Source organism: Mycolicibacterium wolinskyi (assembly GCF_002101965.1).
In the GTDB taxonomy this organism is placed as follows: domain Bacteria; phylum Actinomycetota; class Actinomycetes; order Mycobacteriales; family Mycobacteriaceae; genus Mycobacterium; species Mycobacterium wolinskyi.
The window spans coordinates 1-55,995 of sequence record NZ_LQQA01000014.1; the positions used below are offsets into that span (position 1 = coordinate 1).

Consider the following 55,995-nt stretch of genomic DNA (forward strand, 5'->3'; position numbering starts at 1 on the left):
ACCAACCCAAACCGGCACAATGAGTGTCAGCGATGTCCCGAGACAAAAGTGTCAGCGATGTCCCGAGACACCACAAGTCAGTATGTGGCAGCAGCCCTCGGCGTAGACGCACAACGAATGTCGTTGACAATCAAGGTCATCCGTTGCCCAGCTGGCGAGCGACAATGTCGCTCGTATGCGGGCACGCAACTGCTGAGGTTGATGTTGCGCCAGAGATTTCTGTGGCCGATGAACCCAAAACCCGTGGGGCCATTGATATAGCCGATGCAGCAGAGGCGATTTCCGCGACATTGTCGCTAGTAGCCGGGCAGGAGGTCACCCCGGCCCGGCTCCCCTGTGACGGCTACGCGAGCGCCCTCTCACACTTCGATGGGTGGATGCAGCCGATCCATCGTGTACTGCCGGTTTCGCCGGGCCGCCCACGAACTCGCGGCGAGCGACACCGCCAACAGGCCGACGAGCACGGCGATCGCGATCCACAGCCGGGAATCGATCCCGCCGACGATCAGTTGGCGAAGCCCGTTGACCGCGTAGGTCATCGGGTCCACGGGGTGCAGGATCTGGAACGGTTTGGCCGTGGTCTCGACGGGATAGATGCCGCCGGCCGACACGAGCTGCAGCATCAGGAACGCCAGCGTGACCACGCGGCCGACCGACACTCCGAACAGCGCGTTGAAGGCCTGGATGAGCGCCAGGAAGGCGGCTCCGACGAGCACCAGGAACGCGACCGTCGCCAACGGGTACTTGGCCTGCAGGCCGACGCCGAAGTGCACGACCACATACATCACCGCCACCTGGCAGGCGACGATGAGCAGCGCAGGCCAGTACGACGCCAGCACCACCCGCAACGCGCCGAGGCCGTTGACCACAGGACGAGCCTGCAACGGCGTCAACAACATCCAGATGATCAGGGCGCCGATGAACAGTGCGAGCGGCAGGAAGAACGGCGCGAACCCGGTGCCGAACGTGGCGGCCGGGTTGTGGGTCTGGATGTCGAGCGCCACGGGCGCCGCCAGGGTCCGCGCGACCTCGGTGCGCTGCTGCGGCGTCCACGACGGAACCTGTGTCGAGCCCTCGCGAAGAGCGGTGGCAAGCTGCTGACTGCCGCCTTGGAGCTGTTCGGTGCCGTTGGCGAGTTCGTCTGCACCGTTGGACAATTGGCGGCTTCCGTTGGTCAGCTGGACCAGACCGCTGTTGAGCTGTTGCGCCCCGGTGTTGAGCTGATGCGCACCGTCGCGCAACCTGACGACGTCGGCGCGCAGGCCCCCATTGAGCGCCTTGGTGATGAATGTCCGCAGCTTGCTGTTCGGGTCGCCGAGTTCGGTCTCCAGTTGAGCGGCGTTGTCACGCAATCGGATCAGCCCGTCATCGGTCGTAGGGTCGATACCGCGGGACTTCAGCAGCCGCTGGGCGCCGGCCAGGAATTCGCCGGTGTCGCGCACGGTCGGGTCTGGGCTGTTGCGCAGGATGCCGACCGCCTGGTCGACGATCGCGGCGGCCTGGGCCTGATCGATGTTCAGCGCGGCGATGCGGTCCGTGGTCGAGCGCACCGCACCAGAGAGTCGCTGCGCGGCCATGCCGACCTCGTTGGGGTCCAGGCCGAGGCCGCCGACCCGGTCGAGCACCGTGAGCAGCGGATCAGTCGCGGTGTCGACGGCCGTCGACAGTTGGCGCGTGCCCGCGGCCAATTGCGCCGAGCCGTCTCGCGCGGTCACCAAACCCGTGGTGAGTGCGTCGGCCCCGGTGGCGAGACGGTGCGCACCGTCGTTGGCCGCGGTGGTCCCGTCCGCGAGTTGTTGTGCGCCGTCGGCCGCTTTCACCAGCCCGGCACCGGCGTCGGTCAGTCCCGTCAGAACCGTCCCGACGGTGCGTTCCCCGATCTTGGCGTTGATCTGGTTGAGCACTTCACGCGCGGCGTTCTGCCCGATGATCGAGCCCAGGTAGTTGTTGGCGTCGTTGAAGGTGAACCGGATCTTGGCCTGCTGCGGCGAACTGCCCGACGGCGATGAGATGTTGGCGCTGAAATCCGGCGGCAGCGTGATGGAGAAGTAGTACTTGCCGCTGGCAACGCCATCGGCGGCCTCCGCGGCCGAAACCCGGTGCAGCTGCAGCTGGCCCGAATCGACCAGGGCGTCGGCGACCTCATCGCCGGCCTTGAGCTCCTGCCCTTGGCCGACGGTGCCCTGATCCTCGTTGACCAGTGCCACCGGAACCCTGTTGACCTCGCCGAACGGGTTCCAGAACGCCCACAGGTACATCGCGCCGTACAGCAGCGGCATGAGGATCACCGTCACCAACGCGATGCGTGGCATCGCCCCGCGGGAGAACCGTTTGAGGTCGGTGCCCAGAGACATTCCGGCTAGCACGGCTACTCGCCACCTTTCTGCGCGGCGGCCAGTTCGGCCGGCGTCGTGTTGGGCACGGTCAGTTGCGTGACGGCCGGGTTGGCCACCCCGTTGACGTTTGCGGTGATCACGGTTTGCTGCTCGCCGAGGGCGAGGAGCCGGTCCAGCAGCAGGATCCGGTTGCGGTCATCGGTGAGGTGGTCGAGATTGCCGACCACCAACAGCGGCGGCCTGGCGGTGTTGGCCAGGGCGACGCGCAGCAGGATCTGGTCGAGTTCGGTGAGGGCGTCGAAGTACTCCGTGAGCGGTGGCAGCGGCAGATCGCCGAACACCGGCGCGCACAGTGCGGCGAGATCGTTCTCGTCGGCACGGCGCACCAAGCGATACCAGGCGGCGTCCCAACGGCGTTGCTCGGTGATGAGGTCGCGCACCGTCACCGATTCGGACACCGTGTCGATCTCATCGATACCGGCCAACGCCGCGACGCGGAAGATGTCGCGGGCCCGGGTGCGCCCGAACACTGTCAGCGCACCGCCCGCCGGGCGCATGCGACCCGCAAGCGTCATCAACAACGCCGTGCGGCCCGAACCCGATGGCGCGACGAGCACCGTGACGCCGCCTTCGGCGATGTCGAGGTCGATCGGGCCGTACACCGGCCCCCACGGCCCGTGCATCGTGAGCGCCCGTGCTGTGATGGCCGGTGGTCTTTGCTCGTCCTCGTCGGCGTCAGGCTCGGGACTTAGCTGCGACATGGCCCAATCACAACACATCCGTAAGGCCCGCACAGGGAATGGCATTCTGGGATTTGTGGAGCCTCTGCTGCATTTCGCAGGGAATTTCTGGTGGCTGATCTTTCCGCTGGGCGGGATGGTCGGCGGCGGCATCAAGGCCGTCGCAGCCGCCAACGAGCGGCGTGCCGAGCGGCGGCTCGAGCGGTACCGCATCAAGCAGCAGACCAAGATCGAGATGGCTCGCGCGGCCGGGGCGGCGAAGTCGGCCGACGCTGCGCACCAGCGCGAGATGACGAAGCTCCTCGAGCAGCACGATCGCACGAATGCCCGCTGGCTCGATTACGAGATCGACATCGCCAAACTCCTCGATTTCCCGGTGATGACCGATATGCGCGACCCGTTGACGATCGCCTTCCACAAGGCACGAAGCCGGGCCGACCTGTTACGGCCCGACGATGTCGCCGACCTCGACCGCCCTGCGCAACTCGAATACCGCGATGCGGTGCACGAGTACGTGACGGCCTTCGACATCGCCGAGGCCGAGGCGATCCGCCGGCGACGCAGCGATTTCTCGGCCGAAGCCCAGGAGCGGCTGGCACGGGCCCAACAACTCCTGCGGCTCGCGTCCGACGACGGCGCCACACCCCAGGAACGCCAGAACGCTTACACGCGGGCACAGAAGGAACTCGACGGCCTCGTCGTGCTCCCGGTGACGACACGGGCGAGCATCGAGCGCAAGATCCTCGGAGAGCTGGAGGCCTGAGCCGCTAACCGCGTGGGGCCACGACTCCGGAATGCTCGGCACAGATCCGCTGCCTGCCGTCGAGATCGCCGGCACGGCTGACGATGCCCGTCGGATAGGCGCAGTACAACGAGAATTTCGCGGTGCGGGCGAGGTCGTTCCACATGGCTTCGAGCCCCAGCGCTCCTGGCACGTTGCCGTCGGCCCACAGCAGGGCCACCATCTCGCCGAACGCCCGCACGTGACGACCGCCCGACGAGGCGTCGGCGATGACTCCGCCGATCACTTCGACGAACCGTTCTTGGCTCAACGCACCGTCGACGGTGAAGGCCGCCAGCGTCTCTGCGGCGTCGTGACACCGATAGCGGCCGTCGGCACGAGCCGCCGCCAGATCGATACCGTCCGCAGTCAGCTTGGCGGACATCGACTCTCGATGCTCAGCGGTCGCGATCACCACCACCGCCTCACCGGCGGACAGGCCGGCACCCAGGAACCGGCTCACGTCGTCGACCATGTCGTCGTCGGTGTCGTAGAAGTTGACGACGTGATCGTGGGGGCGTGCAGGCTCCGGCACCGCGACGGTCCGGTGTGCCTCGATCAAGGCACGGGCCATCACTCTGGCACGCCGCGCCGCGCGTCGGTCACCTTCGGCGGCGGCGACGATCGAACCCGTCATCGGCATGTGCCAACTGCGGGCGAACTCATCGGGATCCCGTAGACCGGCCTTCAGCGCCCGCTGCCGCACGATCGCTCGGATGTTCTCCAAGTAGGCGATGGCCGCCCGCCCCGCCGGATGACCTGCCCGCATCTCCAACAAGACGTTGACGAACGAGCAGGCCTCGAATTCCTCGTCGGCGAACCATTCGTCGAGGACGTCGAAGATCGCCAGGAGTTGCTCTTCGGCGCTGACGCCGCGCCGGTCCGACTGCTGCTCGAGGAACTCCCGGGTCCAGAGTTGTTCCCGGCGTTCCAGGAACGCCAGCACCAGCTCGTCTTTGCTGCGGAAATGCTTGTAGAGCGAGGCCTTGGCGACGCCCGCCCGGGCGATCACCTCATCGATGCCGACATCGCGGACGCCGCGCCGGGCGAACAGTTCGTAGGCCGTCGCCAATATCCGTTCACGCGCGTTCATCGCGGTCACCTACCCGCCATCCGTCGAGCATAGACCTTGGTGCTGCACCGGTGTACAGACCGGTCTGTCCGTGATAGGAATGAGGGACGGTTGAGACGCAGCCGAGGTACCGGCAACCGTCCACGGCAATAGCCCTGATGACGTGGTCCGGGACTGGCCGCCTCGCATGTAGACATCGGGTTGGGCGGAGCCGAACACCAAACGATCCATGACCGGAGGTCTGGATGTCTCACCTCATTGCCCCCACAAAGAGCAAGCAGCCCATACCCACCAAATCCACCATTTTCGGCTTTGCCGCGAGCCAGCCGTGGCCCGGCGTCACGTTGTGCTCGATCAGCGGAGCGCTGGACGCCTGCACGGCCGATGAGTTCAGAAGCAGTTTGCTCGAGGCACTCGACGCCGGCCCGAGGACCGTTGTGGTCGACCTGTCCCGCATCGAATTTCTCGGTGTCGCCGGCTTGCAGGCTTTGCTCCAAGCTCAAACCTGGACCGAGAACCGGGCCGCCTCAAGCCGATTCCGACTGGTCGCCGGTGTGCGCTGTGTCGATCGCCTGCTGGAGATCAGTGGTCACCGCAGCAGCTTCGACACCTACCAGAACCTCGATGCCGCACTTCATGACGCTGCCACCGCGACCGCGACGGGGGACGGCAATGTGGGATCAACGCTAGGTGCTTAACGCCGGATTGCATCCGCACATCGCCTTGCCGAGAGCACAGACGCAACCAGCCAGCTCCGGCCACTCCATACATTCCCTGGTGGCCGGAGTCCCAACCTGGTTTGGAGGAACGGTTTTCACGCCGTGACCAATGCCGTCAACATCGCCACACACGTGACCGCGTCGAGCGGCAGCCGCAACACACTGCGCCTGGTCCAGCGGACGGCGGCGGCCTCGTCGACGCCGACCGGATCGGCCTTCTCGAACGCCACCGCCTTGGGCACGAAGTCGGCCAGTGACCACACCCGCATCACCACATGGGCGGCGAGTGCGATCAGGAGTGCGAGCCTGACGTCGGGGTGGCCCCAGGCGGCGATCAGCGTGACGATCAGCAGAACCTCGAAGACCGTATGGACGGGAATCCAGAACCGCCGCCGGGAGATTCCGCCGTTATGTGCCTGGATGATGCCGGGACGTTTCGGCCATGCGGGGTCGATCACCAGGACTTCGTAGAGGCCCCCGCCCAGCAGTGCGCAGGCGAGAAGTGTCGTGGTAGCGATCAGGACGAGCGTCGGAGTCCACACGTACGCCAATTATGGCCGTGGACCGTTCACCGCACCGGCGGGGTGACCGACCGATGGCGCGTGAGGCAGTAGAGCACGACCCCGGCGATCGTGACCTCCGCGAGGGCCAGCATCACGGTCAGCGTCATCACGGTCGACTGTGCGGGCAGCGCGGCCGGTCCGGCGCCGTGATGGTGCGCGGGCATCGGGGTGTGCAACGCGACCATCGCGAGGTTCATCAGCGCCACGGTGCACCAGATTCCCGGCGTGCCGCGCCGCCACAGATCACGCGCGCAGTACAGACATCCGGCGATCATCGCCGCGAGCAAACCACCGGCCACCGGATTCGGGGCGTGGGTGAGCATGTAGACGTGCAGTAACGCCGAACTCGCCGCGAGCACCGCACACGACCGCCGCCCGAGGACGGCGGTCGTGTGGACGGTAGACATGGCTCAATCCTCGCAGCAATGGGACTTCGGCGCCGCCGGAACGTTCAACGCGGGATTTCGGTCGAAGAAGCTGACCGGCTTGAGCTTGAACCCGGCGTAGTCCACCGGCATGACCGGCCAGTCCTCGGGCCGCGGGAAGTGCGTCAGGCCGAAGGTGTGCCACACCACGACGTCCTCACCGTCGATGTCGCGGTCCTGCGCGACGTAGGACGGCAGCCCCGCATTGCCCGGGTGCTGGTTGACGAACTGGCCTGCCGGATACCGTTCGGCCGGATCGTATTTCGTCACCCAGAGATGCTTCGTGGAGAACGCCGCCCGCTTGGCGATCGAACTCGACGGGTCGGCCAGCAACACCGGTTGGCCCTCCGGATGCAGTGCGTAGCCGACGTTCTGGCCGAGCCGGTTCTGCTTGGTCGGGTTGGTGATGTGCCAGACCCTGGCCTTGAGGTTGTCGGCGACGCGCATCGCCTGTGATTCGCGTGTCAGCTTGGTCTTCTGCGGGCGGAATGCGTTGCCCCACGGGTTGTCCGGGCCGACCGGTACCGCCACCGCGTCGACTTCCTCGACCGTGTTGGTGTTGCCGTCCACCGCCATGTCCAGGCGGGCGGAGAACAGATGCTGGTGGAACGGCGCACCGAGGCCGGGAGCCATCTCGGTGGCGTACCCGTCGGGACCGCGGTAGGCCGACGAGAACACGATGCCGGTGGCCTTCGCTTCCAGCTCGATCGTGCCGTCGAGGTACAGGTACCAGTAGAAGCCGTAGTCGTAGTTGCCGATCGTCAGGAAGAACGAGATGACCAGACGACGCGAACGACGCACCTCGGCCATGCCGTTGAACAGGTCGGTGTGCTTCCAGAGCACCCCGAAATCCTCTTCGTGCAAACAGATCGCGTTCTTCATGAGCCTCGGATGACCGTCCTCGTCGGCGATCGTCACGTCGAAGTACTGGATCTCGCCGAGGCAGTCACAGCCCAGTTCCAGCGAGTTGGTGTAGCGACCGAACAGGTACTCGCCCTGATCGAAGTAGTTCTGCCAGTAGCGGACCGGCGAGGGATCTGCATAGGGCACCACCATCTCGGCGATCGACGCGCGGTAGACGACCGGACGGCCGTCGATCGACAGCTGATGCAGCGTCAGCCCCTCGCGCACGTCGAACCCGAACCGGAATTTCCAATCGGCCCAGGTGATCTGGTTGCCGTCGACGCTGAAGCTCGGCCCTTCGGGTTGAGTGATCTCGATGGGCTTCAGATCCGTCCGGACGGGCGTGGCGTGCGGTTCGGCATCCCACTGACCGCGCTCGGCGGGCAGCGGCAACGCGATCTCGTCGATGACCTTGACGACCGTGCGCTTGGTGAGGTCGACGTAGGCCACCACGCCGTCGATCGGGTGCGCCCACGGCAGGTCGGCGGCGTCGTACTGGTAGAAACCGAGTACCCGTACGATGCGCCGGCCGACTTCGTCCTCGTGTCCGAACACTCCGGCTGACAGCGGAACCGCGCGCACGTTGGCCGGCTCCAGATCGCGCTTGCGCATGGCCTCGACCCATTCGGGGCACTCGAGCAGGAACGACTCGATGTCCTCGAATTCCTGATCCAGGATGGGCACGTGGCCGTCGACCGCGCTGTCGACCGACACCTGGGTGACGATGCGCTCGCCGGTGATCGACACGACGAGATCGCTGCCCTGCCCGGTGGCGCGGTCCAGAAGCAAAACCCGGGCGTTGCGGTCGATCGGGTCGCCCGGCGTGTACGCGAGCACGGTGTTCTTGTGCGGCTCGTCGAGCGCGACGTAGACGAAGCGCACGCTGTCGCCGAGCAGACCGTTGTCGGCGACGATGCGACGCACGGCGCGGATCTCGTCGGCGCTCAGCGGTGTGAGCGGGTGATCGGGGGCGTCGGTCTTCTGAGCGGGTTCGATGGTGGCAGTCATTGTGCGATCTCCTTTGCGATTTCAGGGTTTTCGTGATGACCGGCGTGCGGGCGCAGTACCGCGACCGCGGCGCCGCCGAGGAAGGTTCCAGCCAGCAGCACGCCGATGACTGCGGCAAGGGTGGCCGAGCCGCCGACGAGCAGCGGCAGGTTCGCGGCGGTCAGGACCGACAGTGCGGCCAGACCGAGGAAGCCGAGGCCGGGTGCGATCAGCGTGTGCCAGACCCGCGTGTCGAACCGCGTGCGGCGGAAATACACGACGACGGCCGCGGACGTCAGCGTCATCAGCACGACGATGCCGACCGATGCCGTACCGACGAACCACGCGAACACCTGCGTCACCGGGTCGAGGCGGGTCAGCACCGATGCCACGATGAGCACGAGCGCGGAGACGGTCTGCACGACCGACGCGATGTGCGGCGACGAGTGCCGGATGTGGGAACGACCGCAGCGCTGCGGCAACGCCCGCGTGTTGCCGAGCGAGAAGATGTAGCGCGACAGCACGTTGTGGAACGACAGCAACGCCGCGAAAAGGCTTGTGATCAAAAAGATCTGGACGAGGTCTCCGGTGACCGATCCGACGTAGCGGGTCGCGGTCTCGGTCAGGATTCCCTCCGGGTTGTCGGCGGCCATGGCCACCACGCCGCCGTCGCCCCAGGCGCTGACCATCGCCCAACTGCTCAGCGCGTAGAAGCCGCCGATCAGCAGCAGCGCCACGTACGTGGCGCGCGGGATGGTGCGCGCCGGATCACGGGCCTCGTCCCGGAACACCGCGGTGGCCTCGAAGCCGATGTAGCCGGCGAGCGCGAAGATCAGCGCGATGCCCGGAGCGCCTGCGAAGAAGTTGCCCGGGTGCAGCACCGCCGTCGACAGCCCTTCCGCGCCACCACGGCCGATCACCGCGAGGTTGATCACCAGGACGATGCCGACCTCGCAGACCAGCAAGATGCCGAGCACCTTGCCGGACAGTTCGATGTGGCGGTAGCCGAGCATGCCGACCACGGCCAGCATCGCCAGCGCGTACAGATACCAGGGCACCGACGGTCCCCCGTGCGCGGTCACGAAGCCGTCGAGCGCCGCGCCGATGTAGCCGTAGACCCCGCCCTGGACCGCGGTGTAGGACAGCAGCGCCAGGAACGCCGCGCCGAGACCGACATGGCGACCGAAGCCGTGCGCGATGTAGGTGTAGAACGCCCCCGCGCCGCGGATGTGGCGGGCCATCGCGGTGAAGCCGACCGCGAACAGCAGCAGGACAGCGGTACACACCACGTAGGACGCCGGGAAGGCGGGGCCGTTGCCCGCGGCGATGCCGATCGGGAAGGTCCCGGCTACGACGGTCAGCGGTGCGGCAGCCGCCACGACCATGAACACGATCGCGGTGGGGCCCAGCCGGCCCGCCAGCCGGCGACCCTGACCGCCGGTGGCCACGCCTGGCACGAGTACTGCATCAGTTGTCATGGCATTACTTTCGGTGCAATTGAATGTGCGGTGGTTGCGGTGCGGTAAGACTTTTGTGGGTTCAAATGAGAATGGCCGGAATACCGGATTCTCATTTGAGCGGGAATTCAGAGTGCGATGTTGACGGCTTTCGTCTGGGTGTATTCGGCGATCGCGCCCTCGCCGAGTTCGGCTCCAGCCGGAGTCGAAGCGTCGGCCCGCTGAGCGCAGTTGTCATGCAGGCCATAATTACGCGTCGTTGTGGTGCGCGTCACCACTTATTTCGAATGGGTATTCGGCCATTCCGGATTCTCATTTGACGACGTCTTCGAATTCTCATTCGACGTGCGGAGTATTCGCAGTTGACGGTGCGCCGGCGTCCGGCACATCGCCGATTCGGGGCCGCGGCGGCCGTGGATTCTCATTTGAAGTTGTAGAAGATTTACCTGACAACGCTGTGACCGCCACGGGTGATCGGCTACGTTGCGACGGATGGGACGGCAACCCCGGAAAGGGATGAGGAGCAGCTCGCCGGTCTCGGGGCTCCGGCGCGCGCAGTTGTCGTTCGTACAAGTGCTGGGCCAGTCGGTGTCGGCGGTGGCACCTTCGGCGGTCATGGTGACGTTGCCCGCGCTCGTCATGCCCGCGGCCGGCGGCGCGACGCTGGCCGTGTTCGTGGTGACGGCCCTGCTGATGACGGCCGTCGGCTACTGCGTCACCCAGTTCTCGACGCGCATGGTCGCGGTGAGCGGTCTCTACAGCTATACGGTCAAAGGTCTCGGGCCCATCCCGGGCATCGCCGCCGGCTGGTCTGTCGTCATCGGCTACGCCGCGGCAGCCATGGCCAGCACACTCGGCGCGGCAAGCTATCTCACGGCGCTGCTGAGCCGGCTGGGCGTGCCCGGCACGCAGGTCACCGTCGCGGTGCTGGCAGTCCTCGTCGGCGCCGTGGCGCTGATCCTCATGGTGCGCGGTATTCGGCTGTCGGCGCGAATCACCTTGGCAATCGAGGTGTTCGCGATCGCCGCCGCGGCGGCGGTGTTGATCATCGCGTTCACCGGATCGGTGACCGGGGGGCATGACCCGCCGAAAACATCCGCCGCCGAGGCTCATCCGGCGTTGGGCTTCGCGCTGCTGCTCGCGATCACGTCGTACGTCGGGTTCGAGAGCGCGGGCACCGTCGCCCGCGAAGCCCAGCGGCCGTTTCTCACCGTCACGCGCGCCATCCGCTGGACGCCCCTCGCGCTCGGTGTGCTCTATACCTTCGCGGCCGCAATGCAATCCACGGGCAGCATCCGGGCCGGCATCGGATCGGTCCCGATCGTGCTCACGCTGCCAGAATCGGCGAATACCGCCTCGGTGGTGTTGTCGATCGTGATGGAGCTCGGCATCACCGCGTCGTGGTTCGCGTGCGTCATCGGGTCGACGACCGCGCTGTCGCGCACGCTGTTCGCGATGGGGCGTGAAGGTGTGGTGTCAGAGCGGATCGGTCACGCCCACCGCGCGTACCGCACGCCGCATGTCGCCCTGTGCCTGGCCGTGCCGGTCATCGTCGCGGTTCCGGTCTGCTATCTGTTCATCTCCGGTTCCAGCCGCGAGGTGCTCGTCGGGCTGCTCGCGGTCTCGGCGCACGGGTACATCGGCGCCTACCTGCTCGTGTGTCTTGCCACCCCGGCATTCCTGCGGCGCATCGGCGAACTCACGCGGACGCCCTTGGTGATCGGGCTGGCCACCGCGGCCATGATGGTCGCGATCATCGGCTGGGCCGCACTGACTGTCGAATCCCCGGTGTGGATCGCCACCGCGGTGTACTGTGCGCTTCTGGCAACAGGTTTCGTGGTCTTCGCGGTCCGGCACCGCGCAGTCCCCGACCTTGCCGAGCGGGTCGGCGTGTTCGACGAAACCGTCGCCGGCGACGTGTTCGCGGACTACAACCCGTGGGAGGTGCGCCGATGAGCCCCGCCGACGGTGCGCTCTCGGGTCGTCAGCCCAAGGCCGTGCAGAGCGCGCTGCAGGTCTTGGAAGCGGTCGCGCTCGCCGGGGTTGGCGTGACGGCGAAAGAGATCGCCGAACAGCTGTCGATGCCGTCGGCCACGACCTACCGTCTGCTCAATCTCCTTGTCGCAGACGGCTACATCGTGCGCCTCCCCGATCTCTCGGGCTTCTCACTCGGGCCCCGGATGGGCGTGTTGATCGACGCCGCGGTATCGCCCAGCGTCTGTACGGCCGCCCGCGATGCCCTCGCCGAGCTCAGGCTGTCGGTGCGGTTCGGGGTGCACCTGTTCTATTTCACCAACACGTCGGTGCGCATCGCCGACTCCGATGACGAATATCCGCCGCCCGCAGAGGAATCGGTGCTGAACCACCATCTGCACGCCTGTGCGGTGGGCAAGCTGCTGCTGGCCGAGAAGCGCGATGCCGACGAGCTGCTGACATACCCCTTGAGGGCCTTGACCGATGGCACGGTGACGTCGCGGTCCGCGCTCGCCGAGCAGTTGGAGACCATCCGTGGCCGTGGTGTCGCCACGCAAACCGGTGAACTGCGCGGCGATTCCGCGTGCATCGCGGTGCCGGTGCGCTCACCTGCCGGTGCGCTCGTGGCGGCACTCGCGATGTCTGGGCGGGCCGATCAGGATCAGCTGCTTCTGCGTCAGGTACCGACGCTGGCCGAATACGCGTCGAGGTTGAGCCCGCTGTTGGCGTGAAACGCTCGGCGGATCGGACCGGTGGAACCTAATCGAGTCCCAGAATCCGCACGCTCTCGGCGCGCATGTCGACCTTGCGGATCTTGCCGGTGACCGTCATCGGAAATTCGTCGACGATGTGCACATAGCGTGGGATCTTGTAGTGCGCCAGCTTGCCGGTCGCGAAAGCCCGTACCGCATCGGCGTCCAGGGGGTCCCGGCCCGGCTTCATCCGGATCCAGGCGCAGATCTCCTCGCCGTACTTGTCGTCGGGAACTCCGATCACCTGGGCATCGTCGATATCGGGATGGGTGTAGAGGAACTCCTCGATCTCGCGCGGATAGACGTTCTCGCCGCCGCGGATCACCATATCCTTGATGCGGCCCACGATCGTGCAGTAGCCGTCCTCGCGCATGACCGCGAGATCGCCGGTGTGCATCCAGTTCTCGTCGTCCACGGCCTCATGAGTCTTGGTCTCGTCGTCCCAGTAGCCCAGCATGACCGAATAACCCCGCGTGCAGAACTCACCGGGTTGACCGCGTTCCACGGTTTCGCCGGTATCAGGATCGACGATCTTGATCTCGACATGCGGGTGCGCCCGGCCGATCGTGGCGGTACGGCGCTCGAGATCGTCGTCGAACAACGTCTGACAGGACACCGGGGACGTTTCGGTCATGCCGTAGCAGATCGCCACCTCGGCCATGTGCATGTCGGCCACAACGCGTTTCATCACCTCGACCGGACAGACCGAGCCGGCCATGATGCCGGTTCGCAAGGTGGACAGATCGAAGCTCGCGAAGTCGGGATGCCCGAGCATCGCGATGAACATCGTCGGCACGCCGTACACACCGGTGCAACGCTCGGACTCGATCGCGGCCAGTGTCGCGCCGGGATCGAACCCCGGCGCGGGGATGACGATCGTCGCGGCGTGCGAGATCGCCCCCAGCGTGCCCATGACCATGCCGAAGCAGTGATAGAACGGCACCGGGATGCACAGCCGGTCCTCGGATGTGAGGTTGATGAGCTCGGTGACGAAGTACCCGTTGTTGAGGATGTTGCGGTGACTCAGGGTCGCGCCTTTGGGGAAACCCGTTGTCCCTGACGTGTATTGGATGTTGATGGGATCGGTGTTGGCCAGGCCGGCGAGCCGTTTGCGCAGCTGTTCGTCGTCGACCTGATCGGCGCAGAGCCGGTCCCAGTCCTCGGTGCGGAGGAACACGACGTCGGTCAGCGCCGGGCACTGTGGGCGCACCTCGGTGACCATCGCCACGTAGTCCGAGGTCTTGAACGACGTGGCCGAGACCAGCGTCCGCACGCCGGATTGCTTGAGCACGTATGCGAGTTCGTGTGTGCGGTAGGCCGGATTGATGTTGACCAGGATCGCGCCGATCTTCGCCGACGCGAACTGAACCATCACCCACTCGGCACAGTTCGGCGCCCAGATCCCGACCCGATCGCCCTTCTCGATGCCGAGGGTCATCAAACCGCGGGCCACCGTGTCGATCTCGGCGTTGAGCTCGGCATAGGTCCAGCGTCGGCCTGAGGCCACGTCCACGAGCGCCTCGCCCTCCGGCCGGCCGGCGGCGACCCGTTCGAAGTTCGCGCCGATGGTGTCCTCGAGCAGGGGCGCATCGGTGGGCCCGGCGTCATAGGAGATCGTCATCCCAGCAAATCCTCGTATCGGTATTCGGTCGAAATCTGTTCGCCGGCTTGGTGTGCCACGTCTTCACGCTTGCGCAGCTCGACGCGGCGGATCTTGCCGGAGATCGTCTTGGGCAGGTCGAAGAACTCGACTCGGCGCACCTTCAGGTACGGCGCGAGGTGGTCGCGGGCGTAGGCCATGACCTCTTTCGCGGTGTCGGCGTTGGCTTCCCACCCCTCGGCCAGCGCCACGTAGGCCTTGGGCACCGCCAGGCGGGTGTCGTCGGGCTGGGGCACCACCGCGGCCTCCACGACGGCCGGATGTTCGATGAGCACGCTCTCCAACTCGAACGGTGACACCTTGTAGTCGCTGGATTTGAACACGTCGTCGGTGCGCCCGATGTAGGTGATGTACCCGTCGGCGTCGCGGCTGGCGACGTCACCGGTGTGGTAGTAGCCACCGGCCATGACGGCTTCGTTGCGCTGCGGATCACCGAGGTAGCCCGTCATGAGGTTGCGCGGATTCGCCGAGAGGTCCAGGCAGATCTCGCCCTCATCGGCGAGCTCACCGGTGATCGGGTCGACGAGCACGACCGGGACGCCCGGCATGGGCCGGCCCATCGAGCCCGGCTTGACCGGCTGGCCCGGGGTGTTGCCGACCTGCAGGGTGGTCTCGGTCTGCCCGAAGCCGTCGCGGATGGTCAAGCCCCAGGCGTTCTCGACCTGCGCGATGACGTCCGGGTTGAGCGGTTCACCGGCACCGAGGATCTCGCGCAGCCCCTCAGGCTTGTCACCCAGGTCGGACTGGATGAGCATGCGCCAGACGGTCGGCGGGGCACAGAACGTGTTGACCTTCGCCCGGCGCAGCTGGTGCAGCAGCGCGGCGGCGTCGAATCGGCTGTAGTTGTAGACGAAGATCGTCGCCTCGGCGATCCACGGCGCGAAGAAGCAGCTCCAGGCGTGCTTGGCCCAGCCCGGCGAGCTGATCGCGAGGTGCACGTCGCCGGGCTTCACGCCGATCCACGCCATGGTCGACAGGTGCCCGACGGGATAGCTGACCTGGGAGTGTTCGACGAGCTTGGGCTTACTGGTGGTGCCGGACGTGAAGTAGATGAGCATCGTGTCGTCGACCGTCGTGGTGGCTTCGAACCGAACCGGCTCGACCGCGTACGCATCGGAGTAGTCGTGCCAGCCCTCGGCCGGACCGCCGACGACGATGCGCGTGTAGTCACCGGGCACGTCGGCGAACTTGCCCGTATCGGCGGCGTTGGCGATCGCGAACCGTGCGCCACCGCGGCTGATGCGGTCGGCGAGGTCAGCGGGGCCGAGGGCGCCTGTGGTCGGCATGATGACGCCGCCCAGTTTGGCGATCGCCAGCATCGCCTCCCACAGCTCGACCTGGTTACCGAGCATGAGGATCACCCGGTCACCCTTGCCGACGCCGAGGTTTTTCAGCCAGGCCGCGACGCGGTCGGAGCGCTCGGCCATGTCGGCGAAGCTGACCTTCCGCTCGGTGCCGTCCTCCTCGACGATCCACAGCGCGGTGCGCGGATTGTCTCTCGCGATCGTGTCGAACCAGTCGATCGCCCAGTTGAACGTCCCGCTCAGCTCGGGCCAGGCGAATGTCTCGACGGCCTTGTCGTAATCGGCGATGCTCGCGACGAGCTCGTCGCGGGCGCTGCGGTAGCGGTCCGTGTTGGTCATGTCGACATTCATGACAGCTATGCTCTACGTCACACTTGTCCCTCGCCACCCCCGAAAGAGGGTATTGCCCGTGCCCGTCCGACCGACGTTGCTGCGACCGCGCGATGCCGACGCGGTGCGTGCCGAGCTGCGCCAAATGGCAGGTGAGACGGGTTTGCCGTTGACGTTCGGCGGCGAGGTACACGGCGACACGTTGCTGCTCAGCGAGTTCTTCGGGACCCGCACGAGCGCGATGCGCGGCCTCGCGGTGCGGCCGAGCGCCGGTCTGGGCGGGGCGACCATGGTGGCCCGGCGACCGATCTCGGTGGCCGACTACCGGCACGCGTCGGCCATCACCCATGACTACGACGGCCCGGTGCTGTCCGAGGGCATCCGTTCGATCCTGGCGGTGCCGGTTGTCGTGGACGGTGAGGCTCGGGCCGTCCTGTACGGCGCGTACCGGCAATCGGCCCCGATCGGGGACCGGACGGCTGCCGCCATGGTGGCCTCGGCCCGACGGCTGAGCCACGAACTCTCCGTGCGCGACGAGGTCGACCGGCGCATGCGCATGCGCGAAGCGCACCTCGCGCACTTCGGCGACAACGTCGCCAGTGCCGAACAGATCCGCGAGGTACACGCCGATCTGCGCAGGATCGCCGCGCACGCGTCCAAGCCGCTCGCCACGCAGCTCGGCGAGCTGGCCGACCGGCTGGCCCGCGCACTGTCCGGGGACGTCCCCACGGCCACGCCGCTGACCGCGCGCGAGGTCGACGTGCTGTCACAGATCGCGTTGGGCTGCACCAACGCCGAGGCAGCCCAACGTCTTTCACTGAAGCCGGAAACCGTCAAGAGCTATCTGCGCAGTGCGTCAAGCAAACTCGGTGCCCACAGCAGGCACGAGGCCGTGTCCAAGGCGCGGCGGCTGCGTCAGATTCCCTGAACGATGTCCCGGTAGAGCTCTGGCCTGCGGTCGGCGAACACGTCGTTGAACTCGTTGATCGCCTTGACACCGGTCAGATCGAGCATTGCCGTGGCGACCGTTCCTTCGCCCTCCGGCGTTGCCTTGATCCAGCCGTCCGCCCCAATCACGGCGGTGCCGCCGGTCCATTGAACGCCACGCTCCTCACCGCGCCGGTCAGCAACCACGATGGGTAGCTGCGACGCACGCGCGGCCGCCATTGCCTGGATGGTTTCGGGAGCATGCTCACCGTCGGGGCGGTCAGCCAGCGGCCAGTTCACCGGAAGCGCCAGGATCTCGGCTCCACCCAGGGCCAGTCTCCTTGGCAGCTCGGGGAATTCGTTGTCGTAACAGATCGCGACGCCGAGTTTGCCGATGGGGGTGTCGATTAGGGTTCCGGCCTCCGAACCCGTGGCGAAGACACTGGACTCGGCAGCCCACAGATGAGCCTTGCGATAGCAGCCGAGGACGCGGCCGTCGCCGAACACCATCGCCGAGTTGTACAACGTGTCATCGGCCACCTCGCAGAATCCGACCACCGCGACCGTGCCGTCCGGCACGTCGTCGGCCAGCGCGGTCAACCGTTCGTCGTCGGCGCGAAGTGCCAGCGTCCTGGCCTCGTCGACATCGGTGAACACGTACCCACTGGTCATCAGCTCGGGGAACACCACCAGATGCGGATCGCTCGAGTTCGTCGCCCGCAGGACGTCGCGCACCCGCGCAAGGTTGCCGTCGAGATCACCGATGATGATGTCCGGCGTCACGGCCGAGACGCGCAGTTGCCTTCGCACCATAGAGTCACCTTATGCTCCGATCCGCCATGGAGGTTTGACGCATGAGCCCGATCCGCCCGTTCCGCATCGCCGTACCCGACGCCGATCTCGACGACCTCAAGCAGCGCCTGTCGCGCACCCGCTGGCCCGAGCCGGAATGCGTCGACGACTGGACTCAGGGCATACCGCTGAGCTACACGCGCGACCTCGCCGAGTACTGGGCCACCGAATACGACTGGCGGTCGCGGGAAGCCGCGCTCAACCGGTTCGACCACTACACCACCGAGATCGACGGGCTCGATATCCACTTCATTCACCAGCGCTCGACGCGCGAGGACGCGTTTCCGCTCGTCATCACGCACGGCTGGCCGGGATCGATCGTCGAATTCCACAAGGTGATCGAACCGTTGACCGAGGCCGGCTTTCACGTGGTGTGCCCGTCGCTGCCGGGCTACGGATTCTCCGGCAAGCCCACGACGACCGGATGGGGCATCGGCAAGATCGCCCAGGCGTGGGACACCCTCATGGCCCGGCTGGGATATGACCGGTACGGCGCGCAAGGCGGCGACTGGGGCGCGGCCGTCACGACGCAGATCGGCCGTAACGTCGGCAATTGCGTTGGGATCCATGTGAATATGCCGATCGCGCAGCCACCCGCAGAAGGCGTCGGTGAAATGACCGAGGACCTGCAGAAGGCGCTGGCCCGCATCGACTACTACCGCAAGTGGGATTCGGGCTACATGAAGCAGCAGTCGACCCGGCCGCAGACCGTGGGCTACGGGCTCGTGGACTCCCCCGTCGGCCAGCTCGCGTGGATCGTCGAGAAGTTCTGGTCGTGGATGGATTGCGACGGGCATCCCGAGAACGTGCTCAGCCGCGACGAACTGCTCGACAACGTCATGCTCTATTGGGTGACGGCCTCGGCCGCGTCGTCGGCCCGGCTGTACTGGGAAAGCCACGACACCTTCGGGGCAGGCGACTACGTGACCCTGCCCACCGGCGTGGCCTCGTTCCCGAAGGAGATCCTGCGCGCGCCGCGGAGTTGGTGCGAGACCAGCTACAACGTCACGCACTTCACGACGATGCCCCGCGGCGGGCACTTCGCGGCATTCGAACAGCCCGAACTGTACGTCGAGGATGTGCGCAAGTTCTTCGACACCGTGCGCTGAGTTCTTCTGCCGAGCAGACGCGGGGGTGCCCAAAATTGTTGAGAAAAGGGTACTTCCGCGTCTGCTCGCGCCAGGGCAGCTAGCTGAGCATCTCGACGTAACCCTCGGTTCCGTGCAGCCGGATGCGCTGCCCGTCGCGGATCAGCGTGGTGGCGTTCTCTACGCCGACGACGGCAGGGAGCCCGTATTCGCGGGCGATCACGGCGCCGTGGGTCATCAGGCCGCCCACTTCGGTCACCAGACCCGCGATTCCGACGAACAGCGGCGTCCAGCTTGGGTCGGTGTATGCCGTGACGAGGATGTCGCCGGGTTCGAGTTGAGCCTGTTCGATGTCGACGACGACCCGTGCCCGGCCCTCGACGGTGCCTGCCGAAACGGCCAGGCCCACGAGGGCGTCCGGCGGAAGGTCGGCGCGCCGGTAAGACCCGGCGACGGCCTCGCCGTCGGACGTCAGAACCCGCGGCGGTCTCAGGGCCTCGTAGGTCTGAAATGCCGACCGGCGGTCCTGGATGAGTTCATGGTCTGCTGAGTTGGTGCGCATGACCTCGTAGAGTTCGTCGAACCTGAGGTAGAAGACGTCGTCGGGCGCGTGCAGAACCTGGGCCTCGACGAGGCGGCCGGCCTCCCTGAGCAGTGCTTGCTTGTAGATGAAATAGCGGCTGACCATGCCGTACTTGGGGTATTCGCGGTATCCGGCGAAATTGCGGACGCGCCTGATCATGCGTTCGGTCTCGGCGGCCTTGCGCTCGCCATCGGGCAGGGCGCGCAGTCGCCCCAACAGCTCGCGTTCCTTCGAATCCGCTTGCCGCAGACCCTCCTCGAAGCGCCGCGCGGCCGCACCCGGCTCGAAGTTGTCGACGTTGGCGAGGATCGTCGGCACGAGCGTGGCCGGCCGTTCGCGCCAGCGCGGCCTGGTGATGTCGATCTCGCCGACGCAACGCATGCCGTATTTGTCGAGGAATGCCTCGAACGCTTGGTGTGCGTCGAGCCCGCCGGCGACTGTCGTGAGATCGGCGAGGTCGTCGCTGCCCTCGGCCGCGACGCGGCGCAGGAACGCCACCACCTCGGGATGCGGTCGTATCGCGTCGGCGACATCGAGCAGCGCCAGGCCCATCTCCGACGTGACGTTGTGCGGCACCGACTGCGTCAGGACGTCGGCCGCGTTCTTCTCCCCCAGCCACTCCTGTAGGTGGTCGTTGAGCCATTGGGCTGCGTCCATGCCGGCCATGATCACCTGATGGCTGCGTGGAGCGAACAGCGTCTGCTGCAGGTCCGCGATGTCGGCCCGGATGAAGTCGAGCAGTTCGGGTCCGGACTTCGTCTGGATGTTGCATCGCAGTGCGGCGACGGCCGCCTGGTTCTCCTCGATGAGCTCGACGACCACGGCCGGGTCCGTTTCGATCGCGGCCTGCGCCGCGCTCGGCGCCGGCTCCTGATCCACGTCGGGCACGGTGTCGATGAACCCGCGGTCGAGAACCGTCCGCAGGGCGTCGGCGATCAACGGATCGGATCTGCCGAAACCGGCGAGGAAGTTCGCGCGGCTGCGTGGCGACTGCAGCAGTTTCGCGACGTCGACGAACAACCGGCCGCCGGCCTCGGCCATCGGCCGGGGCGTCGTCAACTGCCATACCGACAGGCCGAGGGGCTTCATCGGGTCGGTCATCATCTGCTGATGGCCGACCGAGAGGTAGACGTGGTTCTGACCGTCCTGCTGCTCGGGAATCGGGAACAGCGTGGTGATCGGCCGAGCCTGAACGATGTGGAAAGCATCGTCGAGCAGGCACCATTCGATGTCTTGCGGACAACCGAAGTGGGCTTCGATGCGCCGGCCCAACTCGCTCAAACGTAGGGCTTGCGCATCGTTGAGCGTCGGGTGTTCTGTGGCGATCCTGGCCACGACCTCGCCGTCGCGGACCGTGTAGCGGTCCGGCTCGGCCCGCCCGGACACCAGGGCCTCGCCGAGGCCGAATACGGCCTCGATCGCGGCGACCCTACGGTGACCGGACACGGGATCCGCGGTGAACAGGACGCCCGCCGCTTGCGCGGGCACCATGCGCTGCACGACCACCGCCATGTGGACCTGCCGGTGGTCGACGCCGGTGCGCTGCCGGTAGACCATGGCCCGCTCGGTGAACAGCGAGGCCCAGCACCGCTTGACGTGGTCGAGCACCGCCGCCGGTCCGACGACGTTCAAATACGAGTCGAGCTGGCCTGCGAACGACGCGGCCGCCGAATCCTCCGTCGTCGCGCTCGAGCGAACGGCATACGAGCCGTCCACGCCGACGCGCTCGAGTGCGTCGATGACCGCGGCCGCGATGTCGGCGGGCATCTCGGTCTCGTCGATGCTCCCTCCTGGCGGCACGTCGGCCATGAACCGTCGAAAGGCCTCGGTCGTCACGCAGAAGCCATCGGGCACCTGCACCCCCGCGATGCCGGACAACTCGCCGAGCCGCGCGCCCTTGCCGCCGACCATCGCGACCGACGTCCGGTCAACCTCGTCAAGACCAACCACATAAGCCATTACCGCTGCTCCCCCATCGTTCTCGGCTTGCGAACGGCGATTATGGACCAAGATTTCGCGTCTCATGAGCGCCCCGGAATCCAGCTAGAATGAAGGCAACACGAGCAATTTGCTAATACTGGCTTGGTGGGCCTGGTATCCGCTTGGGGGAAAACCCCACTGACACGCGTGCTGTTGGTGGGCATTCTGGTGGGGATGACACTGCTGCTGTGGGCTCCCACGGTGCGAGCCGACGGCGCCGGGTCGGACACCGATATCCACGTCGCGCAATCGCTTGGCGGCCGCGAACTCACGGTCGTCATCCGACGCGTCGGACCGGTTCTCGGTCCGTTGCATGTCGACGTGGTCACCCACCAGGGCGATGCGCCCGGACCACTGCAACTCACCGCCACCTCGGGCGGAACCGCCACGAGCAGCGGACAGATCGAGCTCGGGCCGCGCCCCGGCATCTATTCGACGACGCTGAACGTCGACCGGGCCGGGCCGTGGGAACTGCTCGTCGACGACGGAACCACGGTGGCCCGCATCCCGTTTCTCGTTCCGGTGCAAGTGATCCCGCCGTGGAAGAAGGCAAGCGACTACGGCTTCTTCGCGGCGGGCGCGCTGCTCATCGTTTCGTTGGGCGTGGCGCTGCGGTCGCGCCGCAGTTGGGTCGCGTTGATCCCGGCGACCGGGATGGTCGTCGCACTGACGGTCGCGGTGACCGGGGCGGTGCTGTCGGCGTATTCGCCGCCACCGCCGCAGCCGGGGCAGGATCTCGACCCCACCCTCGACAACATACGTGACCCGTACGCCCGCATCGCATCGAATTCCCTGACCCCGGTGGACTATTCGCGGCCGCCGGTCAACCTGGCCGTGACAATGCACGGCCAGACGATGCAGCTCGGCCTCATCGACTCGTCCACCGGCCGACCGGTCGACGACCTGCTGATCCACCATGGAGCGTTGATCCACCTCATCGTCGTCTCGCCGTCAGGCGCCATGTCACACCTGCATCCCGTGCGGGTTGCGCCGGGCCGCTACGAAGTCCAGTTCCATCCCGCCGAATCCGGCACCTATGCAATCGCCGCCGAAATCGCCCGTCGCGGTGGCGGAGTGCAACTGGTGCGCGCCTCGGTGACCGGCCGGTCGCCCGACGCACCCTCCCGGGTGGAAACGATCTCGGCAGGCGAAATCACCACGACCATCGCCAAGGCCGGGACACCCAGCACTGTCCGCGCGCGGTTCGGGGACACCGCCGATCTGCAGCCCTGGCTCGGGATGACCGGACACATGATGGTGATCGGTCCGCTACCCGCGGGCGCCGCGACCGACATCGGCGACCACGCTCTCGTCGCCCCGGTGTGGTCACATGCGCATGCCATGGTGCCGCCCGCTCCCGGCGCCGCAGGCGGCCAGCCCGACGAATCGGTGGCGCGGTACGGTCCCGAGGTCGAATTCACCTACACGTTCGCGCTTCCCGGCCGCTACAAGGTGTGGGTGCAAGCCGAACGCGACTACGCCATCCTTACCGCGCCAACCGAAGTCGAGGTCCGGTGAGCCGCCAACGTCTGCTCGTCACCACCGTTGTGGTCGTCGCCGTCGCGGCCGGTGTGGGGTGGCTGTTGTGGCCCACATCCGCTGCCCCGAGCGCCGCCGCTGTCACCGCGGGCCCCTACCAGGTGCGGTTGATCGGCGATCCGCCGAAGGTCGGCACCGGTCCGGTCACGGTCGAGATAACCGGCAGCGGTGACGAGGCGCCGACACCCGACACGGTGAGTTTCGAACCCGCCATGCCTCAAATGGGTCATGCCACAACACCTGTGGTCGCAACCGCCGAAGGCGACGGCCGGTACCGCGGTGACGTGGACCTGTCGATGCCGGGGCAATGGGAGATCACGGTCCGAATCACCTCCGGGACACAGACACACAACGCGGTGTTCAGCGTCACCACCAACGGCTAGGAAGGGCACCATGACGGAGTCATCGGGCAAGTCACCGGGCAGGCTGCCGGCATTCGTGATGTTGGCCGGCACGCTGATCTCGCTGTCCGGGCTGACGTGGGACATCGGCTGGCACAGCGATGTCGGACCGGACAGCTTTTTCACGCTGCCCCACCTGTTCGTCTATTCGGGTGGCGCGATCGCCGGGTTGACGAGCCTGGCGATGGTGTTGCGCGCGACCGCGGCACAGCGCAACGGCCAGACTCCCGATCCCGCCGTCGGCGGCCGGGCGTTCAAGGTGCTCGGCGTATTCGCCGCCCCCATCGGCTATCTCGTCGGCGGTATCGCTGCGGCGTCGTTCCTGCTGTACGGACTGTGGGACGAATGGTGGCACGGCCTTTACGGATTCGACGTCACGATCGCCTCACCGCCGCACCAGGGCTGGCTGACCTCGATCTGCGTCACGATGATCGGCACCGCAATCGTGTTCGCCGCGGCCCGCGAACATCGCTGGGGCCGATGGGGATTCATGACGGCGATCGCGGCGTTCGGGTCATACGCGTCGATCACCAGCACCGCGCTCGCCGAGGTCAACCTCGGCACGACCATCGACTGGTTCACCGTCACCTGGATAACCATCCCGCTCGTGTGTGTCCTGCTGGGCTCACAGGTCATCGGCCGCGGCGGGGCGGCGGGCACCGGACTCGTGACATTCCTGATCAACCTGGTCATGTGGTCGTTCGCGGAATGGGCGGTGGGCTGGTACGCCGAACTGCAACACCTTTCGCTGCGCGACTACGTCGTGCTGAGCTTCCCCATCGACATGCTGCTGATTCCCGCGGTGGTGTGCGTGTTCGGTGTTCTCGTCGAACTGCTGCTGCGCTGGAAGGACGCCGCTGCCTGGCTGCTGGCCGGTTGCGGCGCGGTAGGCGCGATCGCGATCACCTGGTGGATCAGCTCAGGTGCCCAGTCCGAAGGCATCGAGGGTGCGGGGCCTGGCGAACACACCACCGACGTGCTCCTCACGTGTGTGGCGGCCGGGGTGCTCGCCGCGCTCCTGGGCGGCGCGACGTGGCGACTCGGCCGGGCGCTGCGGGCGTCGAACACCGCGCCGGCCCCGGCGGCCGAGGTGGTCGCGGCATGAAACTACGCGCGGCTCTCGCGATGCTGTGCGCCGGCGTGACGCTCGCGATCGGCGCGGCGCCTGCGGCCGCGGCCGATCCGCTCGACTACGTCGTGCACACCGAACACGTTCAGGTCGGGCCGTATCCGGTGACCGTCGGCTTCACCGTATGGCCGCTGCGGGCCATGCAATCGCTCGATTTCACGTTCGAACCCGAGGGCGGCATCGCAGGCAAATCAGGGACGATCGCCACGATCGCACCCGACGGCGGCACCGACGTCGACCGGCTCGCGCGCCACCCGCGCAACCGCGACGTGTGGGGACTGGACGTGCAGTCGCTCAACTCGTCCGGCACCTGGACACTGCGGTTCACGATCGACGGCCCCCAGGGTGAAGGCACCGGCGATCTGACCGTCGACGTGCTCAAGCAGCCCGGGCCGCCGCTGCCGTTGAGTTGGGCGATCGGCCTCATACCGCTGACGTTGACACTGGTGTTCTTCGGCGTGGTGTGGGCGCGCACGGGCCGGCGCAGCGACGCTGAGGCCTAGGCCAGCGAGTCGACCCAGGCCCGGTGCAGGGCCGCGTACGCACCGTCGGCGCGCTCGATGAGATCGGCAGGCGGACCGTCTTCGACGATGCGGCCGTGCTCGAGGACGAGCACGCGATCGGCGATCTGCACGGTCGAAAGCCGGTGTGCGATAACCAGTGCCGTGCGGTCGGCTAGCACCGTCTCCAGCGCGCGCTGCACCATGCGCTCGCTCGGGATGTCGAGCGAGGACGTCGCCTCGTCGAGGATCAGCACGGCCGGATCGGCGAGGAACGCCCGGGCGAACGCGACGAGTTGACGCTGGCCCGCCGAGAGCCTGCCACCCCGCTTGGCGACGTCGGTGTCGTAGCCGTCGGCCAGGGTTGCGATGAACCGGTCGGCCCCCACGGCCTGCGCGGCAGCCCGCACCTGCTCGTCGGTGGCGTCTGGGCGGCCGAACCGGATGTTGTCGGCGATGGTGCCCTCGAACATGAAGTTCTCCTGCGTGACCATCACGACGTGACGGCGCAATTCGGACTGCGACAGGTCACGCAGGTCGATGCCGTCCAGCGTCACCGCGCCCGACGTCGGGTCGTAGAACCGGGCGATCAGCTTGGCGATCGTGGTCTTCCCCGCGCCCGTGGTGCCGACGAGTGCCACGGTCTGGCCGGCAGGCACCTGCAGCGTCAAACCGGGCAGCACCGGACGGCCGGGCGTATAGGAGAACTGCACGTCGTGAAACTCGATATCTCCCTTCACCTCCGACAACGCCACCGGATGCGCCGGATCGGCGATACCCGGCTTCTCGGCCAGCACGCCTGCCAATTTCTCCAGTGCCGACGACGCCGACTGGAAGGTGTTGAAGAACTGCGAGATCTCCTGCATCGGCTCGAAGAACATCCGCAGATAGAGGAGGAACGCGGCGAGCGTGCCGATGGTCATCTCACCGTTCAGCACGCGGTAACCGCCGTAGAGCAGGACGACGCCCGTGGTGATGTTGCCGACCAGTTTGACGCCGGGCATGAAGATCGCCAGCAGCTTGAACGTCTTCTCGTTGATCGCACGGTAGTCGTCGGCGATGTCCTCGAAGATCTCCTGGTTGCGCGGTTCGCGGCGGTAGGCCTGAACAGCCTTGATACCGGTCATGGTCTCGATGAACTGCACGATGACCAGAGCCGCGCTCTCGCGCACCAGGCGGTAGGTCTTGGCCGACTCGTTGCGGAACCACCACACCAGCGCGACCAGGATCGGGAACGCCGCCAGGCACATCAGGCCCAGCCGCCAGTCCAGCGCGATCAGCAGGATCGCGGTGCCGAACAACGTGAGCACCGCGGTGATGAGGCTGTCGAACCCGGTTTCCAGCATGTCCTGGATGGCTTCGACATCGTTGGTGGACCGGCTGACCACACGGCCTGACGTGTAGCGGTCATGGAACGCGACATCGAGGCGCTGGAAATGCCGGAACACCCGGCGACGAAGCTCCAGCAGCACCTCCTGCCCGATCCGGCCCGAGCGGCGCAGGAAGAACATCCGGCTGACCGCCTGGATGACCACCACCGTGCACAGCGTGCCGACGATCACCATCAGCTCGCGGGCCGGACCGCCGTCGATGATCGGCGGGATGCCGCGGTCGATGCCGCGCTGCACGAGGATCGGAACCGACAGGCGCGCAACGTTTTCCACGATGACGACGAGGGCGAGTGCGCCGACCGTCCAGCGGTAGGGCCGCAGCAGCGAGCCCAACAGCGCCCTGGCTTCGCGGCGGCGCGGCACGCTCTCGTCGATCGGCAGGTCGTCGTCCTGCTCGTCTTTGATGCGGCCGCGCCATTCGGTGGTGCTCATCGGCGCTGCACCTCCGACGGAACCGGCCGCTCGACCTGATCGATCGCGGCCCGCTCGTCATGGACCCGCTGCAGCCGGGCCAGCTCTTCGTCGTCCTCCCAATCGCAGCTGCGCTCGCACGCATCGTCGAGCTCGTCGTCGGCGGCCAGCAGATACCGGTACTGCGGCACCTCGGCGAGCAACTCGGCATGCGTGCCGATGTGGGTGATGGTGCCGGCTCCGTCGACATTCTCGAGCAGCGCGACCTTGTCGGCCAACAGTACGGTCGAGGCGCGATGCGCGACGATGATGCCGGTCACCTGGTCGAGCACGCGGCCGAGCGCCTCGGTCACGACTGCCTCGGTGTGCACGTCGAGCGCCGACAGGGTGTCGTCGAGCACGAGGATCTTCGGCGCGGCCAGGATCGCGCGCGCCAGCGAAAGGCGTTGCCGCTGACCGCCGGACAAGCTCATGCCCTGCTCGCCGATGCGGGTGTCGAGACCGAACGGCAGGTCGTAGGCGAACTGCGCGGCGGCGATCTCGATGGCCTGCGCGAGCTGCTCGTCGGACGCGTCCGGCCGCCCCAGCCGCAGGTTTTCTGCCACCGACATCGAGAACAGCGTCGGGTCCTCGAACGCGGTGGCCACGGCCTGGCGCAGCGCGGGCAGACTCAGCTCACGGATGTCGCGGCCATCGATGAGGATCTGGCCCTCGGTGACGTCGTACAGCCGGGAGAACAGCGCGGCGAGCACCGACTTGCCCGAGCCTGTCGAGCCGACCAGGGCGAGCGTTTCACCGGGCTCGACCGTGACGGTGACGTGGCGCAGTGCCCACTCGCCATCGCTGTCCGGAAACCTGAACCCGACGTCACGCAGTTCGAGGCGGCCGCCGCGGGGCGCCGAAGCCGACGGGCCGTCCGTGATCTCCCTTGGCGCATCGAAGATCTCGGCGATCCGATTCGCCGCGGTGAACGACTCCTGTGTCATCGACAGCAGAAATCCCAGTGAGGCGATGGGCCACACGAGCGACAGCATCATCGTGATGAAGGCGACGAGCGTGCCCATCGTGACGTACCCGTGGCCTGCGGCGTAGGCGCCGAAGCCGAGCACCACGATCAACGTCAGGCTGGGGATGACCTCGAGCAGCGTCCAGAACTTCGCCGACACGGTGACCCGGCTCACCTGGGTGTCGAACAGCTTGGAGGCCTGGTCGTCGAACCTGTCGTACACATAGTCCTCACGGCCGAAGGACTTGACGACCCGCAGCCCGAGCGCGGACTCCTCGACGTGTGTTGCGACGTGCCCGGTCTGATCCTGGGCGAGCCGCGACAACCGCGTGTACTCACGCTCGAAATGCAGGACGGTGGCCGCGATCGGCACGATCGACACCACCACGACCACGCCGAGCGGCCAATACATCGCCAGCAGGATCGCGGTGACGACCGTGATCTGCAGGGCATTGAGGATCAGGAACACCAGCCCGAACGACATGAACCGGCGAATGGTGGACAGATCGTTCATCACCCGCGACAGCAGCTGGCCCGACTGCCAGCGGCCATGAAAACTCATCGGCAGAATCTGTAGCCGCGCATAGAGATCCTTGCGGATGTCGGCCTCGACACCCATCGTCGCGCGCGCCACGAGCCAGCGCCGGATGAACCACAGCACCGCCTCGGAGATGCCCACCGCCGTCGCCGCGGCGCCGAGCACCCACAGGCCCTGCTGATCCTGATGGCGCACCGGACCATCGATGACGGCCTTGGTCATCAACGGGATCGCGACGGTGGCGGCGAGGCTCGCGATCGCGACGACGATCATCGCGGTCCAGCGCGCCCGGTACGGCAGCAGGTACGGCAGCAGCCGCCAGAGATCCGAGCTAGCCCTCATCCGCGCCGGGCGAGGGGCTATCGCCGGCGCCGAACGCAGGGCATCTCTGGTCGGTTCAGTCACAACGTCTCAATTTTCCCATGTGCGGCAAGCGAATAACCTCATGCGACCGCAGCGTCGTCGGCGAACTGCGTGTAGTACAGCTCGGCGTACCGGCCGTTGCGGGCCAGCAGTTGTTCGTGAGTACCCCGTTCGACGATGCGTCCGCCCTCGACGACCAAGATGACGTCGGCGGCACGGACCGTGGACAGGCGGTGCGCGATGACGATCGATGTGCGGCCGTCGAGCGCCTCGGCGAGGGCCTGCTGCACCGCAGCCTCGGACGCCGAGTCCAGCGACGCCGTAGCCTCATCGAGCACCACCACCCGTGATCGTCCCAACAGCAGACGCGCGATGGTCAGTCGCTGCCGCTGTCCTCCGGACAGACGGTATCCGCGCTCACCGACAACCGTGTCCAAGCCGTCGGGCATCGCCGCGACCACGTCGTCCAGCCGGGCCCGTCGCAACGCCTCCCACAGCTGGTCATCGGTCGCACCCGGTGCGGCCAACTGCAGGTTCGACCGGATCGTCTCGTGGAACAGATGCCCGTCCTGGGTGACCATGCCCACGGTGTCCTTGAGCGAGGCGAACGTCGCGTCACGCACGTCGACGCCGTTGAGCCGCACCGCACCGCCGTCGACGTCGTAGAGCCGGGCCAGCAGCGACGCGATGGTCGACTTGCCCGCGCCAGACGAGCCGACGAGCGCCACCATCTGGCCGGGCTGCGCGGTGAACGAGATACCGTGCAGCACCTCGTCGCCGCCGCGCTCGTCGAGCACCGCGACCTCTTCCAACGAGGCCAGCGACACCTTGTCGGCCGACGGGTAGGCGAACCGGACGTCGTCGAATTCGATGCCGACCGGACCTTCCGGGATGGCGACGGCATCGGGCTTCTCGGCGATCAGCGGCGCCAGATCGAGCACTTCGAAAACCCGCTCGAACGACACCAGGGCGCTCGCGATCTCGACGCGGGCGTTGGCCAGCGCGGTCAGCGGCGCGTAGAGCCGCGTGAGCAGCAGAGCCAGCGACACGATCGCCCCGGCCTGCAATTGCCCGCCGATCGCGAGCACCCCGCCGAGGCCGTACACGAGGGCCAGCGCGAGCGCCGACATGAGCGTCAGCGAGTTCATGAACGTCGACTGCAGCATCGCCGTGCGCACGCCGATGTCGCGGACGGCGTCGGCGCGCACCGCGAACTCGGCCGATTCGCGGGCCGGGCTGCCGAACAGCTTGACGAGCGTGGCGCCGGGCGCCGAGAAGCGTTCGGTCATCTGGGTGTTCATCGTGGCGTTGTGCGCGGCTGCCTCACGCGACAGCCCGGCCATGCGGGTGCCGATGCGACGGGCAGGCACCACGAACAGCGGGACCAGCAGCAGCGACAGCAGCGTGATCTGCCACGAGATGCTCAGCATGACGGCGAGCGTCAGCGTAAGGGTCACGAGATTGGTGACGATGCCCGACAGCGTGTCGGAGAACGCGCGCTGTGCCCCGATCACGTCGTTGCCGAGCCGGCTCACGAGTGCGCCCGTTCGGGTGCGCGTGAAGAACGCGACCGGCATCTTCTGCACGTGGTCGAACACCGCGGTGCGCAGATCCAGGATCAGGCCTTCGCCGATGTTCGACGACAACCAGCGGGTGACCAGTGACACCGCGGCCTCGCCCACGGCGATCGCGGCGATCGCGCACGCCAGCACCACCACGACCGACGCCGAACCACCACCGGTGATCTCGTCGACGACGCGCCCGGCCAGCACCGGGGTCGTGACGGCCAGCCCGGCACCGACGACGCTGACCGCCAGGAACACGCCGAGCCGGCGATGATGCCGGCCCGCGAAGCGCCAGATACGCGTGAGCAACCGGCGGTCGGCCAGCGCGTGCAGATCGCCGCCGCGGGCATGCGCCTGCCGGTACAGGGTCTGCCTGGCGACCGTTTCGATACTCATGAGCCTCACCGTAAAACCTCAACAATTGATGAGGTCAACGACTTCCCGCAGGTGGCTCAGACCAAACCGAAGTAGCCGATCACCCCGGCGGCGACCACGATGAGCAAGGGGTTGACATTGCTGAACACGAAGATCGCGGTACACACCGCCGTCAGCACATACGCGCGCCAATCGTGGTCGGCGGCGCGGCTCATGACCAGCGAGGTCGCCAGGATCAAGCCGACCGTCAGCGGCGCGAAGCCCTTCTCGACCGCCTGCCGCAGCCGCGACTTCTCGGCCTTCTGCCAGAACAGCGTGACGATGTAGACGAACGACGCCGCCGGAACCACCATCGCGGCCGTCGCGACCACGCCACCGAGAATCGCGCCAGGCACCCCGCCGACGTGCAGGCCGGCCCCGTAGCCGACCATCGTCACGATCAGGATGCTCGGCCCCGGTGCGGTCTGCGAGATGGAGAACAGATCGGCGAACTGGCTGTCGGTCACCCAGTGCCGGTCGTTGACCGCCCGCATGTGCATCTCGGGCAACACCACGTTGCCGCCGCCGATCGACAGCAGCGACAGCGTGCCGAACAGGGCGATCAGTTGGACATAAGTCTGCACGGCACTCATGCCCCGGCCTGTTCGGCGCTCTTGCGTGGCCAGGCCCAGATCAGGCTCAGCGGCGCCAGGATCGCGAGCGTGCCCAGCAGCGGCCAGCGCAGTAGGCCGTTGAGCACGAACGCCCCGGCGAACAACAGAACCGGCACCAGCCCGGTCAGGCACTGCCTGCCGGTCTTGACCACCATGGCGACGGTCAGCGCGACCGCGGCCGCCGATGCCCCGTGCAGCACTCCTTTGACGGCAGGCACCTCCTTGAACCGGAAGTACGCGAACGCCATGACGAGCACGATGACCATGGGCACCAGGCACAGGCCCACGACCGCGGCGACCGCGCCCGGCAGCCCGCGCATCTTGGTCCCCGCGAACACCGCCATGTTGACCTGGTTGGCGCCCGGCAGGATGCGGCACATCGTCATCGCGGACAGGAACTCCGCCTCACCGAGCCAGCGCTTCTCGACCACCAGCACCTCGCGCGACCACGCCGACAGCCCGCCGCCGAACGAGGCCAGCGCGATGTGGTTGAACGTCCAGGCCAGCTCGGCGAGCGGGACCCGCTGCACGGGCGGGTCGAGCCGCTCATTCATGGACGAGATCCGCGTCGTCGGGGAAGTCGTGCGGCGCGTCGTCCTCGTGGTGGGTTTCGGGGTGCAGGGGATCCGGCGGCTCGTAGTGGTGCGACGTCTCCCAGTCCGCGTCGAACACCTCGCGGAGCCGCTCGACGGCAGCCGGATCGTCGACCGTCAGGCCGAGTTCGCGACGCAGGTCGAAGGCGCTGCGGTCGATGTTCATCGAGCCCACGAGGGCGTGCTCGTCGGCGATGAGCAGTTTGGCGTGCACCCGCAGGTTCTTCTGCTTGCGCACCTTCACGCCGAAGCGGCGCAGCGTCCGCAGCGACGCGAACGTGTCGAGCACATCCCATTCGCTGATGCCGTGCCTGCCGCCGCACAGCACGTGCACGTTCACGCCGCGTCCCGCTGCCGCGGCGATGTGGTCGAGGATCACCGCGTCGACGTACTTGGGGTGCTGGATGCGGAGGCGGTGCTGGGCCGTGTCGATGAACTTGGCCATGTGGTAGCGCGAATTCGAGTTGCTCCACAACAGGCCGCGATAGACCGACGGCTCCCAGTCGGCGTGGTGCCAATCGGCGTCGAACGCCTCGACGATCTGCGCGACCTGTGAGCCGTCGGTGGTCACGATGCCGTAGTCGCGCGTGCGGGTGAAGTACTTCTCGCACAGGTTGAACGTGGCCACCAGCGCCGCCCGCTCATCGACCACGATCGACTTCTCGTGCGTCACGTAGAAGGACGGATTGGACCACTGGACCGTCACGCCGGCCGCGGCCAGCTGCTCGAACGTCTCGTCGTTGGCGCGGTCCCCGCCGGATCGTTTCGGATTCAACATCACCCGGACCGCCACCCCGGCGCGGTGCCGGTCGATCACCGCATCGATGAGCGACGGCTCGGTGAAGGTGAATTGCTTGACGAGCAATGAGCTTTGGGCCGAGCCGATGAATTCGCGGACCGGCGCCACGCCGTCGTCCGGTTGAACCATGACCCGCGGCGTGACAGGCAGCATAAGGGCCGGATGCTAGCACCGATTCATGTCGGGGACGTGCCTGCGCCAATCGTGGTTGTTCATCGGGCAAGATGGCGGGCATGGACAGTACTGCCAGCGGTATGGCTTCCCCCCGCGTTCTCGTGGTGGACGACGACCCTGACGTGCTCGCCTCACTCGAACGCGGACTGCGGCTGTCCGGTTTCGACGTGTCGACGGCCGTGGACGGGGCCGAAGCTCTGCGCAGCGCGACCGAGACCCGACCGGACGCGATCGTGCTCGACATCAACATGCCGGTGCTCGACGGCGTCAGCGTGGTCACCGCGCTGCGCGCGATGGACAACGACGTTCCGGTGTGCGTGCTGTCGGCGCGCAGCAGTGTCGACGATCGCGTGGCCGGGCTCGAAGCCGGTGCCGACGACTATCTGGTCAAGCCGTTCGTGCTCGCCGAATTGGTGGCCCGCGTCAAGGCCCTGCTGCGCAGGCGCGGCTCGTCGGCGACGTTCTCGTCCGAGACCATCCAGGTCGGCCCGCTCGAGGTCGACATCCCGGGCCGGCGGGCGCGGGTCAACGGCGTCGACGTCGATCTGACCAAACGCGAATTCGACTTGTTGGCCGTGCTGGCCGAGCACAAGACCGCGGTGCTGTCGCGCGCGCAGCTGCTCGAGCTTGTGTGGGGCTACGACTTCGCCGCCGACACCAACGTCGTCGACGTGTTCATCGGTTATCTGCGCCGCAAGCTCGAGGCGGGCGGCGCGCCCCGGCTGCTGCACACCGTGCGCGGCGTCGGCTTCGTGTTGCGAACTCAGTAGCGCCTGCCATGAGTCTGCTCGCCCGGATCTTCCGCCGCACCCCGTCACTGCGGACCCGGGTGGCGTTCGCGACGGCCATCGGCGCGGCGATCGTCGTCGTCATCGTCGGCACGATCGTGTGGGTCGGCATCACCAACGACCGCAAGGAACGGCTGGACCGCCGCCTCGACGAGGCCGCGGGCTTCGCCATCCCGTTCCTGCCGCGCGGCCTCGACCAGATCCCCCGCTCCCCCAACGATCAGGACGCGGTCATCACGGTGCGCCAAACCGGTTCGGTGACCTCGAACTCGACCGTCGTGCTGCCCGAACTGCCCGCCGGTTACGCCGACACCTACATCGACGGCGTGCGCTGGCGTGTGCGCACGGTCGAGATCCCGGCGCCAGGACCGATGTGGGTCGCGGTCGGTGCGACCTACGACGCCACGATCGCCGACACCAACAACCTGCACCGCCGCGTGATCGTGATCTGTGTGTTCGCGGTCGGTGCGGCGACCGTGCTCGGCTGGGTGCTCGCGGCGTTCGCGGTGCGCCCGCTCAAACGGCTGGCCGAGCAGACGCGCCAGATCGAGGCCGGCGACGAGGCACCCGACGTCGAGGTCCGCGGCGCGACCGAGGCCGTCGAGATCGCCGACGCGGTCAACGGCATGCTCAAGCGCATCTGGAAGGAACAGGACCGCACCAAGGCGGCGCTGGCCTCGGCACGCGATTTCGCCTCGGTGTCCGCGCACGAACTGCGCACGCCGCTCACGGCCATGCGCACCAACCTGGAGGTGTTGGCGACCCTCGACCTGCCCGACGAACAGCGCAAGGAAGTGGTCAAGGACGTCATCCGCACGCAGTCGCGGATCGAGGCCACCCTCGGTGCGCTGGAACGCCTGGCCCAGGGCGAGCTCACCACCACCGACGACCATGTGACCGTCGACATCACCGAACTGCTCGACCGGGCCGCCCACGACGCCATGCGCGTGTATCCCGAACTCGATGTGTCGCTGGCGCCTTCGCCGACGGTGATCATCGTCGGATTGCCGACCGGGTTGCGACTCGCGGTGGACAACGCGATCGCCAACGCCGTCAAGCACGGCGGGGCGACCAGGGTGCAGCTGTCGGCGGTCAGCTCACGCGAAGGCGTCGAGATCGCCGTCGACGACGACGGGTGCGGCGTGCCCGAAGAGGAACGCAAGCTGGTCTTCGACCGGTTCTCCAGGGGCTCGACGGCGTCCCGGTCGGGATCGGGTCTCGGTCTAGCCCTGGTCGCGCAACAAGCCGAACTGCACGGCGGCACGGCCTCGCTCGAGTCGAGCCCGCTGGGCGGGGCCCGGCTGCTGCTGCGGCTTCCCGGGCCCCGCTAGCGGGGCTATCGCCCGCGTTGCGATTTGCCGCTGTCCCAGCGCGCGAAACCGGCCGCCTGTGCCGATTCCTCATCGCGGAACCAGATCTCGGCGATCGTCTGTTTGTAGGACGGGCTCTCCGGCGAGTGATACAGCATCGAGTCCTCGTTGCCCTTGATCGTGTAGCCGGCCGGGGTGCCGCGGCCCGACACCCGCACCGAATTCACACCGTACGGCGCCTCCTCGACGACCGTGGGCGGCTCGGCCTGCGCGGCCTGACCGGTCTCACCGGTCGAGGCGAGCTTTGCCACACCGGCCACACCCGCCGCACCGGCCGCACCTGCGGCACCCGCGCCGCCACGGGCGGAGTCCCAGCGGGCAAATCCGGCGCGCTCCGCGGTATCGGCGTCGCGGAACCAGATCTCGGCGACGGTCTGTTTGTAGGACGGGCTCTCCGGCGAGTGATACAGCATCGAATCCTCGTTGCCCTTGATCGTGTAGCCGGCCGGCGCCGTGGTAGCCGCGGCCGTGCGAATCGACCCGGCGCCATACGGTTCGTCGTCCGTACCGCGGCCGCTGAGCTTCGCGGCGCCGGCTGCCGCCGCACCACCTGCGGCCGCCACCCCGGCTGCCGCAGCACCCGGCGTGCCGACCTTCGGCAGCCTCGTGGTCGCGTCGTCGGCACCCGTCAATGTCGCTGCGCCGCCGCCGGTTTCAGGACGCCGACCGAGCGCACCGTAGACGGGCACCTCCCGTTTGACCCTGCGCACCGTGAGCGCCAGGGTCAGCACGAGCCCGAGGACGAACGACAGGGCCATGAGCCACCAGTTCACGTTGTTCATCACTGCGCTCCGATCTCACGCGACTCCGGAAGTGCGGCGAGCGCCTCGTCCTCGCTGGTGTTCTTGATCGTGACGATCGTCAGCAGCCACGCGACGAGCGCGCCGAGCACGAATGCGAGCAGATACCAAAACCATTGAATGATGAAGTCCATGTCGAATCTCCCTAGTTGACCGTGATCTCGACGCGGCGGTTCTGCGCCCTGCCCTGGGGGGTGTCGTTGCCTGCGATCGGATTCGCCGATCCGGCGCCGCTGGACGTCACGTGATCGGGCGCCAGACCCTGCGAAACCAGGTAGTCCGCAACGGCTTTGGCGCGATTCGCGCTGAGCGGAACGTTGATCGCGTCATTGCCGGAGCTGTCGGTGTAGCCCGTCACCGCTGCCCGCGCTCCCGGGCAGGTCTTCAATTTGTCGGCCACCTGGGTGAGCAGCTGCTCGGATCCCGAGGTCAGGCCGAACCCGTCGGTGTCGAAGTTGATCGGCGTGCGCAACAACGCCGAGACATCGTCCTGCAGCGCCGCGCACGGGCCGGGCGCCGGAGCGGGGGCCGGTGGCGGGGCCGGAGCGGTGGGTGCCGGTGGCACCGGGCCGACCGTGATGTTGTTGGTCAACTTGAGGTTTGGCCAACCCTGTTTCACGGCGGCCTCGACGGCCGCCCGCACCTCGTCGGAGGTTGCGGTCCCGGTGAGCGTCAGGCGGTCACCGTCGAGCTTGAAATCGAAATCCGGAATCCCGGCCGCCGCCGCTTGGAACACCGAACCGAGTGCAGCGGGATCCGGGGTGTTGACACCCGGCTTGATGTTCAAGTTGTCCACGAGGTTCACATCGGGACCGAACTGGGCCCGAAGGGAGTCGAGCAGTGCGGTTTTCGCCGCGTCGTCGGGCAGGTCACCGGAGAGTGTTATGTCGTTGCCGTTGCGGGTGATCGACAACGGCGCGAACGACAGGTTCGGTGTGTTGACGTCAGGCGCGTTGGGGGCGTTGAGGTTCGGCGCGTTGACGTCCGGTGCACTCAATTTCGCCGACGGGTTAACGCTTGGCAAAGTCATTGCCGCGCCGTCGCCGGACCTGTCGGTCGAACTCCAACCGATCAGGCCCAGCAACAGCGGTACGGCGAGAAGTGCGAGCAACCAACCTATTCCAGGTGGTCGCCGATAAAACTTGGAGGCTGTTTGCCAGCCCGTGATGGTCCGAGTTTCGTCCGAACTCGACATTAGGTACTCCTGAAGTCGACTGAACAACTACCTACGGCGGCCAAACAGTTCGACCGTAGCAGCAAACAACAGGAGTGTGGACGGCTCGCGGAAACTCGTTGTGCAGGTCAGCGCGCCGCGAGCAGATCGATCACGAAGATCAACGTCTTTCCCGAAAGCCGGTGACCGGAACCAGCCGGACCGTATGCCTGTGCAGGCGGGATGACGAGTTTGCGGCGCCCGCCGACGCGCATCCCCGGGATGCCGTCCTGCCAGCCCTGGATCAGACCGCGCAGCGGAAACTCAATCGACTCACCGCGATTCCAGGAGCTGTCGAACTCCTCGCCGGTGTCGTACTCGACGCCGACGTAGTGCACCTCGACAGTTCCGCCGGGCACGGCTTCTGGACCGTCGCCGACCACCAGATCGGTGATGACCAGCTCGGTGGGCGCAGGTCCATCCGGGAACTCGATCTCAGGTTTTGTACTCACCGGACCAACCGTAGTCGGGCAGACTGGCGGTGTGGCTAAAGATCAGGACATCCTCGCCGAAGTTCACCGACTCGTCGCAGAAGAGCAGGAGCTTCGCTCCAAACTGCAGCGTCGGGAGATCGACGAGGACGAAGAGCATCGGCGACTGCAGTCGCTGGAGGTGGCGCTGGACCAGTGCTGGGACCTGTTGCGGCAACGCCGGGCCTTGCGGGAGACCGGCCAGGACCCGCGGGAGGCCCAAGTCCGCCCGGCCGATGAAGTCGAGGGCTACAAGAACTGACCGGGTCGGCTCGACGTGACCCAACCACGGCTTGACGCCGTCATCGTCGGCGGCGGACACAACGGTCTGGTGGCCGCCGCCTATCTGGCCCGCGCCGGACGCCGGGTCGTCGTGCTCGAGCGTCTCGACCATGTGGGCGGTGCGGCCGTCTCCGCGCACGCCTTCGACGGCGTCGATGCCCGGCTCTCGCGGTATTCGTACCTCGTGAGCCTGTTGCCGCGGCGCATCGTCGAAGACATTGGTGCGCGGATCCGGCTGGCGCGCCGCCACTATTCGTCGTACACGCCCGATCCGTCCACCGCGGGCCGCACCGGACTGCTGATCGGGCCGGAGTCGACGTTCGCCGCCGTGGGAGCAGAGGCCGACGCCACGAGTTTTCGTGAGTTCTACCGGCGCTGCGGCCTTGTCACCGAACGGATCTGGCCGACGCTGTTGCAGCCGTTGCGCACTCGCAGCGGGCTGCGCGGCCACGTGCTGGCCGGGCAGGATGCCGAGGCCGCCGCAGCGTGGGAGGCGCTGACCGAACGGCCGATCGGCGATGCGATAACCGCCGCCGTGCAAAACGATCTGGTACGCGGCGTCATGGCCACCGACGCATTGATCGGCACGTTCGCCGACACCGGCGACCCATCGCTGCTGCAGAACGTGTGCTTCCTCTACCACCTCGTGGGCGGCGGTACCGGCGACTGGGATGTCCCGATCGGCGGGATGGGCGCCGTGACCGGCGCACTCGCCGCGTCCGCGGCCGGGTTCGGGGCCGAAATCATCACGGGTGCAGAGGTTCACGGGATCGACCCGGACGGTCAGGTGCGCTACCGGCACAACGGCAAGGCGCACCAACTCAGCGCCGACCACATTCTGGCCAACGTCACGCCCGCCGTGCTGGCCGACCTACTCGGCGAACCGGCGCCCGACACCGCACCGGGTGCCCAGGTGAAGGTCAATCTGATGCTTCGTCGACTGCCCCGGCTTCGTGACGACAGCGTCACGCCACAGCAGGCGTTCGGGGGCACGTTTCACATCAACGAGACGTTCAGTCAACTCGGCGACGCCTATGTGGCCGCGGCCGACGGGCGAGTGCCCGAGCCACTGCCCTGCGAAATCTATTGCCACTCATTGACCGACCCGAGCATCCTGTCCGACGACCTGCGGGCATCCGGAGCGCAGACGCTCACCGTCTTCGGCCTGCACACCCCGCACGCACTGGCTGTCGGCGACCCGGACCGGATGCGGGACAGGCTGACCTCCGCGGTGCTCAACTCGCTGAATTCCGTTCTGGCCGAACCGATTCAAGACGTTCTCATGGAGGACGCCGCGGGCCGGTTGTGCATCGAGGCCAAGACGACCGTCGACCTGGACCGGGCATTGGGGATGACCGCGGGCAACATCTTCCACGGCGCGTTGCGCTGGCCGTTCACCGAGGACGACGAACCGCTCGACACCCCGGCCCAGCGGTGGGGGGTCGCGACCGCGCACGACCGGATCCTGTTGTGCGGGTCCGGTTCCCGGCGCGGCGGCGCGGTGTCGGGCATCGGCGGACACAACGCGGCGATGGCGGTGCTGGAAGGCTGAGCGCCCAGCCCGCCGAAACTGCATCCAGGGCTGTAAAGAACGCGGCTAAGCAACCGGGAATGCAGTTCCGCGGAGTCTTGGCTGAGCGCCTAGCCCGACACCTTGGCCAGGATTTCGCGCAGGATATCGAGATCGGCCGCGTCGAGCGCGCCGAGCGCCTCGGGCGCCGGATCGTCGACGGCCTCGATGGCTTTCCACATGTCGCGGCCCGCCTCGGTGATCGACACCGTCTTGCACCGGCGATTGGCCGGATCGACCTTGCGGACGACCAACCCACGTTCTTCGAGGTCGTTGACGGCCACCGTCGCGGCGGGCGCGTCCATGGTGGCGGCGTGCGCGAGCTGTTTGACCGTCATCGGCGCCTGGGCCAGCCGGCGCAGGATGCGAATCCGGCTGAACGGCAGACCGCTGCGCTCGATCACCGCGCGCTTCCAGCTGTCACGGTTGTCGAACACCAGTGCGGTCAGGGCGCGCCAGACTTCGTCGGCCGCCGGATTACCGGACATGTGCCACCTCGGAGCTGCGATGGTGCTGGCCGATCAACGGCGCCAGCCGCTCCGCCGAACGCAGTGCCCACGGCGACGTGGACACGATGCCCAGCATGAAGATCAGCACACCAAAACCGGCGAATACCAACCAGAGTGGCCGGGCGGCGGCCGCGAAGTCGATCGAGTTGTCGGTCAACGCCGCGCCCAGCGCCGAACCGCACAGCGCCACACCGAGGCTCACGCCGACCTGGCGGCTGGTCGATGCCACGGCCGAGGCGGCGCCGGCCCGGTCGGTGGGCATCCCGCTGACGGCCGTGTTGGTGATGGGCGCGTTGACCATCGAGAACCCGATGCCGATCACCGCGAACACGATCAGCAGCTGCCACACCGGCGTGGTGCCGGTGATCTGGGTGAGCATCAGGGTTGAAGTGGTCAGCAGCGCACCGGAGATCAGCAGTGACGGCCTGGCCCCGAACCGTCCGACCATCCGCCCTGACAGCGGCGAAAAGATCAGGGCGCCAACGGCTACCGGCAGATAGATCAGGCCGGTGTGCATTGCCGAAAAGCCCCGGTGGTCCTGCAGGTACAGCGACATCAAGAACAGGAACGCGCCCCACGTCGCGAACGCGCACACCGCGATCCCGGTCGCGGACGCGAACGGAACGCTGCGGAAGAACCGCAGGTCGATGAACGGATCACGGCGTCGCGACTCAAAGCGCAGGAACACCACGAAGGCGATCACGGCGACAACACCGATCCCGACGATGAGCGGGTGATCCCAGCCGAGGAACGGTCCCTCGATCAGCACGAAGACGACACCGAACAGGAATGCCACCCCCAGCAGCTGGCCGATCGGATCGATGTCGCGCATCGTGGCCGACTTGGACTCCGGCACGAAGATCGCCGTGAGGAGGATGGCCAGTGCGCAGATCGGCAGGTTGATCCAGAACACCGCACGCCAGTCCACGTACTCGATCAGGGCGCCGCCGACGATCGGGCCGAGCGCCATGGAGATACCGACAACGCCGCCCCACACGCCGATGGCGCGTGCTCGTTCCACCCGGCCGGTGAACACCTGCGTGATGATCGACATCGCGACCGGGTTCATCATCGAACCGCCCAGTGCCTGCAGGAACCGGGCGGCGATCAGGGTTTCGATGTTGGGGGCGATGCTGCACAGCAGCGATGCCGTCGCAAAGACCGTCAAGCCGATCTGGAACGTGCGCCGCCTGCCGAAGCGGTCGCCTGCGGCACCCGACAGCAGCAGTACCGACGCCAACGCGAGCGTGTAGATGTCGATGACCCACTGCAGCTGCGACGGTGAGGCATCGAGATCGGCGCGGATGCTCGGGATGGCGACGTTGACGATGGTCGCATCCATCGACACGATCAGCAGGCTCAGACAGCACGAGACGAGGATGATCGCCTTGCGCCGAGCGCTGAGCGGTTCGACGGTTTCAATCACACAACGATTGTGAATCTACAACTATTGTTCTCGCAAGCACCGACCATCGGTGAGAATCGTCACCGTGAACGAACGGAACTCCCGCGTGGCGGCCGCCGTCGCCGCCGCAGGCATCGAACCGGCCATCAAGATCCTCGACGCCGACGCCAAGACCGCCGCCGCGGCGGCCGCCCAATTGGGTTGTGAAGTCGGCGCAATCGCCAACAGTCTCGTATTCGAATGCGACGGCGAGCCACTGCTCGTCATGGCCAGCGGGGCGGCACGGGTGAACACCGACGTGCTGGCACAACACCTGGGAGCCCACACGATCGCCAAGGCCGACGCGAAACTCGTGCGCAGTGCAACGGGCCAAGTCATCGGCGGTGTCGCGCCCACGGGCCATCCTGCCCCGTTACGGACGGTCGTGGACGAGACGCTGGCGTCCTACCCGCTGATCTGGACCGCCGCGGGCACGGCCGACTCGGTGATGCCGTTGACCTACGACCAGCTGCTGAGCCTCACCGGAGGAAAGGCCGTCGCGGTCCGCTAGGTCTTGCGGGCTAGCGGCCCGAGATGTCGGAGTACGCGCGCTCGGTGTAGCCGGTGTAGATCTGGCGCGGGCGGCCGATCTTGTTGGGCTCGGAGTGCATCTCACGCCAGTGCGCGATCCAGCCGGGCAGCCGGCCGAGCGCGAACAGCACGGTGAACATGCGGGTCGGGAAGCCCATGGCCCGGTAGATCACGCCGGTGTAGTAGTCGACGTTCGGGTAGAGCTTGCGCTCGATGAAGAACTCGTCGGTCAGCGCGATCTCTTCGAGCGCCTTGGCGATGTCGAGCAGTTCGTCGTCGCCGCCGAGCTTGCCCAGGATCTTGTCGGCCTGCTCCTTGACGATGCGTGCGCGCGGGTCGTAGTTCTTGTAGACCCGGTGGCCGAAGCCCATGAGCTTGACGCCGTCCTCGCGGTTCTTGACCTTCTTGACGAAGTCGTGAACGTCGCCGCCCTCGGTGCGGATCTTCTCCAGCATCTCCAACACGGCCTGGTTGGCGCCGCCGTGCAGCGGGCCCCACAGCGCGTTGATGCCACCCGAGATCGAGGTGAACAGGTTGGCCTGCGACGAGCCGACCAGCCGCACCGTCGACGTCGAGCAGTTCTGCTCGTGATCGGCGTGCAGGATCAGCAGCATGTCCAGCGCGCGCACGATCTCCGGATCGACCTCATACGGCTCGGCCGGGAAGCCGAACGTCATGCGCAGGAAGTTCTCGACGAGCGTCAGCGAGTTGTCCGGGTACAGGAACGGCTGGCCGACCGACTTCTTGTAGGCGTAGGCCGCGATGGTCGGCAGCTTGGCCAGCAGCCGGATCGTCGACAGCTCGACCTGATCGTTGTCGAGCGGATCGAGCGAGTCCTGGTAGTACGCGCTCAACGCGTTGGCCGCACTCGACAGCACCGGCATGGGGTGCGCATTGCGCGGGAACCCGTCGAAGAACCGCTTGAGGTCCTCGTGCAGCAGGGTATGGCGCTGAATCTGGGTGGTGAACTTCTCCAGCTGCTCGGCCGTCGGCAGCTCGCCGTAGATCAGCAGGTAGCTGACCTCGATGAACGTCGACTTCTCGGCCAGCTGCTCGATCGGGTAACCCCGGTAGCGCAGGATTCCGGCATCACCGTCGATATAGGTGATAGCGGACTTGGTGGACGCGGTGTTGACGAAGCCACCATCGAACGTGGTGTAGCCGGACTTGGCCAGCAACGGGCCAAGCGCGATTCCGTCAGCGCCCTCGGTGGCGTGGACAATCTCCAGATCGAGCTCGCCACCTGGGTACTGGAGGGTGGCGTGCTCTTGCCCACTCGACGGGTTTTCGGCCACGGGAATCCCTTCATCGACGCTGGGAACCGACAACTGCTCTACAAAAGGTAGTCGCATTCAGTCGGCGGTGCCCGCGGGGGGTTACCAACCGGTCACACCAACTGGCCGACCGGTTGGTGAAGCCCTGCGGTTACCTCCAGAAACTCTGCATAGGTGCTCTCGATGCGGGCGACGATGCCGTCGACGGTCATGGTCGCCCAGTCCACGGCCGGCCCCAGTTGCGCCAGCGACGTCATGATGATCGAACCCCACACCGCGGCCGTCAGCTGGAGTCGGCGGTCGTCGCCGGACACCCCCATCCGCTTCGCGAGAGCGGCGTTGACGGCGTCCATCCGGAACTGTGACGCCGCGTGCATGAGCGCCGCCGACGACGTGATGATGCGAGCCGAGGCGAGCAGTCGGTCGGCCGTCAGCCGGCTGGGCGGTGCGGTCTTGGTCTTGGTGAACGCCTGCACGTGCGCCCGGTATAGAGCCTCGATGTCGCTGACTTCCGGAGGCTGTTCGGCGAGTTCGACCGCGACCATTTCGACCACCTCGTCGATGAACGCCAACACCACGGCGTCCTTGGTGGCGAAGTACCGACTGAACGTGCGCGGCGACACTTCGGCGACCGCGGCGATCTGGTCGACGGTCGTCTGTTCGAATCCCTGCCGGTTGCACAGCTCGACCGCGGCGTCGATCAACGTCGCCCGAGTGCGCTGCTTCTTCCGCTCGCGCAGACCGGGCTCGGTCTGCCGCACCTCTTGCGCCACGACCGGATGCTATCCCCATTACGTGAGGGTTACGGGCAACTAAGTGACAACCGGTGCAATTTGCCGGTGCTCAGACTTTGTCCGGCTCGGACTGATCGTCACGAGCCGCGAACCCGGCGACGCGATATCGCACGAATGCCGGAACGACCAGCGCCGCGATCACCACGCCGACGACCACGAGCGCTCCGCCGCCTGCCGCCGCCACCGTCGTACCGACCGCGGCCGCGGCCGCACCGTGCAACGTGTCAGCAAGCCGCGGACCGCCCGCCACAACGACGGTGAAGACGCCCTGCAGCCGCCCGCGAAGCTCATCCGAGGCGGCCTGCTGCAGGATCGTCGACCGGAACGCCGCCGACACCATGTCCGCAGCGCCACCAATTGCCAAGAACGCCAAGGCAATCCACAAGAACGTCCCTGCGGTCCCGCCCGCCAGCCCACCTGCCAGGCCGAACCCGACCATCGCGACGCCCCAGGCGACGATGGCCACGACGACCGCAAGGCCCTGCCTGCGGATCCGTGGCAGCCACCCCGAGAACACCCCGCCCAGCACCGCGCCTGCCGACATCGCCGCGGCCAGCAGCGCCATCACGGTGCCGCCTTCGACCGGGCCGCCGAAGCTCTCGTGCGCCATCTGCGGGAACAGCGCACGCGGCATGCCGAAGATCATCGCGATGAGGTCGACGACGAACGACATCAGCACCACGCGGTTGCCGGCGAGGTAGCGGAAGCCGTCGAGGACGGCGGTCAGCCCCCAGCGCGCCGAGCCCTGTTCGGTGCTCGTCGGCGGCATCGGCGCGAGGCGCACCGTGGCCCAGATCGGCGCCAGACAGGTGATCGCATCGATCAGGTACAGCGTCGAGAGGTCCACCCAGCTGAGCAACAGACCGGCCAGCAGCGGGCCGACGATGGCGCCGAACTGCATGACGGTCATGTTCAGCGAGTTGGCCGCGGGCAACTGTTCGCCCGGCACCATGCGGGGGATCGCCGCGGACCGCGTCGGGCTGTTGATCGCGTAGAACGCCTGCTGCACCGACAGCAGGCAGAGCACCACCCAGACGTTGTCGAGCCCGGCGGCCGCCTGCACCCACAGCAGCACCGAAGACACGGCCAGCCCGATCGACGCGATGATCAGCAGCAGCCTGCGGTCCATCGCGTCGGCCCACGCACCGCCCCACAGGCCGAACACGATCAACGGCACCAAGGCGAACAATCCCGACAGCCCGACGTAGGCCGAGTTCTGGGTGAGCGCGTACAGCTGCACCGGCACCGCGAAGATCGTCAGGTTGGCGCCGATGACGGTCGGGATGCCGGCCAGCCACAACCGGCGGAAGTCTGGTGAGCGCAGCGGTGTGGTGTCGGCGAAGAAGCCCCGCACGGGTTACGGCTGAAGCCGCTCGACGCGGCAGCCATCTGCCGGCGCGTCGGCGCCCTCTATGCGAATCCGGTTGTGCACCCGGTTTTCCCGGCCCTGCCAGAACTCGACGACCTCCGGGGCGATCAGATAACCGCCCCAGTTGGGCGGTACCGGTACCTCGTCGAGTTCGGCGAACCGTTCGGTGACCTCGGCGAGCCGCTCCATGAGTGCCGCGCGGCTGTCGATCGGGCGCGACTGCTGCGACGCCCACGCACCCAGCTGCGACCCCCGCGGGCGCTTGGACCAGTATTCGGCGGTGGCCTCGGCCGCCACCTTGGTGACCGGACCGCGTACGTGTACCTGACGGCCCAGCTGATACCACGGGAACGTCGCCGACGCATACGGATTCGCGGCGAGCTGCTCGCCCTTGGCGGAGTCGTAGTTCGTGTAGAACGTGATGCCGGTCTGGTCCACGCTCTTGCACAACACCGACCGCGTCACAGGCCTTCCCCGCTCGTCGACGGTGGCGACCACCATCGCGTTCGGCTCGGCCACCCGGGCCTGATGAGCCTCGGAAAGCCAGGTCCGCAGCAGGGTCAGCCAGCCGGTCGCGGGATCGTCGCCGAGCCAATCCACGTCGAGATCGCCGTGGCCGTCCTTCTCCACATATTCGACGCGCATGGCCGCCAGGTCTGCGTCTTCTCTGCCGTCATCCGGTATTGCCACCGCGATAACGCTACGCCTGCACGCGGGTGCGAGAATCTGCCCATGGCAGCCGTACCGGACGACTTCATCGCCGGATTGGAAGGCGTCGTCGCCTTCACCACCGAAATCGCAGAGCCCGACAAGGACGGTGGCGCGCTGCGTTACCGCGGCGTCGACATCGAGGAACTGGTCACCCGGCGCGTCACGTTCGGTGACGTATGGGGGTTGTTGGTCGACGGCAGTTTCGGCACCGGTCTGCCGCCCGCCGAACCGTTCCCGTTGCCGATCCACAGCGGTGACGTCCGCGTCGACGTCCAAGCGGGGCTCGCGATGCTCGCCCCGATCTGGGGTTACGCCCCCATACTCGACGTCGACGAATCCACGGCGCGCGAACAGTTGGCCCGCGCGTCGGTGATGGCGCTGTCCTACGTCGCGCAGTCTGCCCGTGGCATCTATCAGCCCGCGGTGCCGCAGCGCACGATCGACGAATGCCCCACTGTGACAGCACGTTTCATGACGCGCTGGCAAGGCGACCCGGACCCCAAGCACGTCGAGGCGATCGACGCCTATTGGGTGACCGCCGCCGAACACGGCATGAACGCGTCCACCTTCACCGCCAGGGTGATCGCCTCCACCGGAGCCGACGTGGCGGCCGCGTTGTCCGGAGCAGTCGGCGCGATGAGCGGCCCGCTGCACGGCGGCGCCCCGGCACGTGTGCTGCCGATGATCGAGGAGGTCGAGAAGTCCGGCGACGCGCGCGCCGTGGTGAAGGCCATCCTCGACAGCGGGGACAAGCTCATGGGATTCGGACACCGCGTGTACCGTGCCGAGGATCCGCGGGCCCGCGTATTGCGGGCGACCGCGCAGCGGTTGGGCGCCCCACGCTACGAGGTGGCCGTGGCACTCGAGCAGGCGGCGTTGGCCGAGCTGCGCGAACGCCGGCCCGACCGCGCGATCGAGACCAACGTCGAGTTCTGGGCCGCGGTGATCCTGGACTTCGCCCAGGTGCCCGCGACGATGATGCCCGCGATGTTCACGTGCGGGCGCACGGCGGGCTGGTGTGCGCACATTCTCGAACAGAAGCGGCTGGGCAAGCTCGTGCGCCCGTCTGCCATCTACGTCGGCCCCGAGCCACGCAGCGCGGAATCCGTTGCCGGGTGGGACAAGATCGCGGTGCGATGACCGCCGACGTCTTCGCTTCCGCGGCACACGCATTCGCCCGGCTGGTGCGGGCACTGCCCGCGGACATGTTCGACGGCCCCGGGCTCGGCGAGTGGGATCTGCGTGCGCTCGTCGGTCACACCTCGCGGTCGCTGGTCACCGTCAGCACCTACCTGCACTCCCCCGCAGCCGAGGCCACCCTCGCCGGACCGGTCGAGTACTACGTCGCGATCCGGAACTTCATGTCCGAAGCCGGCGCCGAGGCGATCGTCGAGCGCGGCAGGCAGGCCGGCCGCGACCTCGGCGACGATCCGGTTGCTGCAGTGGAACAGCTTGTGGAGCAAGCGCTTTCGGATATCGACGGGGTGGGCGACCCGCCGATCACGGTGATCGGCGGCTACGGCATCCGGTTGAGCGACTACCTGCAGACCCGCATCTTCGAACTGGCCGTCCACAGCCTCGACATCGCCCGCGCGACCGGGGTGGCGGCACACCTGCCCGCCGACGTCCTGGCGGCCGCGACGACGCTGGCGGCCGGGATCGGCGTGGCGCTGGGCGACGGCGGGACGGTGCTCCTGGCGCTCACCGGTCGGGCCGGATTGCCGGAGTCGTTCTCCGTCGTCTAGCGCTGCAGCCTAGGCCTGCTGTGCGATCTGGATCAGATTGCCGCACGTGTCGTCGAACACCGCGGTGATGACGGGCCCCATCGCGGTCGGCTTCTGCGTGAACTGGACGCCCAGTGCAGCAAGCCGTTCGTACTCGGCCGCGACGTCGTCGACCGCGAACGACGTGAACGGGATGCCGTCGGCCACCAACGCGTCCTTGAACGGCTTGGCCGCCGGATGCCCGCTGGGTTCGAGCACCAGTTCCGTACCGTCGGGGTCCTGCGGGGACACCACGGTGATCCACCGGTCGACGCCCATCGGAATGTCGTGTTTCAGAACGAAACCCAGCACGTCGGTGTAGAAGCGGAGGCCTTTCTCCTGGTCGTCCACGAGCACGCTGGTCAGATTGATTCTCATGTCGGTCCCTCTCCCCCATCGGTTTCGGTGTGCTTGTCACGGGGCTGCTTGAGCCAGCGCTCGACGATCGGTTCGAGCGGTGCGGTGTTGATGTGGTGGAACTTGTACCTGCCCTCGCGCCTGGTCTCGATCAGGCCCGCGTCCTCGAGCACGTCGAGGTGCTGCGAGACCGCCTGCCGGGTCGAGGACAGGCCGTGATTGGTCAGCAGCCGGGCACAGATCTCGAACAGCGTCTGGCCGTCGCGTTCGGTCAGCTCGTCGAGAATTGTCCGCCGGGTGGGATCGGCCAAGGCCTTGAAGACGTCACCCACACGAGCAACAATAGGCAAGCAGCCACTTGCATGTCAATGTCCGCGAGGTTGTCGGACCCTGGTGGTTGCATGGGCCATGCCGCAGCGATGAGATCCGCCCACGCGACGGGTCTGCATTGTGTCCGCCCACTATCACCAGGAGAAACCCATGGCGATCGAAGTAACTCCCGCAGTGTCACCGCACCTCGTCGTCGACGACGCGGCTGCCGCGATCGACTTCTATGTCAAGGCTTTTGACGCCACCGAGCTGGGCCGCGTGCCCGGCCCGGACGGCAAGCTCATTCACGCGGCGGTCAACATCAACGGGTCCACCGTCATGCTCAACGACGATTTCCCGGAGTTCAGCGAAGGCAAGTCGTCGACACCCAAGGCGCTGGGCGGCACGCCCGTGACGATCCACCTGACGGTCACCGACGTCGACGCCAAATTCGCCCGCGCGGTCGAGGCAGGCGCCGAGGTCGTCCACCCGCTCGAGGACCAGTTCTGGGGTGATCGCTACGGCGTGGTCCGCGACCCGTTCGGGCACCAGTGGTCGCTTGGCCAACCGGTGCGCGAGGTCAGCATGGAGGAGATCGAAGAGGCGATGAAGTCGGCGCAGTAACGGTCAGAAGACCGCCTTCTGGACCTGATCGGGCCCGCTGATCTCGCCGTCGGGCAGCTTGCCGAGGGCGTCGATGATCTCGCTGTCGGCGCCGTTGGTCTTGGCGTGCTCGATCAGGTCCTGCTTGGAGGACGGGTACTTCGCACCGGACAGAGCCTTCTGCACATCGATGGGGTTCGGCATTGGTGTTGCTCCCTTCACGTGACTATCGGTCGGGAGTAGCCGGGCCCCGAAATTCGAAACCTGATCTCACATTTCGCGGGGGATCCACGTCTACCGGGTGTGACAGCTCTGAACGAGACCGCAAACGTCCTGCACGGCATGTACGCCGCTGAACGCGACTACCTCGCCGCCGGCGGCCCCGGTGCGGCGAACTTCGACATCCTCGCGCCGTTCTTCGCACCCGACGTCGTCCTGCATCAGGCCGAGGCGCTGCCCTATGGCGGAACGTGGCGCGGCCACGACGGCATGGAGCGGTTCTTCACCGCGATGAGCGCGACGTGGTCGGCGTTCGAAATGGTCGAACAGGACTTCCTCTCGACCGCCGACACCGCCGTCGTACTCACGCAGGTGCATGCCCGTTCCCGGGCGACCGGCCGAGACCTGGACTTCCCGATCCTGCAGACAATCCGCGTGATCGACGGACGGATCGCCGAGGTGCGGCCGTTCTACTGGGACACCGCGGCGATCGTCGCGGCGACCAGTTAGCGGAGCAGCCCGGCCAGCAGCCGCTGGTGCACCGGTCGTGTCGGCGCGGTCGCGGCGGCCGCGAGCATCGCGTCGACGGTCGTGAACTTGTCGCGCGGGCGGTCCTCGCCGCCGCGGGCGATCTCGGCGGCGTCGATCGCCTGCCAGCCGGCGGCATCGACGACGTCAGGCTGACGCGTATGCACGAGCTTGTCGAGCGCGGACGGCTTGTGGGCCGGGTCTGCCAGCGTTCCCGCGTTGTAGTCGTCGACCAGGTTGCGGACGGTCTCGGCCGCGCACGACTTGTTCGTACCGATGAACCCGGTGGGTCCACGCTTGATCCAGCCGGCGACATACGCGCCGCGCACCGGCTTGCCGGTCGCCCGATCCATCACGCGGCCACCGTCGTTGGGCACGACCGATGCGGCGTCGTCGAACGGCAGATCGGCAATCGCCTTGCCGCGGTGGCCGATTGACGTGAGCACCAACCCGGCGTCGATCGTGCGAACCTGATCGGTGCCGGTGACACCGAATTCGATGCCGGTCACGCGGCCGTCGCCCAGCACGCGTTGTGGCGTCAGCTGGTAGGCCAGCCGGATACGCGGCCGGGTGATCGGCGCGGACGCGTCGCCCAGCTTCGACAGGATCTCGAGTTTGTTGCGGGTCAACGGATCCGACGCGGTGGCCAGATCGCGCTGCACCAGTTCGTGATCGGCCGCGTCGAGCACGACGTCGCACGTCGCCGTCAGCCCGATCAGCTCGGGCAGGGTGAACGCCGAGGAAGCCGGCCCGCGCCGGGCCGCGACAACCACTTCCTGCACCTGCGACGACCGCAGCGCGGCGAGCGCATGGTCGGAGATGTCGGTGCGCGCCAACGCATCCGGATCCGTGGTGAGCACCCGCGCGACGTCGAATGCGACGTTGCCGTTGCCGACGATGACCACCCGTTCGTGACTCAGGTCGACCGGCAGCGCGGTGAATTCCGGATGCCCGTTGATCCAGGCCACCATCTCGGTGGCGGTCCCGGTGCCGAGCAGGCCCATGCCGTCGATCTCCAGGCGCCGGTCATTGGGGGCACCGACGGCGTACAGCACCGCGTGGTGGTGTTCGAGCAGATCGGCATGCGACAGATGCTTGCCGACCTCTACGTTGAGGAAGAACTTGAATCCCCGCTGCTGGGCCATGCGGTCGAACAGGCGCGTGACGCGCTTGGTGCTCTGATGGTCGGGCGCGACCCCGGCACGCACGAGCCCGTACGGCGTCGGCAGCTTCTCGAACACGTTGACGCGCACACCGCGCTGCGTGAGCAGTTCGTCGGCCGCGTACATCGCGGCCGGCCCCGACCCGACGATCGCGACCGTCAGCGGGCCGCCCCGCGTGATCTTCGGCGCAGGCAACACCGGCGCCAGCTTGGACGTCGGCGGCAGCTTGCCCTCGCGCTTCGGATAGAAGGACGCGTTCAGTTCGATGAACGGCAGCTGCTTGGGCTCCAGCTTGGTGTCCGGCGCGATCGCACCGACCGGGCACGCGCTGACGCACGCACCACAGTCGACACACGCGTCGGGATCGATGTAGAGCATCTCCGCCGTCGCGAAGCCCGGCTCATCCGGTGACGGATGGATGCAGTTCACCGGGCACGCGTAGACACAGGACCCGTCGCTGCAACACGACTGGGTGATCACATGGGGCATGCGAGACCTAGGCGACCGACACCAGGTGCTCGCGCTGCGGCTCGCTGCGATAGCGGCTCGGCGGCCCGTCGATCTTGCAGATCTTCCACATGAGCTTGGCGATCGGGTTCATCAGGCCGGTGTCGTAGCACAGCATCCGGACGTCACCGAACATGTCCCGCAACATCTTCCGAGACTCGGGAGATCCGAAGAACAGCTCCTTGCGCACCGAGCGCGGGATGTCGAATTCCTTCCAGAACGCGCGCGGCGGAACGATGATCGCCGAGCACAGGATGCGCATGGTCAGCGGCACGAACAACGACAGCAGCCACCGCTGGCGGCGACGCAGGTGCGGAACGCGCTTGTGCAGGTACTGGTGCGCGAACGAGATGTGGCGCGCCTCCTCGGCGACGTGAATCGCCATGACCCGCTCCATGATCGGGTGCAGGGACTTGCCCTCGCGCAGCACGTTCTTCTGCGTGTGGTCGATGGGCTCCTCGCCGGCGAGCACGCCGAAGAAGAACGGGATCGGCAGCGGGCCCGCAGCCAGCGGGATCAGCGGCTGCAGCCACTTGAGCAGCCGCGGCATGCCCGGGACGTCCTTGCCGATGCGGTTCACCATCTCCTGGAACATCAGGGTGTGGTTGCACTCCTCGACGGACTCATGCAGGCAGTACCGGTACTCCGGCGAGCCGTTGGGCACCCAGAACGAGTACTCCATCAGGCCGCGGATGAGGATGTTCTCGAAGTGCAGACCGACCTTGGCGACGTTGGCCTGGCGCCACATGCCGATCTCGATCTGCCGCTCCTGGGGCTGCGCCTGGTACCACGGGTGACCGCCCATCGGGTCGGTCGCCGGCAGGATCCAGCGGGGATCGTTGGGGACGACGGCAAACTCCGGCGAGTCCCACTCGATGTCCTTGTACGGATTGAAGTTGCGCCGCACCGACCCCTCGGACAGTGTGGTGAGCATGTCAACGTACTGGGTGTCGTCGCTGACATCCATGTTCCGACGCCAACGCCTGACCATCTTGGTCCGAGCCATGTTGCAGAACCTCTCGTTCTCGTGTTGAGGTTTACATCTACCCACTTGTTGTACAACGGTACCGCAGGTATCGAGTAAATGTCCATGCCTGATTTGAAGAGTTTGCTAAGGAATCGGTCGCCGTGGTCGAGCTGAAGACAAAAGACGAGGTCGAGGCCATGGCTTCCGCGGGCGCAGTCGTCGCCGAAGCATTGCGCGCAGTCGTCGCACACGGCGCTCCGGGTCGCACGACCGCCGATCTCGACCGAATCGCGGCCGAAGTGCTGGCCTCGCACGGCGCCACGTCGCCGTTTCTGAACTACCACCCGCGCTGGGCGCCGAGCCCGTTTCCGGCGGTGCTGTGCGTGAGCGTCAACGACGCCGTCGTGCACGGCGTGCCGAACGGCCAGGTGCTCGCCGACGGTGACCTCGTGTCGGTGGACTTCGGAGCAATCTTGAACGGCTGGTGTGGCGACGCCGCCCGCAGTTTCGTCGTCGGAACGCCGCGCCCCGCCGACACCGCGTTGATCGAGGCGACCGATGCGGCGCTGGCCGCGGGCATCGCGGCGGTCCGGCCGGGCAACACGCTCGGCGACATCGGCCACGCCATCGCGTCGGTGGCCCGCGGCGCGGGATACGGCCAGCTCGCAGACCACGGCGGGCACGGCATCGGCCGAACGATGCACGAGGATCCGCACGTCCCAAACGAGGGAAGGCCCGGCAAGGGCATGAAGCTGCGGCCGGGAATGGTGCTCGCGATCGAGCCGATGCTCATCGCCGACGGCACCGACGACTACCTCCACGATTCCGACGGCTGGACCTTGCGTACCGCGACCGGCGCCCGCGCCGCGCACAGCGAGCACACCGTGGCCGTGACCGCCGACGGCGCTCGGATTCTGACGCTCTAGTGGCGACCGTGGGGCCTGTGCACGAGTTCCGGCCGGTTTGCGTGCACAGGGCCCACGCTCGGCCGGTCGGCGGCCCCTTTAGGCTTGTCACCATGGCTGAACTGACGATTCCCGCCGACCTCAAGCCCCGCGACGGCCGTTTCGGCTGCGGACCGTCCAAGGTCCGGCCCGAGCAGCTGAGCGCGCTGGCCGCTGCGGGCGATCTGTTCGGCACGAGCCACCGGCAGGCTCCGGTGAAGAACCTGGTCGGCCGCGTGCGCGATGGCCTTCGTCAGCTGTTCTCCCTGCCCGACGGCTACGAGGTGATCCTCGGCAACGGCGGGTCGACCGCGTTCTGGGACGCCGCGGCCTTCGGACTCATCGACAAGCGCTCGCTGCACCTCACCTACGGCGAGTTCAGCTCGAAGTTCGCCTCGGCCGTCGCCAAGAACCCCTTCATCGGCGATCCGATCGTGGTCAAGTCCGATCCGGGTACGGCACCGGAGCCGCAGTCCGACCCGTCGGTCGACGCGATCGCCTGGGCCCACAACGAGACCTCGACGGGCGTGGCGGTGCCGGTGCGGCGTCCCGCCGGTTCCGATGACGCCCTCGTCCTGATCGACGCCACCTCGGCGGCCGGCGGCCTGCCCGTCGACATCACCGACGTCGACGCGTATTACTTTGCGCCGCAAAAGAACTTCGCCGGCGACGGCGGGCTGTGGCTTGCCGTCATGAGCCCGTCGGCACTGGCCCGCATCGAGGCCATCGCGGCGTCGGACCGGTGGGTGCCCGACTTCCTGTCACTGCCCATCGCGGTCGAGAACAGCGTCAAGAACCAGACCTACAACACCCCGGCGATCGCGACGCTGATCCTGTTGGCCGAACAGCTCGACTGGCTGAACGGCAACGGCGGCCTCGAGTGGGCGGTCAAGCGCACGGCCGACTCGTCGCAGCGGCTCTACTCGTGGGCCGAGGCGGCGTCGTTCGCCACGCCGTTCGTCACCGACCCGGCGTTGCGCTCGCAGGTCGTCGGCACGGTCGACTTCAGCGATGACGTGGACGCCGCCGCGGTGGCAAAGGTGCTGCGGGCAAACGGAATTGTCGATACCGAGCCGTATCGCAAGCTGGGCCGCAACCAGTTGCGCATCGGCATGTTCCCGGCCGTTGATCCTGACGATGTGAGTGCTCTGACCAGCTGCGTGGACTGGGTAGTCGAAAATCTCTGAGTGAAGACGCCTCCGGTCCCGCGTGTCAGCGCGGTAACGAGCCGATAACGCAGTAGGGTTCGCGCAGGAGGTCGGTATGCGAGCACTCAGGGTCGTCGGGTTGGATGTCGACGGCAAACGCATCATCTGTGAAGCCGACGACTCCACCGAGATGTTCAGTTTGCGTGTCGACGACCGTTTGCGGGCCGCCGTGCGCGGCGACAAAGTCGCCTCGAATCAGACACAAATCGATGTAGAGGTTCAAAGCGTGCTGCGCCCCAAGGAGATTCAAGCAAAGATCCGCGCCGGCGCATCGGTCGAGCAGTTGGCCGCCGCCGCGGGAGTTCCGGTCGAGCGGGTGGAGCGGTTTGCCCATCCGGTCCTGCTGGAGCGGGCACGTGCGGCCGAACTCGCCACCGCCGCGCATCCGGTGCTCGCCGACGGGCCCGCGGTGCTGACCCTGCTGGAGATGGTGACGACGGCGCTCGTGGCGCGCGGGCTCGATCCCGACGCGGCCGCGTGGGATGCCTGGCGCAACGAGGACAGCCGCTGGACCGTGCAGTTGACGTGGAAGGCCGGCAGGTCCGACATCCAGGCCCACTTCCGGTTCACGCCCGGCGCGCACGGCGGCACCGTCACCGCTTCGGACGACGCCGCGCAACAGCTGATCAACCCGGATTTCGGCCGGCCATTGCGCCCGGTCGCCGCCGTGCCCGAGCTGGACTTCGAGGCTCCCGCGCCGCCGGTGGCCACGCCCGAGCCGGCCGCCGCCGAGCCCGAACCCGAAGCCGCCCCGGCACCCAAGCGCGGCCGCAAGGCCAGGCCCGCGGTTCCGGCCTGGGAAGACGTGCTGCTCGGCGTGCGTTCCTCGGGCACGCAGCGCTGACGTCTTGACCTGAAGCGTTCTTGAGGTCATAGCGTCGTGCGCATGATCTCCCTCGGCCCGATCGGGCTGGCCAGCAGCAATCCCTTCACCGATGACGCGGCCGTGGTGGCCGACGAGGCGCGCCATGCCGAGGCCCTCGGCTTCGCGACGCTGTGGCGTTCGGGCAACCTGCCGATGCTCGCGGCCGCCGTGCGCGCGACCTCGTCGATACCCGTCGCGACCGGCATCATCCCGGTGGTGCGCGTACCCGCCGCCGACGTCATCGCCACCCACACCGAGCTGGAACGCGAGCATCCCGGCCGGTTCGTCGTGGGCATCGGCGGCGCACACGGTCCGCAGCCCATGGCCACCCTCAACGCCTATCTGGACGAACTGGACGCCGCCGGGATCGATTCGAGGGTTCTCGCCGCGCTCGGCCCCAACATGCTGGCGCTCGCGCGGGACCGCGCCTCGGGTGCGTATCCGTACCTCGTCACGCCGTCATACATCTCGGCGGCCCGCGCGGCCCTCGGCCCCGACCGGCTGCTGGCCGTCCTGCTGATGGTCATCCCGGTCACCGACCGCGACGCTGCCCGTGCCGCTGCGGCG

The 55,995-nt window shown here is 67.2% G+C and carries 56 protein-coding genes and 1 pseudogene (1 of these 57 only partly in view); 23 read left to right on the forward strand and 34 right to left on the reverse strand.

Going from position 1 to position 55,995, the window contains the following annotated elements:
- Window positions 1-359: 359 nt before the first annotated feature.
- Window positions 360-2,354 (reverse strand): YhgE/Pip domain-containing protein, encoded by a 1,995-nt coding sequence (locus AWC31_RS14085; protein WP_085144877.1) that lies wholly within the window; start codon window positions 2,352-2,354, stop codon window positions 360-362.
- A 14-nt stretch (window positions 2,355-2,368) separates the two neighbouring features.
- Window positions 2,369-3,097: an ATP-binding cassette domain-containing protein gene (locus AWC31_RS14090; RefSeq protein ID WP_085144832.1), complete on the reverse strand. Its 729-nt coding sequence runs from the start codon at window positions 3,095-3,097 to the stop codon at window positions 2,369-2,371.
- Between the two features lie 55 nt (window positions 3,098-3,152).
- On the opposite strand from AWC31_RS14090, the gene AWC31_RS14095 reads away from it, so the two are divergent.
- The gene (locus tag AWC31_RS14095) at window positions 3,153-3,839 is read left to right on the forward strand and encodes a hypothetical protein (protein WP_234816852.1); all 687 of its coding nucleotides are present in this window, start codon (window positions 3,153-3,155) and stop codon (window positions 3,837-3,839) included.
- A gap of 4 nt (window positions 3,840-3,843) precedes the next feature.
- Here AWC31_RS14095 and AWC31_RS38215 read toward each other — a convergent pair whose 3' ends face one another.
- Both AWC31_RS38215 and AWC31_RS38220 read right to left on the reverse strand, forming a co-directional pair.
- Window positions 3,844-4,392 carry an MEDS domain-containing protein gene (locus AWC31_RS38215; protein WP_308204522.1) on the reverse strand — a complete coding sequence of 183 codons (549 nt, stop codon included), beginning with the start codon at window positions 4,390-4,392 and terminating at the stop codon, window positions 3,844-3,846.
- Window positions 4,384-4,950: pseudogene (locus AWC31_RS38220) on the reverse strand (TetR/AcrR family transcriptional regulator); the annotation flags it as partial. The gene AWC31_RS38215 and the pseudogene AWC31_RS38220, both read right to left, overlap by 9 nt.
- Before the next feature lie 224 nt (window positions 4,951-5,174).
- Here AWC31_RS38220 and AWC31_RS14105 point away from each other — a divergent pair.
- Complete coding sequence (locus AWC31_RS14105; RefSeq protein ID WP_085144835.1) at window positions 5,175-5,627, forward strand: STAS domain-containing protein; 453 nt, start codon at window positions 5,175-5,177, stop codon at window positions 5,625-5,627.
- Window positions 5,628-5,743: 116 nt separating this feature from the next.
- On the opposite strand, the gene AWC31_RS14110 is transcribed toward AWC31_RS14105, so the two are convergent.
- From AWC31_RS14110 to AWC31_RS37405, 5 genes are all read right to left on the reverse strand, one after another.
- On the reverse strand, window positions 5,744-6,190 hold the full coding sequence (locus AWC31_RS14110) for a hypothetical protein (RefSeq protein ID WP_085144836.1): 447 nt from the start codon (window positions 6,188-6,190) through the stop codon (window positions 5,744-5,746).
- Window positions 6,191-6,216: 26 nt separating this feature from the next.
- The gene (locus AWC31_RS14115) at window positions 6,217-6,618 is read right to left on the reverse strand and encodes a hypothetical protein (protein ID WP_067846100.1); all 402 of its coding nucleotides are present in this window, start codon (window positions 6,616-6,618) and stop codon (window positions 6,217-6,219) included.
- A gap of 3 nt (window positions 6,619-6,621) precedes the next feature.
- Complete coding sequence (locus tag AWC31_RS14120; protein ID WP_085144837.1) at window positions 6,622-8,547, reverse strand: primary-amine oxidase; 1,926 nt, start codon at window positions 8,545-8,547, stop codon at window positions 6,622-6,624.
- A complete protein-coding gene (locus AWC31_RS14125; protein WP_085144838.1) occupies window positions 8,544-10,004 on the reverse strand; it encodes an APC family permease in 1,461 nt (486 codons plus the stop codon). Before AWC31_RS14125 ends, AWC31_RS14120 begins: the two co-directional genes overlap by 4 nt.
- 107 nt (window positions 10,005-10,111) lie before the next feature.
- Window positions 10,112-10,258, reverse strand: a complete 147-nt coding sequence (locus tag AWC31_RS37405; protein ID WP_165765964.1) for a hypothetical protein — start codon at window positions 10,256-10,258, stop codon at window positions 10,112-10,114.
- A 217-nt stretch (window positions 10,259-10,475) separates the two neighbouring features.
- Between AWC31_RS37405 and AWC31_RS14130 the strand changes: the two genes are divergently transcribed.
- Window positions 10,476-11,939, forward strand: a complete 1,464-nt coding sequence (locus AWC31_RS14130) for an APC family permease (protein WP_085144839.1) — start codon at window positions 10,476-10,478, stop codon at window positions 11,937-11,939.
- Window positions 11,936-12,688 carry an IclR family transcriptional regulator gene (locus AWC31_RS14135; RefSeq protein ID WP_085144878.1) on the forward strand — a complete coding sequence of 251 codons (753 nt, stop codon included), beginning with the start codon at window positions 11,936-11,938 and terminating at the stop codon, window positions 12,686-12,688. Before AWC31_RS14130 ends, AWC31_RS14135 begins: the two co-directional genes overlap by 4 nt.
- A 28-nt stretch (window positions 12,689-12,716) precedes the next feature.
- Here the strand turns inward: AWC31_RS14135 and AWC31_RS14140 are convergent, their stop codons facing one another.
- Window positions 12,717-14,330, reverse strand: a complete 1,614-nt coding sequence (locus AWC31_RS14140; RefSeq protein ID WP_085144840.1) for an AMP-binding protein — start codon at window positions 14,328-14,330, stop codon at window positions 12,717-12,719.
- Window positions 14,327-16,024: an AMP-binding protein gene (locus AWC31_RS14145; protein ID WP_374214048.1), complete on the reverse strand. Its 1,698-nt coding sequence runs from the start codon at window positions 16,022-16,024 to the stop codon at window positions 14,327-14,329. Before AWC31_RS14145 ends, AWC31_RS14140 begins: the two co-directional genes overlap by 4 nt.
- A 7-nt stretch (window positions 16,025-16,031) precedes the next feature.
- Here AWC31_RS14145 and AWC31_RS14150 point away from each other — a divergent pair, with 7 nt between their 5' ends.
- Entirely contained in the window at window positions 16,032-16,931 is a 900-nt protein-coding gene (locus tag AWC31_RS14150) for a LuxR C-terminal-related transcriptional regulator (RefSeq protein ID WP_085144842.1), read from the forward strand.
- On the opposite strand, the gene AWC31_RS14155 is transcribed toward AWC31_RS14150, so the two are convergent.
- Complete coding sequence (locus AWC31_RS14155) at window positions 16,919-17,743, reverse strand: nitrilase-related carbon-nitrogen hydrolase (RefSeq protein ID WP_234816853.1); 825 nt, start codon at window positions 17,741-17,743, stop codon at window positions 16,919-16,921. The two genes, AWC31_RS14150 and AWC31_RS14155, sit on opposite strands and share 13 nt — an antisense overlap.
- Before the next feature lie 41 nt (window positions 17,744-17,784).
- On the opposite strand from AWC31_RS14155, the gene AWC31_RS14160 reads away from it, so the two are divergent.
- Entirely contained in the window at window positions 17,785-18,891 is a 1,107-nt protein-coding gene (locus AWC31_RS14160; protein WP_085144843.1) for an epoxide hydrolase family protein, read from the forward strand.
- Between the two features lie 79 nt (window positions 18,892-18,970).
- Here the strand turns inward: AWC31_RS14160 and rph are convergent, their stop codons facing one another.
- On the reverse strand, window positions 18,971-21,412 hold the full coding sequence (gene rph, locus AWC31_RS14165) for a rifamycin-inactivating phosphotransferase (protein WP_085144844.1): 2,442 nt from the start codon (window positions 21,410-21,412) through the stop codon (window positions 18,971-18,973).
- A gap of 126 nt (window positions 21,413-21,538) precedes the next feature.
- Here rph and AWC31_RS14170 point away from each other — a divergent pair, with 126 nt between their 5' ends.
- Genes AWC31_RS14170 through AWC31_RS14185 form a run of 4 tightly spaced genes read left to right on the forward strand, consistent with a single transcriptional unit; the run spans window position 21,539 to window position 25,005 of the window.
- Window positions 21,539-22,951: a DUF8832 domain-containing protein gene (locus AWC31_RS14170; RefSeq protein WP_234816854.1), complete on the forward strand. Its 1,413-nt coding sequence runs from the start codon at window positions 21,539-21,541 to the stop codon at window positions 22,949-22,951.
- Window positions 22,948-23,355 carry a FixH family protein gene (locus AWC31_RS14175; RefSeq protein WP_085144845.1) on the forward strand — a complete coding sequence of 136 codons (408 nt, stop codon included), beginning with the start codon at window positions 22,948-22,950 and terminating at the stop codon, window positions 23,353-23,355. Before AWC31_RS14170 ends, AWC31_RS14175 begins: the two co-directional genes overlap by 4 nt.
- 10 nt (window positions 23,356-23,365) lie before the next feature.
- Window positions 23,366-24,478 (forward strand): hypothetical protein, encoded by a 1,113-nt coding sequence (locus tag AWC31_RS14180; RefSeq protein ID WP_085144846.1) that lies wholly within the window; start codon window positions 23,366-23,368, stop codon window positions 24,476-24,478.
- Window positions 24,475-25,005 (forward strand): hypothetical protein, encoded by a 531-nt coding sequence (locus AWC31_RS14185; protein ID WP_110775087.1) that lies wholly within the window; start codon window positions 24,475-24,477, stop codon window positions 25,003-25,005. The genes AWC31_RS14180 and AWC31_RS14185 overlap by 4 nt, the downstream gene beginning before the upstream one ends.
- Here AWC31_RS14185 and AWC31_RS14190 read toward each other — a convergent pair.
- From AWC31_RS14190 to AWC31_RS14215, 6 genes are all read right to left on the reverse strand, one after another.
- Window positions 25,002-26,825: an ABC transporter ATP-binding protein gene (locus AWC31_RS14190; RefSeq protein WP_085144847.1), complete on the reverse strand. Its 1,824-nt coding sequence runs from the start codon at window positions 26,823-26,825 to the stop codon at window positions 25,002-25,004. The two genes, AWC31_RS14185 and AWC31_RS14190, sit on opposite strands and share 4 nt — an antisense overlap.
- The gene (locus tag AWC31_RS14195; protein ID WP_234816857.1) at window positions 26,822-28,690 is read right to left on the reverse strand and encodes an ABC transporter ATP-binding protein; all 1,869 of its coding nucleotides are present in this window, start codon (window positions 28,688-28,690) and stop codon (window positions 26,822-26,824) included. The genes AWC31_RS14190 and AWC31_RS14195 overlap by 4 nt, the downstream gene beginning before the upstream one ends.
- Before the next feature lie 101 nt (window positions 28,691-28,791).
- Window positions 28,792-30,672 (reverse strand): ABC transporter ATP-binding protein, encoded by a 1,881-nt coding sequence (locus tag AWC31_RS14200; protein ID WP_085144849.1) that lies wholly within the window; start codon window positions 30,670-30,672, stop codon window positions 28,792-28,794.
- A 56-nt stretch (window positions 30,673-30,728) separates the two neighbouring features.
- A complete protein-coding gene (locus tag AWC31_RS14205; RefSeq protein ID WP_085144850.1) occupies window positions 30,729-31,283 on the reverse strand; it encodes a chromate transporter in 555 nt (184 codons plus the stop codon).
- The gene (locus AWC31_RS14210) at window positions 31,280-31,858 is read right to left on the reverse strand and encodes a chromate transporter (RefSeq protein WP_085144851.1); all 579 of its coding nucleotides are present in this window, start codon (window positions 31,856-31,858) and stop codon (window positions 31,280-31,282) included. The genes AWC31_RS14205 and AWC31_RS14210 overlap by 4 nt, the downstream gene beginning before the upstream one ends.
- Window positions 31,851-32,849, reverse strand: coding sequence for a phospholipase D-like domain-containing protein (locus tag AWC31_RS14215; protein ID WP_085144852.1), 999 nt, complete (start codon window positions 32,847-32,849; stop codon window positions 31,851-31,853). The genes AWC31_RS14210 and AWC31_RS14215 overlap by 8 nt, the downstream gene beginning before the upstream one ends.
- A gap of 71 nt (window positions 32,850-32,920) precedes the next feature.
- On the opposite strand from AWC31_RS14215, the gene prrA reads away from it, so the two are divergent.
- Both prrA and AWC31_RS14225 read left to right on the forward strand, forming a co-directional pair.
- Window positions 32,921-33,640, forward strand: a complete 720-nt coding sequence (prrA, locus tag AWC31_RS14220; RefSeq protein WP_198538820.1) for a two-component system response regulator PrrA — start codon at window positions 32,921-32,923, stop codon at window positions 33,638-33,640.
- Window positions 33,641-33,648: 8 nt separating this feature from the next.
- Window positions 33,649-34,989 (forward strand): sensor histidine kinase, encoded by a 1,341-nt coding sequence (locus AWC31_RS14225; protein WP_085144853.1) that lies wholly within the window; start codon window positions 33,649-33,651, stop codon window positions 34,987-34,989.
- Window positions 34,990-34,994: 5 nt separating this feature from the next.
- Here AWC31_RS14225 and arfC read toward each other — a convergent pair whose 3' ends face one another.
- The 4 genes from arfC to AWC31_RS14240 all read right to left on the reverse strand — a co-directional run bounded on the left by arfC (window position 34,995) and on the right by AWC31_RS14240 (window position 37,493).
- Window positions 34,995-35,810, reverse strand: a complete 816-nt coding sequence (arfC, locus tag AWC31_RS37850) for a channel accessory protein ArfC, sunset domain variant (RefSeq protein WP_085144854.1) — start codon at window positions 35,808-35,810, stop codon at window positions 34,995-34,997.
- A complete protein-coding gene (gene arfB, locus AWC31_RS37410) occupies window positions 35,810-35,962 on the reverse strand; it encodes a channel accessory protein ArfB (RefSeq protein WP_165765965.1) in 153 nt (50 codons plus the stop codon). The genes arfC and arfB overlap by 1 nt, the downstream gene beginning before the upstream one ends.
- 11 nt (window positions 35,963-35,973) lie before the next feature.
- Window positions 35,974-37,023, reverse strand: a complete 1,050-nt coding sequence (gene arfA, locus AWC31_RS14235) for a channel-forming protein ArfA/OmpATb (protein WP_445252269.1) — start codon at window positions 37,021-37,023, stop codon at window positions 35,974-35,976.
- Window positions 37,024-37,130: 107 nt separating this feature from the next.
- A complete protein-coding gene (locus AWC31_RS14240; RefSeq protein WP_036433691.1) occupies window positions 37,131-37,493 on the reverse strand; it encodes an FKBP-type peptidyl-prolyl cis-trans isomerase in 363 nt (120 codons plus the stop codon).
- A gap of 31 nt (window positions 37,494-37,524) precedes the next feature.
- Here AWC31_RS14240 and AWC31_RS14245 point away from each other — a divergent pair, with 31 nt between their 5' ends.
- Both AWC31_RS14245 and AWC31_RS14250 read left to right on the forward strand, forming a co-directional pair.
- Window positions 37,525-37,773 (forward strand): DUF2630 family protein, encoded by a 249-nt coding sequence (locus tag AWC31_RS14245; protein ID WP_084356506.1) that lies wholly within the window; start codon window positions 37,525-37,527, stop codon window positions 37,771-37,773.
- Between the two features lie 15 nt (window positions 37,774-37,788).
- Window positions 37,789-39,345 carry a phytoene desaturase family protein gene (locus AWC31_RS14250; protein ID WP_085144855.1) on the forward strand — a complete coding sequence of 519 codons (1,557 nt, stop codon included), beginning with the start codon at window positions 37,789-37,791 and terminating at the stop codon, window positions 39,343-39,345.
- An 89-nt stretch (window positions 39,346-39,434) separates the two neighbouring features.
- On the opposite strand, the gene AWC31_RS14255 is transcribed toward AWC31_RS14250, so the two are convergent.
- The gene (locus AWC31_RS14255; protein WP_085144856.1) at window positions 39,435-39,851 is read right to left on the reverse strand and encodes a MarR family winged helix-turn-helix transcriptional regulator; all 417 of its coding nucleotides are present in this window, start codon (window positions 39,849-39,851) and stop codon (window positions 39,435-39,437) included.
- Window positions 39,841-41,298, reverse strand: a complete 1,458-nt coding sequence (locus AWC31_RS14260; RefSeq protein WP_085144857.1) for an MFS transporter — start codon at window positions 41,296-41,298, stop codon at window positions 39,841-39,843. Before AWC31_RS14260 ends, AWC31_RS14255 begins: the two co-directional genes overlap by 11 nt.
- Before the next feature lie 64 nt (window positions 41,299-41,362).
- On the opposite strand from AWC31_RS14260, the gene AWC31_RS14265 reads away from it, so the two are divergent.
- Window positions 41,363-41,827 (forward strand): YbaK/EbsC family protein, encoded by a 465-nt coding sequence (locus tag AWC31_RS14265; protein ID WP_234816855.1) that lies wholly within the window; start codon window positions 41,363-41,365, stop codon window positions 41,825-41,827.
- A 10-nt stretch (window positions 41,828-41,837) separates the two neighbouring features.
- On the opposite strand, the gene AWC31_RS14270 is transcribed toward AWC31_RS14265, so the two are convergent.
- From AWC31_RS14270 to pdxH, 4 genes are all read right to left on the reverse strand, one after another.
- On the reverse strand, window positions 41,838-43,142 hold the full coding sequence (locus AWC31_RS14270) for a citrate synthase (RefSeq protein ID WP_067846185.1): 1,305 nt from the start codon (window positions 43,140-43,142) through the stop codon (window positions 41,838-41,840).
- A 92-nt stretch (window positions 43,143-43,234) separates the two neighbouring features.
- Window positions 43,235-43,894 (reverse strand): TetR family transcriptional regulator, encoded by a 660-nt coding sequence (locus AWC31_RS14275; RefSeq protein WP_085144859.1) that lies wholly within the window; start codon window positions 43,892-43,894, stop codon window positions 43,235-43,237.
- Between the two features lie 70 nt (window positions 43,895-43,964).
- Window positions 43,965-45,269: an MFS transporter gene (locus tag AWC31_RS14280; protein WP_085144860.1), complete on the reverse strand. Its 1,305-nt coding sequence runs from the start codon at window positions 45,267-45,269 to the stop codon at window positions 43,965-43,967.
- Window positions 45,270-45,272: 3 nt separating this feature from the next.
- The gene (gene pdxH / locus AWC31_RS14285) at window positions 45,273-45,974 is read right to left on the reverse strand and encodes a pyridoxamine 5'-phosphate oxidase (protein ID WP_085144861.1); all 702 of its coding nucleotides are present in this window, start codon (window positions 45,972-45,974) and stop codon (window positions 45,273-45,275) included.
- Window positions 45,975-46,016: 42 nt separating this feature from the next.
- Between pdxH and AWC31_RS14290 the strand changes: the two genes are divergently transcribed.
- Entirely contained in the window at window positions 46,017-47,135 is a 1,119-nt protein-coding gene (locus tag AWC31_RS14290) for a citrate synthase 2 (RefSeq protein WP_085144862.1), read from the forward strand.
- Window positions 47,132-47,740: a maleylpyruvate isomerase N-terminal domain-containing protein gene (locus AWC31_RS14295; protein WP_085144863.1), complete on the forward strand. Its 609-nt coding sequence runs from the start codon at window positions 47,132-47,134 to the stop codon at window positions 47,738-47,740. Before AWC31_RS14290 ends, AWC31_RS14295 begins: the two co-directional genes overlap by 4 nt.
- 9 nt (window positions 47,741-47,749) lie before the next feature.
- On the opposite strand, the gene AWC31_RS14300 is transcribed toward AWC31_RS14295, so the two are convergent.
- Together AWC31_RS14300 and AWC31_RS14305 are read right to left on the reverse strand one after the other, a co-directional pair.
- The gene (locus AWC31_RS14300; RefSeq protein ID WP_085144864.1) at window positions 47,750-48,136 is read right to left on the reverse strand and encodes a VOC family protein; all 387 of its coding nucleotides are present in this window, start codon (window positions 48,134-48,136) and stop codon (window positions 47,750-47,752) included.
- Window positions 48,133-48,447: an ArsR/SmtB family transcription factor gene (locus AWC31_RS14305; RefSeq protein WP_085144865.1), complete on the reverse strand. Its 315-nt coding sequence runs from the start codon at window positions 48,445-48,447 to the stop codon at window positions 48,133-48,135. The genes AWC31_RS14300 and AWC31_RS14305 overlap by 4 nt, the downstream gene beginning before the upstream one ends.
- A gap of 148 nt (window positions 48,448-48,595) precedes the next feature.
- Here AWC31_RS14305 and AWC31_RS14310 point away from each other — a divergent pair, with 148 nt between their 5' ends.
- Window positions 48,596-49,048 carry a VOC family protein gene (locus tag AWC31_RS14310; RefSeq protein ID WP_067846930.1) on the forward strand — a complete coding sequence of 151 codons (453 nt, stop codon included), beginning with the start codon at window positions 48,596-48,598 and terminating at the stop codon, window positions 49,046-49,048.
- A gap of 3 nt (window positions 49,049-49,051) precedes the next feature.
- Here AWC31_RS14310 and AWC31_RS14315 read toward each other — a convergent pair whose 3' ends face one another.
- Window positions 49,052-49,231, reverse strand: coding sequence for a DUF2795 domain-containing protein (locus tag AWC31_RS14315; RefSeq protein ID WP_085144866.1), 180 nt, complete (start codon window positions 49,229-49,231; stop codon window positions 49,052-49,054).
- 99 nt (window positions 49,232-49,330) lie between these two features.
- On the opposite strand from AWC31_RS14315, the gene AWC31_RS14320 reads away from it, so the two are divergent.
- A complete protein-coding gene (locus tag AWC31_RS14320) occupies window positions 49,331-49,756 on the forward strand; it encodes a nuclear transport factor 2 family protein (RefSeq protein WP_234816856.1) in 426 nt (141 codons plus the stop codon).
- On the opposite strand, the gene AWC31_RS14325 is transcribed toward AWC31_RS14320, so the two are convergent.
- Together AWC31_RS14325 and AWC31_RS14330 are read right to left on the reverse strand one after the other, a co-directional pair.
- Window positions 49,753-51,426 carry a 4Fe-4S binding protein gene (locus AWC31_RS14325; protein WP_085144867.1) on the reverse strand — a complete coding sequence of 558 codons (1,674 nt, stop codon included), beginning with the start codon at window positions 51,424-51,426 and terminating at the stop codon, window positions 49,753-49,755. The two genes, AWC31_RS14320 and AWC31_RS14325, sit on opposite strands and share 4 nt — an antisense overlap.
- A gap of 7 nt (window positions 51,427-51,433) precedes the next feature.
- Window positions 51,434-52,450 (reverse strand): AurF N-oxygenase family protein, encoded by a 1,017-nt coding sequence (locus tag AWC31_RS14330; RefSeq protein WP_067846217.1) that lies wholly within the window; start codon window positions 52,448-52,450, stop codon window positions 51,434-51,436.
- A gap of 122 nt (window positions 52,451-52,572) precedes the next feature.
- Here AWC31_RS14330 and map point away from each other — a divergent pair, with 122 nt between their 5' ends.
- From map to AWC31_RS14350, 4 genes are all read left to right on the forward strand, one after another.
- Window positions 52,573-53,337 (forward strand): type I methionyl aminopeptidase, encoded by a 765-nt coding sequence (gene map / locus AWC31_RS14335; protein WP_085144868.1) that lies wholly within the window; start codon window positions 52,573-52,575, stop codon window positions 53,335-53,337.
- A gap of 92 nt (window positions 53,338-53,429) precedes the next feature.
- Window positions 53,430-54,542 (forward strand): phosphoserine transaminase, encoded by a 1,113-nt coding sequence (gene serC / locus AWC31_RS14340; RefSeq protein ID WP_085144869.1) that lies wholly within the window; start codon window positions 53,430-53,432, stop codon window positions 54,540-54,542.
- A 76-nt stretch (window positions 54,543-54,618) separates the two neighbouring features.
- A complete protein-coding gene (gene sepH / locus AWC31_RS14345) occupies window positions 54,619-55,407 on the forward strand; it encodes a septation protein SepH (protein WP_067846226.1) in 789 nt (262 codons plus the stop codon).
- A gap of 42 nt (window positions 55,408-55,449) precedes the next feature.
- A protein-coding gene (locus AWC31_RS14350) for a TIGR03620 family F420-dependent LLM class oxidoreductase (RefSeq protein WP_085144870.1) crosses the window boundary here: on the forward strand, window positions 55,450-55,995 show its 5' portion. It continues 261 nt past the right edge of the window; only the first 546 of its 807 coding nucleotides appear in the window; its start codon is at window positions 55,450-55,452; its stop codon lies off the right edge, out of view.

Coding starts and splice junctions, on each gene's coding strand:
- AWC31_RS14150 (WP_085144842.1), top strand. CDS start 16,032: ATGCTCTACGTCACACTTGTCCCTCGCCACCCCCGAAAGAGGGTATTG.
- AWC31_RS14330 (WP_067846217.1), bottom strand. CDS start 52,450: ATGGCTCGGACCAAGATGGTCAGGCGTTGGCGTCGGAACATGGATGTC.
- AWC31_RS14215 (WP_085144852.1), bottom strand. CDS start 32,849: ATGCTGCCTGTCACGCCGCGGGTCATGGTTCAACCGGACGACGGCGTG.
- AWC31_RS14085 (WP_085144877.1), bottom strand. CDS start 2,354: ATGTCTCTGGGCACCGACCTCAAACGGTTCTCCCGCGGGGCGATGCCA.
- prrA (WP_198538820.1), top strand. CDS start 32,921: ATGGCGGGCATGGACAGTACTGCCAGCGGTATGGCTTCCCCCCGCGTT.
- AWC31_RS14190 (WP_085144847.1), bottom strand. CDS start 26,825: ATGAGCACCACCGAATGGCGCGGCCGCATCAAAGACGAGCAGGACGAC.
- AWC31_RS14195 (WP_234816857.1), bottom strand. CDS start 28,690: ATGAGGGCTAGCTCGGATCTCTGGCGGCTGCTGCCGTACCTGCTGCCG.
- AWC31_RS14225 (WP_085144853.1), top strand. CDS start 33,649: ATGAGTCTGCTCGCCCGGATCTTCCGCCGCACCCCGTCACTGCGGACC.
- rph (WP_085144844.1), bottom strand. CDS start 21,412: ATGGCTTATGTGGTTGGTCTTGACGAGGTTGACCGGACGTCGGTCGCG.
- AWC31_RS14090 (WP_085144832.1), bottom strand. CDS start 3,097: ATGTCGCAGCTAAGTCCCGAGCCTGACGCCGACGAGGACGAGCAAAGA.
- arfB (WP_165765965.1), bottom strand. CDS start 35,962: ATGGACTTCATCATTCAATGGTTTTGGTATCTGCTCGCATTCGTGCTC.
- AWC31_RS14315 (WP_085144866.1), bottom strand. CDS start 49,231: ATGCCGAACCCCATCGATGTGCAGAAGGCTCTGTCCGGTGCGAAGTAC.
- AWC31_RS14210 (WP_085144851.1), bottom strand. CDS start 31,858: ATGAATGAGCGGCTCGACCCGCCCGTGCAGCGGGTCCCGCTCGCCGAG.
- AWC31_RS14155 (WP_234816853.1), bottom strand. CDS start 17,743: ATGGTGCGAAGGCAACTGCGCGTCTCGGCCGTGACGCCGGACATCATC.
- arfC (WP_085144854.1), bottom strand. CDS start 35,810: ATGAACAACGTGAACTGGTGGCTCATGGCCCTGTCGTTCGTCCTCGGG.
- arfA (WP_445252269.1), bottom strand. CDS start 37,023: ATGTCGAGTTCGGACGAAACTCGGACCATCACGGGCTGGCAAACAGCC.
- serC (WP_085144869.1), top strand. CDS start 53,430: ATGGCTGAACTGACGATTCCCGCCGACCTCAAGCCCCGCGACGGCCGT.
- AWC31_RS14180 (WP_085144846.1), top strand. CDS start 23,366: ATGACGGAGTCATCGGGCAAGTCACCGGGCAGGCTGCCGGCATTCGTG.
- AWC31_RS14145 (WP_374214048.1), bottom strand. CDS start 16,024: ATGAATGTCGACATGACCAACACGGACCGCTACCGCAGCGCCCGCGAC.
- AWC31_RS14255 (WP_085144856.1), bottom strand. CDS start 39,851: ATGTCCGGTAATCCGGCGGCCGACGAAGTCTGGCGCGCCCTGACCGCA.
- AWC31_RS14205 (WP_085144850.1), bottom strand. CDS start 31,283: ATGAGTGCCGTGCAGACTTATGTCCAACTGATCGCCCTGTTCGGCACG.
- AWC31_RS14300 (WP_085144864.1), bottom strand. CDS start 48,136: ATGAGAATCAATCTGACCAGCGTGCTCGTGGACGACCAGGAGAAAGGC.
- AWC31_RS14310 (WP_067846930.1), top strand. CDS start 48,596: ATGGCGATCGAAGTAACTCCCGCAGTGTCACCGCACCTCGTCGTCGAC.
- sepH (WP_067846226.1), top strand. CDS start 54,619: ATGCGAGCACTCAGGGTCGTCGGGTTGGATGTCGACGGCAAACGCATC.
- AWC31_RS14140 (WP_085144840.1), bottom strand. CDS start 14,330: ATGACGATCTCCTATGACGCCGGGCCCACCGATGCGCCCCTGCTCGAG.
- AWC31_RS14115 (WP_067846100.1), bottom strand. CDS start 6,618: ATGTCTACCGTCCACACGACCGCCGTCCTCGGGCGGCGGTCGTGTGCG.
- AWC31_RS14295 (WP_085144863.1), top strand. CDS start 47,132: ATGACCGCCGACGTCTTCGCTTCCGCGGCACACGCATTCGCCCGGCTG.
- AWC31_RS14290 (WP_085144862.1), top strand. CDS start 46,017: ATGGCAGCCGTACCGGACGACTTCATCGCCGGATTGGAAGGCGTCGTC.
- AWC31_RS14325 (WP_085144867.1), bottom strand. CDS start 51,426: ATGCCCCATGTGATCACCCAGTCGTGTTGCAGCGACGGGTCCTGTGTC.
- AWC31_RS14130 (WP_085144839.1), top strand. CDS start 10,476: ATGGGACGGCAACCCCGGAAAGGGATGAGGAGCAGCTCGCCGGTCTCG.
- AWC31_RS14105 (WP_085144835.1), top strand. CDS start 5,175: ATGTCTCACCTCATTGCCCCCACAAAGAGCAAGCAGCCCATACCCACC.
- AWC31_RS14135 (WP_085144878.1), top strand. CDS start 11,936: ATGAGCCCCGCCGACGGTGCGCTCTCGGGTCGTCAGCCCAAGGCCGTG.
- AWC31_RS14160 (WP_085144843.1), top strand. CDS start 17,785: ATGAGCCCGATCCGCCCGTTCCGCATCGCCGTACCCGACGCCGATCTC.
- AWC31_RS14120 (WP_085144837.1), bottom strand. CDS start 8,547: ATGACTGCCACCATCGAACCCGCTCAGAAGACCGACGCCCCCGATCAC.
- AWC31_RS14185 (WP_110775087.1), top strand. CDS start 24,475: ATGAAACTACGCGCGGCTCTCGCGATGCTGTGCGCCGGCGTGACGCTC.
- AWC31_RS14200 (WP_085144849.1), bottom strand. CDS start 30,672: ATGAGTATCGAAACGGTCGCCAGGCAGACCCTGTACCGGCAGGCGCAT.
- AWC31_RS14125 (WP_085144838.1), bottom strand. CDS start 10,004: ATGACAACTGATGCAGTACTCGTGCCAGGCGTGGCCACCGGCGGTCAG.